At 60.5% G+C, this 54921-nt stretch carries 55 protein-coding genes and 2 pseudogenes (2 of these 57 cut by a window edge); 33 read left to right on the top strand and 24 right to left on the bottom strand.

Going from position 1 to position 54921, the window contains the following annotated elements; genetic code table 11:
- The 3 genes from ACW4DH_RS10365 to ACW4DH_RS10355 all read left to right on the top strand — a co-directional run.
- On the top strand, positions 1 to 503 hold the 3' portion of the coding sequence (locus ACW4DH_RS10365; protein WP_459636313.1) for a HipA domain-containing protein. Its footprint begins 28 nt before the window's first position; the window shows 503 of its 531 coding nt (coding positions 29–531); its start codon lies off the left edge, out of view; its stop codon occupies positions 501 to 503.
- Between the two features lie 78 nt (positions 504 to 581).
- On the top strand, positions 582 to 1715 hold the full coding sequence (locus tag ACW4DH_RS10360; protein ID WP_459636312.1) for an alkene reductase: 1134 nt from the start codon (positions 582 to 584) through the stop codon (positions 1713 to 1715).
- Between the two features lie 577 nt (positions 1716 to 2292).
- Entirely contained in the window at positions 2293 to 3132 is an 840-nt protein-coding gene (locus ACW4DH_RS10355) for an arylamine N-acetyltransferase family protein (RefSeq protein WP_459636311.1), read from the top strand.
- A gap of 166 nt (positions 3133 to 3298) precedes the next feature.
- On the opposite strand, the gene ACW4DH_RS10350 is transcribed toward ACW4DH_RS10355, so the two are convergent.
- Positions 3299 to 3469 carry a hypothetical protein gene (locus tag ACW4DH_RS10350; RefSeq protein WP_459636310.1) on the bottom strand — a complete coding sequence of 57 codons (171 nt, stop codon included), beginning with the start codon at positions 3467 to 3469 and terminating at the stop codon, positions 3299 to 3301.
- A 111-nt stretch (positions 3470 to 3580) separates the two neighbouring features.
- Between ACW4DH_RS10350 and ACW4DH_RS10345 the strand changes: the two genes are divergently transcribed.
- From ACW4DH_RS10345 to ACW4DH_RS10325, 5 genes and pseudogenes are all read left to right on the top strand, one after another.
- Entirely contained in the window at positions 3581 to 4186 is a 606-nt protein-coding gene (locus tag ACW4DH_RS10345) for a TetR/AcrR family transcriptional regulator (RefSeq protein ID WP_459636309.1), read from the top strand.
- Positions 4179 to 5405 (top strand): multidrug effflux MFS transporter, encoded by a 1227-nt coding sequence (locus ACW4DH_RS10340; protein WP_459636308.1) that lies wholly within the window; start codon positions 4179 to 4181, stop codon positions 5403 to 5405. The genes ACW4DH_RS10345 and ACW4DH_RS10340 overlap by 8 nt, the downstream gene beginning before the upstream one ends.
- A gap of 157 nt (positions 5406 to 5562) precedes the next feature.
- Entirely contained in the window at positions 5563 to 6999 is a 1437-nt protein-coding gene (locus tag ACW4DH_RS10335) for an NAD(P)/FAD-dependent oxidoreductase (RefSeq protein ID WP_459636307.1), read from the top strand.
- A gap of 8 nt (positions 7000 to 7007) precedes the next feature.
- Positions 7008 to 7192 (top strand): annotated as a pseudogene (locus tag ACW4DH_RS10330) (IS256 family transposase); the annotation flags it as partial.
- Between the two features lie 696 nt (positions 7193 to 7888).
- Positions 7889 to 8911 (top strand): zinc-binding alcohol dehydrogenase family protein, encoded by a 1023-nt coding sequence (locus tag ACW4DH_RS10325; RefSeq protein WP_459636306.1) that lies wholly within the window; start codon positions 7889 to 7891, stop codon positions 8909 to 8911.
- Between the two features lie 191 nt (positions 8912 to 9102).
- Here ACW4DH_RS10325 and ACW4DH_RS10320 read toward each other — a convergent pair whose 3' ends face one another.
- The gene (locus ACW4DH_RS10320) at positions 9103 to 9999 is read right to left on the bottom strand and encodes a LysR family transcriptional regulator (RefSeq protein ID WP_459636339.1); all 897 of its coding nucleotides are present in this window, start codon (positions 9997 to 9999) and stop codon (positions 9103 to 9105) included.
- A 378-nt stretch (positions 10000 to 10377) separates the two neighbouring features.
- Here ACW4DH_RS10320 and ACW4DH_RS10315 point away from each other — a divergent pair, with 378 nt between their 5' ends.
- Positions 10378 to 11364: an MBL fold metallo-hydrolase gene (locus ACW4DH_RS10315; RefSeq protein ID WP_459636305.1), complete on the top strand. Its 987-nt coding sequence runs from the start codon at positions 10378 to 10380 to the stop codon at positions 11362 to 11364.
- 837 nt (positions 11365 to 12201) lie between these two features.
- Here the strand turns inward: ACW4DH_RS10315 and ACW4DH_RS10310 are convergent.
- The 4 genes from ACW4DH_RS10310 to ACW4DH_RS10295 all read right to left on the bottom strand — a co-directional run bounded on the left by ACW4DH_RS10310 (position 12202) and on the right by ACW4DH_RS10295 (position 16927).
- Positions 12202 to 13710, bottom strand: coding sequence for a DUF2252 domain-containing protein (locus ACW4DH_RS10310; RefSeq protein ID WP_459636304.1), 1509 nt, complete (start codon positions 13708 to 13710; stop codon positions 12202 to 12204).
- 153 nt (positions 13711 to 13863) lie between these two features.
- Entirely contained in the window at positions 13864 to 15258 is a 1395-nt protein-coding gene (locus ACW4DH_RS10305; RefSeq protein ID WP_459636303.1) for a PQQ-dependent sugar dehydrogenase, read from the bottom strand.
- Positions 15255 to 15710 carry a DUF2231 domain-containing protein gene (locus ACW4DH_RS10300; protein ID WP_459636302.1) on the bottom strand — a complete coding sequence of 152 codons (456 nt, stop codon included), beginning with the start codon at positions 15708 to 15710 and terminating at the stop codon, positions 15255 to 15257. The genes ACW4DH_RS10305 and ACW4DH_RS10300 overlap by 4 nt, the downstream gene beginning before the upstream one ends.
- A gap of 308 nt (positions 15711 to 16018) precedes the next feature.
- Positions 16019 to 16927 (bottom strand): LysR family transcriptional regulator, encoded by a 909-nt coding sequence (locus ACW4DH_RS10295; RefSeq protein WP_459636301.1) that lies wholly within the window; start codon positions 16925 to 16927, stop codon positions 16019 to 16021.
- A 137-nt stretch (positions 16928 to 17064) separates the two neighbouring features.
- On the opposite strand from ACW4DH_RS10295, the gene aceE reads away from it, so the two are divergent.
- The 3 genes and pseudogenes from aceE to ACW4DH_RS10280 all read left to right on the top strand — a co-directional run bounded on the left by aceE (position 17065) and on the right by ACW4DH_RS10280 (position 23174).
- Positions 17065 to 19743, top strand: a complete 2679-nt coding sequence (gene aceE, locus ACW4DH_RS10290) for a pyruvate dehydrogenase (acetyl-transferring), homodimeric type (protein ID WP_459636300.1) — start codon at positions 17065 to 17067, stop codon at positions 19741 to 19743.
- A gap of 63 nt (positions 19744 to 19806) precedes the next feature.
- Positions 19807 to 21150, top strand: a pseudogene (locus ACW4DH_RS10285) (dihydrolipoyllysine-residue acetyltransferase); the annotation flags it as partial.
- Between the two features lie 266 nt (positions 21151 to 21416).
- A complete protein-coding gene (locus tag ACW4DH_RS10280) occupies positions 21417 to 23174 on the top strand; it encodes a mechanosensitive ion channel family protein (RefSeq protein WP_459636299.1) in 1758 nt (585 codons plus the stop codon).
- An 88-nt stretch (positions 23175 to 23262) separates the two neighbouring features.
- On the opposite strand, the gene ACW4DH_RS10275 is transcribed toward ACW4DH_RS10280, so the two are convergent.
- The 4 genes from ACW4DH_RS10275 to ACW4DH_RS10260 all read right to left on the bottom strand — a co-directional run bounded on the left by ACW4DH_RS10275 (position 23263) and on the right by ACW4DH_RS10260 (position 27106).
- Complete coding sequence (locus ACW4DH_RS10275; protein ID WP_459636298.1) at positions 23263 to 23853, bottom strand: NADPH-dependent FMN reductase; 591 nt, start codon at positions 23851 to 23853, stop codon at positions 23263 to 23265.
- A gap of 210 nt (positions 23854 to 24063) precedes the next feature.
- The gene (locus ACW4DH_RS10270) at positions 24064 to 24378 is read right to left on the bottom strand and encodes an AzlD domain-containing protein (protein WP_459636338.1); all 315 of its coding nucleotides are present in this window, start codon (positions 24376 to 24378) and stop codon (positions 24064 to 24066) included.
- Positions 24375 to 25076, bottom strand: coding sequence for an AzlC family ABC transporter permease (locus tag ACW4DH_RS10265; RefSeq protein ID WP_459636297.1), 702 nt, complete (start codon positions 25074 to 25076; stop codon positions 24375 to 24377). The genes ACW4DH_RS10270 and ACW4DH_RS10265 overlap by 4 nt, the downstream gene beginning before the upstream one ends.
- Entirely contained in the window at positions 25073 to 27106 is a 2034-nt protein-coding gene (locus ACW4DH_RS10260; protein WP_459636296.1) for a helix-turn-helix domain-containing protein, read from the bottom strand. The genes ACW4DH_RS10265 and ACW4DH_RS10260 overlap by 4 nt, the downstream gene beginning before the upstream one ends.
- 369 nt (positions 27107 to 27475) lie before the next feature.
- On the opposite strand from ACW4DH_RS10260, the gene ACW4DH_RS10255 reads away from it, so the two are divergent.
- The 6 genes from ACW4DH_RS10255 to ACW4DH_RS10230 all read left to right on the top strand — a co-directional run bounded on the left by ACW4DH_RS10255 (position 27476) and on the right by ACW4DH_RS10230 (position 31100).
- A complete protein-coding gene (locus ACW4DH_RS10255) occupies positions 27476 to 27862 on the top strand; it encodes a GNAT family N-acetyltransferase (RefSeq protein ID WP_459636295.1) in 387 nt (128 codons plus the stop codon).
- Positions 27841 to 27993, top strand: a complete 153-nt coding sequence (locus ACW4DH_RS10250) for a hypothetical protein (RefSeq protein ID WP_459636294.1) — start codon at positions 27841 to 27843, stop codon at positions 27991 to 27993. Before ACW4DH_RS10255 ends, ACW4DH_RS10250 begins: the two co-directional genes overlap by 22 nt.
- A gap of 111 nt (positions 27994 to 28104) precedes the next feature.
- The gene (locus ACW4DH_RS10245; RefSeq protein ID WP_459636293.1) at positions 28105 to 29037 is read left to right on the top strand and encodes a LysR family transcriptional regulator; all 933 of its coding nucleotides are present in this window, start codon (positions 28105 to 28107) and stop codon (positions 29035 to 29037) included.
- 103 nt (positions 29038 to 29140) lie between these two features.
- The gene (locus ACW4DH_RS10240; protein WP_459636292.1) at positions 29141 to 29878 is read left to right on the top strand and encodes an SDR family oxidoreductase; all 738 of its coding nucleotides are present in this window, start codon (positions 29141 to 29143) and stop codon (positions 29876 to 29878) included.
- Positions 29879 to 29900: 22 nt separating this feature from the next.
- Positions 29901 to 30146 carry an Atu4866 domain-containing protein gene (locus tag ACW4DH_RS10235; protein WP_459636291.1) on the top strand — a complete coding sequence of 82 codons (246 nt, stop codon included), beginning with the start codon at positions 29901 to 29903 and terminating at the stop codon, positions 30144 to 30146.
- Positions 30147 to 30338: 192 nt separating this feature from the next.
- On the top strand, positions 30339 to 31100 hold the full coding sequence (locus ACW4DH_RS10230; protein WP_459636290.1) for an alpha/beta hydrolase family protein: 762 nt from the start codon (positions 30339 to 30341) through the stop codon (positions 31098 to 31100).
- Positions 31101 to 31143: 43 nt separating this feature from the next.
- Here ACW4DH_RS10230 and ACW4DH_RS10225 read toward each other — a convergent pair whose 3' ends face one another.
- Positions 31144 to 32316, bottom strand: coding sequence for an MFS transporter (locus tag ACW4DH_RS10225; protein WP_459636289.1), 1173 nt, complete (start codon positions 32314 to 32316; stop codon positions 31144 to 31146).
- Positions 32317 to 32435: 119 nt separating this feature from the next.
- Here ACW4DH_RS10225 and ACW4DH_RS10220 point away from each other — a divergent pair, with 119 nt between their 5' ends.
- Positions 32436 to 33290, top strand: a complete 855-nt coding sequence (locus tag ACW4DH_RS10220) for a helix-turn-helix transcriptional regulator (protein WP_459636288.1) — start codon at positions 32436 to 32438, stop codon at positions 33288 to 33290.
- 40 nt (positions 33291 to 33330) lie between these two features.
- Here ACW4DH_RS10220 and ACW4DH_RS10215 read toward each other — a convergent pair whose 3' ends face one another.
- Both ACW4DH_RS10215 and ACW4DH_RS10210 read right to left on the bottom strand, forming a co-directional pair.
- Positions 33331 to 33936, bottom strand: coding sequence for a LysR substrate-binding domain-containing protein (locus tag ACW4DH_RS10215; protein ID WP_459636337.1), 606 nt, complete (start codon positions 33934 to 33936; stop codon positions 33331 to 33333).
- Between the two features lie 16 nt (positions 33937 to 33952).
- Entirely contained in the window at positions 33953 to 34882 is a 930-nt protein-coding gene (locus ACW4DH_RS10210) for a LysR substrate-binding domain-containing protein (protein ID WP_459636287.1), read from the bottom strand.
- 107 nt (positions 34883 to 34989) lie between these two features.
- Between ACW4DH_RS10210 and ACW4DH_RS10205 the strand changes: the two genes are divergently transcribed.
- On the top strand, positions 34990 to 35910 hold the full coding sequence (locus ACW4DH_RS10205) for a DMT family transporter (protein ID WP_459636286.1): 921 nt from the start codon (positions 34990 to 34992) through the stop codon (positions 35908 to 35910).
- Between the two features lie 111 nt (positions 35911 to 36021).
- On the opposite strand, the gene ACW4DH_RS10200 is transcribed toward ACW4DH_RS10205, so the two are convergent.
- Positions 36022 to 36462 carry a glutathione binding-like protein gene (locus ACW4DH_RS10200; protein WP_459636285.1) on the bottom strand — a complete coding sequence of 147 codons (441 nt, stop codon included), beginning with the start codon at positions 36460 to 36462 and terminating at the stop codon, positions 36022 to 36024.
- Between ACW4DH_RS10200 and ACW4DH_RS10195 the strand changes: the two genes are divergently transcribed.
- Complete coding sequence (locus tag ACW4DH_RS10195) at positions 36404 to 36529, top strand: helix-turn-helix domain-containing protein (protein WP_459636336.1); 126 nt, start codon at positions 36404 to 36406, stop codon at positions 36527 to 36529. The genes ACW4DH_RS10200 and ACW4DH_RS10195 overlap by 59 nt on opposite strands.
- A 119-nt stretch (positions 36530 to 36648) precedes the next feature.
- Here the strand turns inward: ACW4DH_RS10195 and ACW4DH_RS10190 are convergent, their stop codons facing one another.
- Positions 36649 to 37200, bottom strand: coding sequence for a DsbA family protein (locus tag ACW4DH_RS10190; protein WP_459636284.1), 552 nt, complete (start codon positions 37198 to 37200; stop codon positions 36649 to 36651).
- 189 nt (positions 37201 to 37389) lie between these two features.
- Here ACW4DH_RS10190 and yghU point away from each other — a divergent pair, with 189 nt between their 5' ends.
- The 3 genes from yghU (at position 37390) to ACW4DH_RS10175 (ending at position 40111) form a co-directional block, all read left to right on the top strand.
- Positions 37390 to 38265 (top strand): glutathione-dependent disulfide-bond oxidoreductase, encoded by an 876-nt coding sequence (gene yghU / locus ACW4DH_RS10185; protein ID WP_459636283.1) that lies wholly within the window; start codon positions 37390 to 37392, stop codon positions 38263 to 38265.
- A 170-nt stretch (positions 38266 to 38435) separates the two neighbouring features.
- A complete protein-coding gene (locus tag ACW4DH_RS10180; protein ID WP_459636282.1) occupies positions 38436 to 39284 on the top strand; it encodes a putative RNA methyltransferase in 849 nt (282 codons plus the stop codon).
- Between the two features lie 56 nt (positions 39285 to 39340).
- Positions 39341 to 40111, top strand: coding sequence for a DMT family transporter (locus ACW4DH_RS10175; protein WP_459636281.1), 771 nt, complete (start codon positions 39341 to 39343; stop codon positions 40109 to 40111).
- A gap of 167 nt (positions 40112 to 40278) precedes the next feature.
- On the opposite strand, the gene ACW4DH_RS10170 is transcribed toward ACW4DH_RS10175, so the two are convergent.
- Positions 40279 to 41181, bottom strand: coding sequence for a LysR family transcriptional regulator (locus ACW4DH_RS10170; RefSeq protein WP_459636280.1), 903 nt, complete (start codon positions 41179 to 41181; stop codon positions 40279 to 40281).
- Between the two features lie 143 nt (positions 41182 to 41324).
- On the opposite strand from ACW4DH_RS10170, the gene ACW4DH_RS10165 reads away from it, so the two are divergent.
- Entirely contained in the window at positions 41325 to 42065 is a 741-nt protein-coding gene (locus ACW4DH_RS10165; RefSeq protein WP_459636279.1) for an SDR family oxidoreductase, read from the top strand.
- Positions 42066 to 42088: 23 nt separating this feature from the next.
- Positions 42089 to 42331, top strand: a complete 243-nt coding sequence (locus ACW4DH_RS10160) for a tautomerase family protein (RefSeq protein WP_459636278.1) — start codon at positions 42089 to 42091, stop codon at positions 42329 to 42331.
- Positions 42332 to 42424: 93 nt separating this feature from the next.
- Here the strand turns inward: ACW4DH_RS10160 and ACW4DH_RS10155 are convergent, their stop codons facing one another.
- Positions 42425 to 43639, bottom strand: coding sequence for an MFS transporter (locus tag ACW4DH_RS10155; RefSeq protein WP_459636277.1), 1215 nt, complete (start codon positions 43637 to 43639; stop codon positions 42425 to 42427).
- Between the two features lie 105 nt (positions 43640 to 43744).
- Between ACW4DH_RS10155 and ACW4DH_RS10150 the strand changes: the two genes are divergently transcribed.
- A complete protein-coding gene (locus ACW4DH_RS10150; RefSeq protein ID WP_459636335.1) occupies positions 43745 to 44668 on the top strand; it encodes a LysR family transcriptional regulator in 924 nt (307 codons plus the stop codon).
- On the opposite strand, the gene ACW4DH_RS10145 is transcribed toward ACW4DH_RS10150, so the two are convergent.
- Entirely contained in the window at positions 44603 to 44872 is a 270-nt protein-coding gene (locus tag ACW4DH_RS10145) for a hypothetical protein (RefSeq protein ID WP_459636276.1), read from the bottom strand. The genes ACW4DH_RS10150 and ACW4DH_RS10145 overlap by 66 nt on opposite strands.
- A 199-nt stretch (positions 44873 to 45071) precedes the next feature.
- On the opposite strand from ACW4DH_RS10145, the gene ACW4DH_RS10140 reads away from it, so the two are divergent.
- Positions 45072 to 45458: an ester cyclase gene (locus ACW4DH_RS10140; protein ID WP_459636275.1), complete on the top strand. Its 387-nt coding sequence runs from the start codon at positions 45072 to 45074 to the stop codon at positions 45456 to 45458.
- 78 nt (positions 45459 to 45536) lie between these two features.
- On the opposite strand, the gene ACW4DH_RS10135 is transcribed toward ACW4DH_RS10140, so the two are convergent.
- Positions 45537 to 45941, bottom strand: coding sequence for a hypothetical protein (locus tag ACW4DH_RS10135; protein ID WP_459636274.1), 405 nt, complete (start codon positions 45939 to 45941; stop codon positions 45537 to 45539).
- A 21-nt stretch (positions 45942 to 45962) separates the two neighbouring features.
- On the opposite strand from ACW4DH_RS10135, the gene ACW4DH_RS10130 reads away from it, so the two are divergent.
- Together ACW4DH_RS10130 and ACW4DH_RS10125 are read left to right on the top strand one after the other, a co-directional pair.
- Positions 45963 to 46124: a hypothetical protein gene (locus tag ACW4DH_RS10130; RefSeq protein WP_459636273.1), complete on the top strand. Its 162-nt coding sequence runs from the start codon at positions 45963 to 45965 to the stop codon at positions 46122 to 46124.
- Between the two features lie 177 nt (positions 46125 to 46301).
- A complete protein-coding gene (locus ACW4DH_RS10125) occupies positions 46302 to 47576 on the top strand; it encodes a dicarboxylate/amino acid:cation symporter (RefSeq protein WP_459636272.1) in 1275 nt (424 codons plus the stop codon).
- A 136-nt stretch (positions 47577 to 47712) separates the two neighbouring features.
- On the opposite strand, the gene ACW4DH_RS10120 is transcribed toward ACW4DH_RS10125, so the two are convergent.
- Positions 47713 to 48483 carry an HAD-IIA family hydrolase gene (locus ACW4DH_RS10120; RefSeq protein WP_459636271.1) on the bottom strand — a complete coding sequence of 257 codons (771 nt, stop codon included), beginning with the start codon at positions 48481 to 48483 and terminating at the stop codon, positions 47713 to 47715.
- A gap of 98 nt (positions 48484 to 48581) precedes the next feature.
- On the opposite strand from ACW4DH_RS10120, the gene ACW4DH_RS10115 reads away from it, so the two are divergent.
- Positions 48582 to 49202 (top strand): NUDIX hydrolase, encoded by a 621-nt coding sequence (locus ACW4DH_RS10115; protein ID WP_459636270.1) that lies wholly within the window; start codon positions 48582 to 48584, stop codon positions 49200 to 49202.
- Between the two features lie 125 nt (positions 49203 to 49327).
- Here the strand turns inward: ACW4DH_RS10115 and ACW4DH_RS10110 are convergent, their stop codons facing one another.
- Positions 49328 to 49633 carry a hypothetical protein gene (locus ACW4DH_RS10110; protein ID WP_459636269.1) on the bottom strand — a complete coding sequence of 102 codons (306 nt, stop codon included), beginning with the start codon at positions 49631 to 49633 and terminating at the stop codon, positions 49328 to 49330.
- Between the two features lie 227 nt (positions 49634 to 49860).
- Between ACW4DH_RS10110 and ACW4DH_RS10105 the strand changes: the two genes are divergently transcribed.
- Both ACW4DH_RS10105 and ACW4DH_RS10100 read left to right on the top strand, forming a co-directional pair.
- A complete protein-coding gene (locus ACW4DH_RS10105; RefSeq protein ID WP_459636268.1) occupies positions 49861 to 50631 on the top strand; it encodes a DUF3298 and DUF4163 domain-containing protein in 771 nt (256 codons plus the stop codon).
- Between the two features lie 121 nt (positions 50632 to 50752).
- Positions 50753 to 51502, top strand: coding sequence for an SDR family oxidoreductase (locus ACW4DH_RS10100; RefSeq protein ID WP_459636267.1), 750 nt, complete (start codon positions 50753 to 50755; stop codon positions 51500 to 51502).
- A 32-nt stretch (positions 51503 to 51534) separates the two neighbouring features.
- Here ACW4DH_RS10100 and yejK read toward each other — a convergent pair whose 3' ends face one another.
- The 3 genes from yejK to ACW4DH_RS10085 form a co-directional block, all read right to left on the bottom strand.
- Positions 51535 to 52533 (bottom strand): nucleoid-associated protein YejK, encoded by a 999-nt coding sequence (yejK, locus tag ACW4DH_RS10095; RefSeq protein WP_459636266.1) that lies wholly within the window; start codon positions 52531 to 52533, stop codon positions 51535 to 51537.
- Between the two features lie 238 nt (positions 52534 to 52771).
- On the bottom strand, positions 52772 to 54463 hold the full coding sequence (locus ACW4DH_RS10090) for an NAD-dependent malic enzyme (protein WP_459636265.1): 1692 nt from the start codon (positions 54461 to 54463) through the stop codon (positions 52772 to 52774).
- Between the two features lie 141 nt (positions 54464 to 54604).
- Positions 54605 to 54921: the end of a CvfB family protein gene (locus ACW4DH_RS10085; RefSeq protein WP_459636264.1), read on the bottom strand. Its footprint extends 523 nt past the window's final position; the window shows 317 of its 840 coding nt (coding positions 524–840); its start codon lies beyond the right edge, outside the window; its stop codon occupies positions 54605 to 54607.

The following is a 54921-nucleotide window of genomic DNA, read 5'->3' as shown; positions in this document are numbered from 1 at the left end:
CCGGTGGTGGAGGGCGCATCCCGTATGTGTCGGCCGCCACCATGCTGCAGACGAGCGGACGCGACGAAGTCCATGCCTACACGGAACTCGTGGATGTGTTGTTGCAGTCGGGCTCCGATCCCATCGCCGACATCCACGAGCTGTGGCGGCGTTTGGTCTTCAACTTTCTCATTTGCAACACGGACGACCATCTTCGCAATATGGGGCTGCTTTACGACGCGCGGCGTCGCGGCTGGCGTCTCGCGCCGGCGTTCGACCTCAATCCCATGCCGGGCTGCGCTGGGCCTCCTCTGTGGTCGGCGCCGTCCGCGCCAAGGCCGGGGCGTTGCGCTCCAAACTACCACAGCACAGGACTTATCGATTTGCCAGGAGATTGCTTCGGCGCACGGTTCATTGGGCTTGACGCTTTGGCTGACCAAGGTAGAAGACCACGAGACAGCCATAGCTTTCCTGCATCGCGACAGTTGGCGAGATTCATTGTTGGCTGGCTAATCGTCTCCTAGACTTTAGTCCACATCAGCGAGCCACGATGGCTCGCTTGCGTTTTCGATCTGACATCATCGCTAAAAGGAGTTCGCGACTTGGCTTCGTTATTCGAACCGTTTGATCTCGCCGGTACCCGCCTCAACAACCGCATCGTCATGGCACCCATGACCCGCTCCCGTGCACCGGAGGATATTCCCACGGAACTGGGGGCACTCTACTACCGCCAGCGGGCCAGTGCGGGGCTCATCATCTCCGAAGGCACGCCAGTCTCGCGCCAGGGGCAGGGGTATCTCTACAACCCGGGTATCTTCGGCCCCGACCAGCTCGCCGGCTGGGCCAAGGCGACCCGCGCGGTGCATGAGCGCGGTGGTGTCTTCTTCGCCCAGATCTGGCACGTGGGGCGCGTCTCGCATACCTCCGTGCAGGTTGCCGGCGCCTCGCCGGTCGGCCCCAGCGACAAGCCTGGCGGTATGGCCTTTGGCTACAACGAGGACGGCAAGCCGGATATGCTGAATGCAAGCCAGCCTCGCCGACTCGAAACCCAGGAAGTACGAGATATCGTGCGCGACTTCGCGCAGGCGGCGGTCAACGCTCGCGATGTCGGCTTCGATGGCGTCGAGATCCACGGCGCCAATGGCTATCTGTTCGAGCAGTTTCTGAATCCCGGTGTCAATGACCGCGATGACGAATATGGCGGCTCGCGCGAAAATCGCTGCCGACTGCTGCTGGAAGTGGTCGACGAGGTCAGCAGGATGATCGGCGCTCGTCGCGTCGGTGTGCGTCTCTCGCCGCATGGCACCCTGTTCAACATGCCGGAGTACGACGACAACGGCGAGACCTACCTCCATCTGGCTCGTGAGTTCAACAAGCGCGGCCTTGCCTACGTGCACCTGCACGATCAGGGGGGCCAGGGCATGGCGCCGCTGTCGCGCGATTATCTGCGCCAGTTCCGCGACGTCTATGACGGCACGTTGCTACTCGCCGGTAACCTGGATCAGGCCGAGGCGCAAAAGCTGATCGATGACGGTACCATCGATCTGCCGGTATTCGGCCGTCCGTTCACTTCCAATCCGGATCTGGTCGAGCGTATGAAAAACGGCTGGCCGTTAGCGGATTTCGACCCGGATACCTTCTATGGCGGCGATGCCCGCGGCTACGTGGACTTCCCCACCTACGCGGAAGAACAGGCACGGCGCGAGCGTGAGAAGATGCTCGAGGAAAAATCCTGATCATGAACTCTACAGTGGGATAACAGCGGCCCGAAACGACGCTGCTGGCAATAACGCTGCATAGCGATGACGCCTGGAAACTGCAACGCCCCGGTCCAGAAATCGGGGCTTTTTCGCACCTGGCCCTCTCCCCGAATCCTGGACAGGCATAACGAGAGACTCCGGCACACACTGAGAGCCCTCACGGGAGGCGGTGCCGTGAAGAAATCCCGTTTCACCGAGGAGGAGCAGAACGCTTTCGCCCTCAAGCAGGGCGCGCTCGGTGTTCTACTACCTACCGTTCGGTAATTAGAATGAAGTGAAGGGCTAAATCTTCTCATTAAATGCCCGACCGGCAACTGCGGGTTGCGAACGGCTTCCACCACCATGTGTGACGCATGGCTTGAGCTTGTGGGGGTGCCCCGATACGCCACGGGTGTAGCCGTACTGCGAGCTGGCCGATGCCGAGCTCGAACGACGCGGCCGCGATGTTCCCTCAGGGGGAGAGGTTTGAACTGGAAGTGATCGATCCCGCCGTCGAGCCCGTTTCGGTTTTCGCCGTGCAGTGCCATTGGATTGATAGAGCAGAGGACAGGTTATGCATAAACGACATGCATCGGTCGATCTCGGTGCCTATTGCGCGCGTATCGGCTACACAGGGGATCTTAGCCCTACTCTGGAGACGCTACGTAGTCTGCAGGCTCATCACGTGGCGGCCATTCCCTTCGAAAACCTCGATGTCCTGCTGGGCAGGGAAATCGAACTTACGCCGCAGGCCATCGATACCAAACTGATCGTAGATCGGCGCGGCGGTTACTGCTTCGAGCAGAACAGCCTTTTCAAGCGGATGCTGGAAGCGATCGGCTTCGAGGTGGTGGGGCTGCTGGCTCGCGTGCAGTGGATGTCCGCGCCCGAGTCGCCTCCTTCGCCACGCACCCATATGGCGCTGCGGGTCATCGTCGGCGGGCGGCCTTGGCTGGCCGATGTCGGCTTCGGCGGAAATGTGCCCGCCGCACCGCTGGCGATGGATACCGACCTTTCCCAGCCGACACCGCATGGCATCTATCGGCTGGTGCCGATTGAGGAGGAATTGCAGCTACAGATTCGCCTGGAGCGAGCGTGGGCACCGCTTTACCAGCTCTCGCTGCAACCGCAACTGGCGGTGGATTATGAATTACCCAACTGGTACACCTCGACGCATCCCTCGTCCCACTTCCGCCATCAGTTGAGTGTCGCGCTAACCACGCCCGAAGCACGCTATGCGCTGAAGAATGCCCGCTTGATGGTACGACTGACCAGCGGCGAAGAGACTCAGCGTTGGCTCGGACTGGACGAGCTGGAAGCGACACTGGGCCAGACCTTCGGTCTGCCGGTTCCAGCCGACTGGTCTCCTGTGCTCGAGCGTGCCGTGGCTGTCAAGCAGAATGCCGACCCGTAAGCTTGCGCGTTGCAGGTAATCCCGCTTCCTCATCACGCGACTGCGCCATATGTGGATTGCCTATCCCCTGGATGGCCGCGATGCACCAATCCCTCGACGACTCCCTGCGCCACCCGGGTTCTGCTTGGCCCAGGCGGTGAACAGGGGCCGTTGCTGTCGCCAATGCTCACACCGTATCCACGTAAATCAGCCCGGCAAGACTCTGGTCAGGCCTGACGTGGAAGGCGCGCTGAGGCAAATCGAGCAGCGTTTCGTGGATTTCGAAGGCCAGACGCTGGCCAAGTAGATGGGCAGACTGACTGCCGAAAGGAAGTGGCTCGTACGGGCCATTTTTCATACCATGAAAAGCTACCTACCGGTCGGTAGCTTTTTGAATTAGAATGCGCAGCCTGATATTCGATACGCCCGAGGCGGGTGTCATCAAGGCCTAACCATTTTGGAGCACAGGATGTCATCCACCACGACACCCGCACTGCGACGGGTGCTGAACGCCGCGGTCGTCCAGTTTGCCCGGCACGGCTATGAGGGTGCTTCGCTGGCCGGCATCGCTGCCGACGCCGGGATTCGCAAGGCGTCGCTCTATTCGCATGTCAAAAACAAGGATGCGCTGTTTCTGGCGGTCTTCGACGACGCCTTGCAGGCCGAGGCGCGCTTTGCCCGGGCGTGCTTTGAGGCCCCCGAACAGGCACTGCCGGGACAGCACTACTGCGAGTCCTTGCTGGCCCGCTACGCCGACTCCGACCACTTCCGCTTCCTGCTGCGCACTGCCTATATCCCGCCCGAGTCGCTCTTTCATGAGACTCAGGAAGGCTACGAAGTCTACATACAGCAGCTGTTGGCGGATTTTACGGCGGCGCTGCGTCGCCACGTCGGGGGCGCGCTTTCCGATCAGGACGCCGAGGTCATGGGTCATGCCTATCTGGGGATGGTCGACAGCCTGCACGTGGCGCTGATCTATGTCGGCCAGGCGCGTTTTGAGGCGCGCCTCAATGCCCTGAAGCGCCTCATGAATGACAGTATCGAACGTCTTTTAGATGGAGCGCGCCATGACTGAACAGGCCGCTCGCGAGGGCACCCACCAAAGTACCGTGGGCATGGCGCTGGTGATCTTGCTAGCCCTGCTGACCGCCCTCGATGCCATGGCCATCGATATGTATCTGCCCGGCATGCCGATGATTGCGCAGACATATGACGTCTCGGCCGGCAGGGTGCAGCAGACGCTTTCCGTCTTTCTGGCCGGACTGGCGCTGGGGCAGTGCCTGTATGGTCCGCTGCTGGATCGTTTTGGCCGACGCATGCCGCTCATGGTGGGGCTTGTGATCTTTGTGGCAGGCTCGGTGGTCGCGGCGCTGGCGCCAACGCTCGAGTGGCTGCTGGCCGCACGCTTTTTACAGGCCATCGGGGCGGCGGCCGGGCTGGTGGCCCCGCGTGCCATCGTGGTCGATCTCTGCGATGTGAGCAGTTCTGCCCGAATCTTTTCGCTGCTGATGCAGGTCATGATGATTGCCCCGGTGGTAGCCCCCATGATGGGCGGCTTTCTGCTCGAGCACGGCGGCTGGCGCGGCATCTTCTGGGCGCTGGCGATGTTCGGAGGCATTGGCTTGGTATGGAGTCTGAAGGCCATTCCCGAGTCACTCGACCCCGAGCGTCGCGTGGCGCTGAGTGTGGGCAGCGTGGTGCAGGGCTATCTTGCCCAGTCACGCCGCCGGGTCTTCATGGCCTATGCGGCGGCCAGCGGGTTTGTACTGGGGTCGCTGTTTACCTACATCAGTGCCGCCGCCTTCGTGTTTACCGAGCATTTTGGCATGACGCCGACCCATTTCAGCTATCTGTTTGCCGCCAACTCGGTCGGGCTGATTGTCGGCGGGACGCTGGCCAATCGGCTGTCCGCGCGCGGCATGACGCCTGCACGGGTGACCTATGTCGGCCTGGGTGTGCACGCCCTGGCCGGTGCGCTTTTATATCTGGCCGTCACGACGGGTATGGCCAACCTGCAGGTCTATGCGGCGCTGCTGGCGGTAGCGATCGGTGCGCTCGGGCTAGTGTTTGGCAATCTGACGGCGCTGACCATGAACGCCGGCGGCGCGCAGTCCGGTGTGGCCTCGGCGCTGATGGGCACGCTGCAGTATCTGCTGGCGGCCGGCGTGGGTTACGTGGTCAGCCTGGCCACCCAGAGCCCCGGACTGATGCCTTTGACCATCGCCATCTGCGGGGTCACGGCCATTGTGATGTGCGCACTGGCGGCGCGACTGATGCACTGCGAAGAAGGCTAGTCGAGGCGTGAACGGGTAGCTGCCCTGCTCGAAACGCGGCAGGCCATTAGGGCCGAACGCCATTTGCTGTCTGCTCAATTTAGCGGCTTTCTTCTGCTCTGCGACGGAAGCCTTCCCTTCGCATCTCAGAACTTGATCCAACAACAGAGACATGCCCATGCTCACAAGACGTAAATTTATCCTCGGTACCGGCGCCGGCCTTCTGACCTTTGGTGCTGGCGCCGGAATCGGTGCCCTGAGTACCGCGAAAGGTGGCTGGATACACGGTTCAGACATCCCTCGTGCAGAACCGGTCGCAACGTCTTCCGGCCTTCCCGAGCGTGCTGATGTCGTGATCGTCGGCGGCGGGATTGCAGGCCTCCTCACCGCACATTTCCTGAACGCACGTGGGTTCGATGTTGTCGTCCTCGAAAAAGGTGTGGTGGCCGGCGAGCAATCCTCCCGCGCCTTCGGCTGGGTCGCTGCGGGCGGCGCGCATCCCGACAAGCTGGAGCTCTCGCTTCGCTCAAGAGAAATCTGGAAAGCGTTGTCCGACCAAAGCCCGGTCGATCTCGGCTACCGCCGCAACGGCAGCCTGTCCGTGCTTGGCGACGAGCAGGCTGTCGAGGCAAAGCAGGCATGGCTCGACGAAGCCCGTGAGCGCCTGCCTGAGATCGATTCCCGTCTGATTTCCGGTAGCGAACTGGCGGATCGGCTGCCCGGTGCCGCACAGACCTATGCCGGGGCGCTGTTCACCCCCAATGACGGTATGATCGAGCCGACCTTCACCGTTCCGCGCATAGCGCGCCAGCTCGAAAGCAAAGGCGTGCGAATCATTCAGCGTTGTGCCGTCCGGACTGTCGAAACAGAAGCTGGTGCGGTCTCCCATGTCGTGACTGAAAAAGGTGCCATCCGCACTTCGAATGTCGTGGTCGCAGGTGGTGCCTGGAGCAGGATGTTTCTTGGAAATCTCGGCGTATCCTTCCCGCAGTTGGGCATCGCATCGCCGCTCATGCGTATCAGCGCCGCAGAAGGCCCCGATGGCGTCGGCAGCCTGCCGACCTCCGTCTGGCGTCGCCGCGTGAATGGCGAATACATTGTCGGCTCGTTCATGAACGTGTCATCGATCACTCGTGCAAGTTTTGAAGAGTTCCTTAGTTTCAGGCACGCGCTGAGCCATTCGAAAGGTATCCTGAGCATCCGCTTCGGACGGGACTTCTTTGAATCGTTGCGGATGCCAAAGCACTGGTCCGGACATGATGTCACTCCCTTCGAGCGCAACCGCTTCCTCTATGCAACGCCTCTTGAGAGCGAGCTTCAGACTCGCTTCGACGCGCTGCGCATGGCGTTTCCGTCCTTCGAAAACTCGACAGTTCAGGAACAGTGGGCCGGTGTAATCGACGCCACCCCGGATTCGACACCGGTGATTTCCGCCATCGACGAAATGCCGGGCCTGTCGCTGATCAGCGGCTTCTCGGGTAACGGCCTTCTCGGCGCGCCGGCCTCGGGCGAACTGATGGCCCAGATCATCGCCGGTGAGACCCCGACCGTTGATCCGGAAATCTATCGTTACAACCGGTTCTTTGACGGTACGGAACTCACCTTCCGCCACTGAACACACCTCTCGGCGTTGCCACCGGGCCCTCCGAGGCGGAGACGTTCTGGGTGGAGATCGTCCGATCTCTCGCCGACCGCGGCCTGCAGGCCGCCGCGCGACACGTGTTCGATGCCACACACCAGCGTAGGCAGTGACCATGATGCTGAAGACGATCTTAGCTCAGGAAAACAAGGCCAATGCCGAAGCTCAATAGGAGGTCGTGGTGCATTTGTGAAGAATCCGAGCCATAGATCGTCTTCCGATAAGGGGTCGTAGCATAGACCATACTCTTCGGGACCAAACACCTAGTCAGGTGTCCGAATGTAGTAGACCACTATAGTTGCGAGCTTGGTACGCCAGTTCGGCTTCGACGTAGTCGACGCCGGCTCGCTGGCGGAAAGTTGGCGCTTCGAACGCGCCAAGCCGGCTTAATTGCATACCTCTCATCGAGAGGGGTTGCGACTGGCGGAGGCGCAACGCGACACCAATATGCCGGAAGGGTCATGGCGTCGATGAAAAGCGCTAGCAAAAGTGACATTACTCCGCTAATGCTGGCCAGTCGCCAATTGTCAGCATCAATTCGCCTGTAACTGTCGGTTCGGGAGGTTACCTGCTAGCACTCACCGATGCACCCAATCCAGATCTCGAACGCTCCTCGGGCATGGTCTTCGCGAAACATCTCGTGATCGCGGCGTATGCGGTCGGCGGCTTCGGTGGAGGTAATGACGGCGCCGTCCGGGGCGACGGTCACGCCGAACGGCCGACCGCGCGGTCTGTCGTCTGGGCGCCCTGCAGGCACACCCGCATCGCTATCTGTCTCGGGCATGGTTGATTCCTACCTAACTGACCCATACTTGGCTAATGGAACAGTTTGACGCCTATGCAATTTCTCCACACGGAGCATGACATGAGAGCTATCGCCACTACCGGCCATCCTGAAGCAGAGCCCGAACAGGCCTTTCAGATCATCGAGCGCGAGACGCCACAGCCTGGTGAGTGGGACCTGCTCGTGCGTATCGAGGCAGTTTCGGTCAACCCCGTTGATACCAAGATTCGCCGGGGCGCATTCCTGCCCAGCGATCAGCAGCATGTGCTTGGCTGGGATGCTGTCGGTCATGTAGAAAGCGTGGGCAGCAGCGTGACATGGCTTGCTCCAGGCGAACGTGTCTACTATTCAGGCGAAGTCGATCAGCCTGGCTGCGATGCCGAATACCAGCTTGTCGATGCGCGCCTAGCAGCCAAGTCACCACGCAACCTGGTGCCCGAAGAAGCGGCAGCAATCCCATTGACTGGCCTGACCGCTTGGGAAGCACTCTTCGATAAGCTGAAGCTAGCCCAAGGCACCGACACGCACAGCGACGAGACACTCCTGATCATTAACGGGGCTGGTGGGGTTGGCTCGATTGCTATTCAGTTGGCGCGCCAACTGACCGGTATCAAGGTGGTTGCGACGGCCTCTCGCGAGCAGTCCATCGAATGGTGCCGCTCCATGGGGGCCCATGATGTGGTCAGTCATCATGGCCTGGTCGAAAACATGCAGCGTGCGGGCTACTCCGAGGTCGACTATATCTTCAACTGCCATGATATTGGTGACCACTGGGACAACATGAATACTCTGATTCGTCCTTGGGGGCACATCGTGGCGATTGCAGAGACTGACAAGGCCGTTGACATTAACCTGCTGCAGGGCAAGGCAGTGACATTCAGTTGGGAGTTCATGTTTGCCCGGCCTTTGCATGGCCACGATATAGCGCACCAGGGTAAAGCCTTGGCAACACTGGCCGAACATCTCGATGCAGGCAGCCTTCGCTCGACCCGGAGTGAGGTTATCGGACCACTGACCCCTGAAAATCTCGGCCGTGCACACCGGCAACTCGAGGAGGGCCACACTGTTGGCAAGCTCGTGCTTACGGCCATGCCTCCCGCCTGAATGTTGCGCTAAATGCAGAATGCCCGGCCACCGGCCGGGCATTTTGTCGGGGACCATTGAGGTATTTCAATTCAGGTCCATGCGATGCGCTAGCCTTGGACAAGTACGAGCCGCTCTATAATGGCGGAATCAAAGCATTTGCGAGGACGTTCGAGGCCGATTTTCGGCTGCGGAGTCTGGGCCTTGAATTACTACTTCTCTAGCCAACGAGCGTAGAGCGCTGGGAATCGCTCGCGCACCCACTCGACGAAGGCATGCACCTGCGGTGCCAAGTGAGATCTACTCGGGTATAGCACCGACACTGGCCGGGGACGCGGGCGGTAGGGCCGGAGCACTTCGATCAGGGAGCCATCAGCAAGGTGGCGGTCGAGGGTAATGCCAGGTGCCTGCAGAATACCGAAGCCGGCAACACCGCATTCTACATAGGCGTTGGACTCATTGACGGAGATGCCGCGGCGACTGGCATATGTTTGGTCGCTAGCGCCGTTAATAAAATACCAGGGCAGCGGTTGGTTGTTCTGGCCGGAGAGAAACCTGACCCCGTGGTGTGCATTCAGATCGTCCAGCGTTTTAGGCTCACCATAGTCTCGAAGGTAGCTGGGAGCTGCGCAGGTGACCATGGTAGCCTGGCCAATGCGACGGGCCACTAGACTCGAGTTGGGCAACTCACCGATGCGTATTGCACAGTCTACCCCCTCTGCCACCAGATCCACGGTTCTATCCGTGACTCCGAGTGCTAGTTCGATCTCCGGATAGAGGGCGGTAAAATCTCGGAGGCTCTCGATGAATGCTGGTTGCGCAAATGCAGTAGGGATGTCGATACGTAACCTCCCACGCATGGTGGCGTCGGGGCGTCCGAACATTGACGTGGCCTCAGCGACATCTCCGAGGATCTCCTGAACTCGTTCATAGAATTGTTCCCCTTCAGACGTAAGCCGCACCTTTCGGGTGGTACGCTGAAAAAGCCGCACGCCTAACGAGGCCTCTAATTCTTGGATCGTTCTAGTGACCTGGGGTCGTCCTAACTGCATAGCCTCCGCCGTTCGGGTGAAGCTTCCCAGTTCCGCCAGTCGGGCGAATATCTGCATCGTCTTGAGTAGCTCCATGGCTTTTCTCACCCATCCGATTTTGTTGCCCACACAGCGAGTTAAAAATGCAGACTGTTGCGTAATACGGCAACAGTTCTTTCCTTAGCTAGGTATTTATTGAGCCCCACCGATGCCGAACAATAGCGCCAAGTGGCTCCCCACCCACCTGGGTATGCAATGAAAGCGTGGCTTTTGAAAGGTTTCGGTCTCGGTAATGTGGTGATTGACGATACATCTGTCCCTGTACCCAAGGCCTACGAGCATTTTTCCGCGGCGCGTTCGGCAAGGTGGTTATCAAGGTTTCCTGAGCACAGGACGCTAAGAACCTTAAGTTGAAAAAATACCGCTCTTAACAGAGCTGCTACTGGAGCTGGATTTATGAATGCAGTTAAAAACCTCTCGCGGCTCGCGAGTACCTTGGGAGTGGTCGGACTTCTGGCTGCGCCTCTAGTGACGTTTGCGGCCCCAACCGATCAGTATCAACAGGCGGCCGGTTTTTATCGGCAAATGGTGGGAGAAACGATTGTTACCGCTGTTTATGATGGCTACGCCGACCTCGATCCGAATCATCTCTCCGGCATGGCCCAAGATGAGATTCAAGAGCACATCTTCAACGAGTATCAAAAGGCGTCTCCGCTCGTGCAGACGGCCGTAAACGCTTTTCTGGTCGACGATGGCGAGCAATTGGTTTTGATCGACTCTGGCTCCTCGGACTGCTTCGGTCCGACCATGGGCGGAATGGTCGACAATATCCGTGCCGCAGGCTTCGAACCGGAGGAGGTCGACACCGTATTGTTGACCCACATGCACCCGGACCATGCCTGCGGTGTGACACTGCCGGATGGCGAGCCGGCCTTTCCAAACGCGACTGTTTGGGCAGCCCGTCGTGATGTGGAGTTTTGGCTCAACGAAAATATGGAAAGCACTCTTCCAGAAGATCAGCGTCCCTTCTTCCAAATGGCGCGTAATGCAATTGCACCCTACGTCAGCGCAGGTAAGTTCAAGACTTTCGACGATGGGGACTCCATTGTTTCGGGTATCCAACTGGTACCGACAAATGGCCATACACCTGGACACACTTCTTACCTGCTGAGTTCCGGTGCCGAGAAGCTCCTGCTGTGGGGTGACGTTGTGCATATGCACTCCGTGCAGTTGAAGCATCCGGAAGTCACGATTGCAGTGGATGTTGATCCGAAAGCTGCAATGGCATCGCGCACCAAGCTACTAGCTGAAGCAGCTAATGAACGCTGGCTGGTTGCAGCGGCGCATTTGCCTTTTCCTGGCCTAGGTCACCTGCGGAAAGAAGAGACGGGATACAGCTGGGTGCCTGTTGAGTACCGAAACCCTATTAACTCTGAATATTAAATAACATCTGCATCATCCTACTCGGCCATGGTAATCAATGTTGGCAAACCCCTCCTGACCGAAGCGAGGGGTGAAGTGCGAGCCGATTGAGGAATTCGACTTCGCTGTTCTCCGGCCTCAGACATATATCAAGCGACATGAACTCTAGAAGCGTCCCTGGCCGAACGTCCTGTTCGGCCTCGGTCAAGCCCAGAAATGAGGTCCTGATGAGTAGGAGAGTAATGCGATGAAGGTTGCCGTCACTGCGGTTGGTCCTGACAGCATTGAGCAACCCTTCTCGCCCGGTTTCTGCTTGGTTCGACAGGGTGGCAGCTCAGCTACGCCACCCCTTTATTCGCTCTCCTAAATACTCGGCTCACTGATTACCCTCGCGCGTCACTCGCCAGACGGTGTTGGACATGTCGTCGGCGATAATGACGGCGCCGTCCGGGGCGACGGTCACGCCGACCGGCCGGTCGCGCGTTCTGTCGTCTGGGCGCCCCGCAGGCACATCCACATCGCTATCTGTCTCGGTTGTTCTGACCGGAGAGAAACCTGACACCCGTGGTGTGCATTCAGATCGTCTAGCGTTTTAGGCTCACCATAGTCTCGAAGGTAGCGGGGAGCTGCGAAGGTGCTAGCTTGTGCACTTGATCGCTTCTACTTGCGCGAGCAATCGAAATATGAGGTATGTGCAAATACTACTAACCGAAGTAAAACCCGGGCCAAGGCGGCCGGCTTGCCTCGCTCCAGGTCGACGATGAAGCGTATGGGCGGGCCCTGACGAATGGAGATGCGCCGATAAGCTCGGTACCGGGCCGAAAGGCAGGTTGTTAATGTTGACCGCCACTCGTCTACTCACCGATGCACCCAATCCAGATGCTCGAATGCTCCTCGGGCATGGTCTTCGCGGAACAGCGCGTGATCGCGGCGCATGCGGTCGGCGGCTTCCGTGGCGAATTCCACCATGTCCTCGGTGAACAGATCCGGTGGCCCGATGGCGTTGATGATTGCCGGTTCGATGTCGTAATCGATCTTGCCGGATTCGTCGGAGAGGGCGTGCACGCCTGCGAGGACACGCCCGCAGATGCCGGCGTAAACCTTCCATTCGCTCTTGGAAAGCTCGTCCAGATCGATATCGTCGCGGAACGGTGCGCGTTCGCGAGACAGGTAGCTGTGGCCTTCGAACTCGACATGGCCGTAGAACACGTCGCCGTGTATCAGGTGCACGGCCTGGGCATGGCTGACGCGTTCGGCGAGCGTATCCATTTCATAGGCGGAGGGCGGCACCAGGCCGGAGAGGGCCGAGCGCCGGGCCTGCTTGTACTCGATGATCAGGTCGTCCGTGCCGTCGCGCTCGGGGCCTTCGATGAGCACATAATAGCGGTTTAGCCCCAGCGAGGCGGTACCCTGACCGAGGCGTATCGCCACGTCCTTGACCCGCATGCCATTCTCACCTCGCCCCCGGGCGCGGTCCGGCACCTCGATGCCGTTCTCCCTGATCAGCCGATCGGTGATCGTCTGGAACTCGTCGCGGCGCGACGAGACCGGCACCAGTTTCTGGGTCGGGCGAAAGCCGCTTCTCGTCTCGTCGAGGTAGTCGTCGGCGAGCCACTCGGCACGGTCTTCATCGGCATCCTCGAACAGCTTGCGGATGAGCTTCGGGGCGTTGTCGTGACGCATCTCCTCGTCCTGCTCGGTGCCTTCGTGGGCCAGCCGCTGCATTTCCTCGATGTAGCCCTGCACGAAGCGGCGCACGATCTTGATCCGATGCTTGCGCTTGAGCTCGCCTTCGGCCTGGGAGGCGATCATGAAGCCGACCGCGCCACGCTTGATATCCCAGGTGAAGGGCGCGTAGTAGGCTTCGTCGAAATCGTTGACCGAGAAGATCGGTACGTTGTCGGCGTTGGGCATGACGCCGAAATTGCCGGGATGGACGTCACCGAGGGCGAGTACGGTGGGCATCCAGGCATCGTCGCCGGCCATGTCGCGATAGAACAGCAGCGCCGTGCCGCGAAAGAACGAAAACAGCGAGTCGGCGAGCTGGTCGAACTTGTCGTCGGCCTCTTCGGAGCCGTCCGCGATGCGCGTCTGGTGGTCCTCGCGTAGCGTCTGGCGCACGTGTCGGCGACGCTCGAAGCCGGTCAAGGCGCGCGGGCGCAGTACGAACTCCCCGGCCGCCACCGCCTCGGCCAGGCGCCGAAACGTCTCGTAGCGTGTCGCCACCACCGGGGCGGCCTCCTCGAATGAATGCCGCTCGAGTGCCGCCGCCAGTTCGGCCTTGCTCATCGACGAACGTCCCGCGATTTCCTGCTTTTGGGCTTGCTCGTACAGCGTCTTGCGTGTCGGTTCCGCTTCGTTGGCCATAGGCATCCCTTCCTTATCTCGTCTGCGCTTGATATTGATGGGGCGTTGATACGGGTACGCCGACAACGCCGAGGCTGCAACCCCACTGAAAAATACCCCGAGGGTGAAACCCATCGGGGTATTGCACTACTCCCTCATGAACTCATGACGCGTTCAGGTGGATGGGGTGGGTTTATCTTCGGGCGTCGTGGGTTCGTCTTCGGGCGTCGTGGGTTCGGCTTCAGCTGTATCGGATTCGTCCTGCGGCGAGTTGGCGCCATCCCGCGTCACACGCCAGACGACGTTGGACATGTCGTCGGCGATAATGACGGCGCCGTCCGGAGCGACGGTCACGCCGACCGGCCGGCCGCGCGTACTGTCGTCTCCGGTGAGAAACCCGGTCACGAAATCGACGGGGTCGCCGGCGGGCTGACCGTTCTCGAAGGGGACAAAGACCACCTTATAGCCGACGGGGTCGGCGCGGTTCCAACTGCCGTGCTCGCCGATGAACACGCCTTGCGCGAATTGATCGCCTACTTCCGGTATGGAGAAGTCGAGGCCGAGCGGCGCCCTATGTGAACCGAGGCTGTAATCGGGCATGATCGCCGCTTCCACCTTTTCGGGTTTCTGCGGCCGGACACGCGGATCGACGTGCTGCCCCCAGTAGCTGTAGGGCCAGCCGTAGAAACCGCCTTCCTGAACGGTCGTGAGGTAGTCGGGCACTAGGTTCGGTCCGAGCTCGTCGCGCTCGTTCACCACCGCCCAGAGCTGATCCGTCTCCGGCTGAATGGTCAGCGCCGTGGGGTTGCGCAGACCGGTCGCATAAGTCTTGTGCGCGCCGCTCTCGGCAGCGATCTGCCAGATTTCGGCCCGGTCGACTTCCGCTTCCATGCCGCGCTCGGTGATGTTGCTGTTGGAGCCGATGCCGACGTAAAGAAAGCGCCCGTCCGCGCTCGCGGTCATCGCCTTGGTCCAGTGGTGATTGATCGCTGACGGTAGTGGCGTCACGACTTCCGGCGGGCCGCTGGCCTGGGTCTGGCCTTCCTCGTAGTCGAATCGCACCAGCGCATCCTGGTTGGCCACGAAAAGATCGTCGTCGATCAGGGCGAGCCCATAAGGCGCGTTGAGATTCTCGGCAAAGACCGTCTGTTCCTCATAGGTGCCGTCACCGTCGCTATCGCGCAGTAGCGTCAGTCGATCACCGCTCTCGACCGAGGTGGTCCCCTTCGACTTGATGATACCGGCGATGAAATCTTTCGGCTTCAATTGCGGGGCGTTGCCGCCGCTACCCTCGGCTACCAGAATATCGCCGTTGGGCAGCGCCAGCGTCTGGCGCGGTATCTTGAGGTCGGTGGCGATGGCCGTGATCGTGTAGCCGTCGGGCACCGTCGGTTGCTGATCGCCCCACGGCGCTAGCTCGGGGACCGTCATGTCGGGCAATAGTCCGCGTTGCGGCTCTGGCAGGGTCGGGTCGGCCCCGTACTGCTGTTCCATCTCTACGGCGCTGGCGCCACCGGCCATCAAGAGAATTGAGAGGGGAGTGACGAAACGGATGCTGAAGAACTTCATGACTTACCTCCGCCGCCGAGGCGGGAGAAACCGATCCAGGCCGCCGCGCCGGCCAGCACGGTAATCACGATCGAAAGGATAAAGCCCGTGGGCATCACGGCCCAGGCGTCTCGGGCGTGAACCAGCGCATTGACGAAGCCCAGTATCCAAGTGACCAACAGTACAAAGACATAAACGAGCGCAAGACCGCGACGACCGTCGGCGCGGAAGAGGACGATCAGGGCGCACAACAGCGCGAGGCCGTTAAAGACGAGACCGCCGGCAACCAGCCACGAAGCGAAAATGCTCCACTCTATCTCGTAGGTCGAGGCGTAGGCGTAGTCGCTCAGGGCGGCGCCGAGAAAGAGCGGAAAGGTTCCGGCGAGCAGTACGCTATGAAGCGGATTCAGCCCGCTTCGGTAGGTTCGTTCGGCAGTGGCTGTCACGGCAAGCTCCTTGTGCTGATCGAGCAAAGACACGTCGCCTGGGCGATAAGGTCTTCTCCCAACGCTAATACTATGTGCATTCGGCTGGAGTCTAGTCGACTCGTGGCGTCTTCACCAAAGTGGCCCCACTACCGGCTGATCTAAACAGCGCTTTTAGACGAACGTCGGGCATTGTTCCGCCGTTTGTTTTTACTTGGTGACGACTCACCAGGCGTTGACTCCGGCCAACCTCAATAGCAAGTGTCTGCACCGGATGGGAATCAGGCGGCGGGCTATGTGCTGTCCTTTTGTCCGGTAGAGTCTGAAAAATAAGCGGCGCTTATGGGCCCGCCGAATTAATAAAGCGGCGAGGTGTGCGCTTTTAACTGAGCTTCTACTACATCGACGAACGCCCGCGTTCTATGGGTGATGCTGTGTCGGTCTGGATGAATCGCCACAATCTCCAATGGGGCTGGTGTCAGGTCGAGTGTCAGTTCGACGAGCTCGCCCGACGCAATGCTGTTCTTACAGAATTCGTAGGGAATGATGGCGAATCCGATTCCGGCGCGGGCGCCAGCAATGAGCATCATGCTGCTATCGACTCGGTAACGCGTCGTGACGTCGAGCGATGTGCGTCGACCTTCTTGGTCGAGAAAATGCCAAGGGTTAGCTTCTAGCGCCGTCAGCGTGGATATACAAGGCAACCGAGATAGGGCTTGGGCCGTTGTAGGCCGGCCATAAGTCTTGATCACGGAAGGCGCGACGACGATCGAGCTTCTCATACTGACCAGTGAGCGGATGACCATGCCGCTGTCCGACAGTTTTCCGCGATGATAGCAAATCGAAACGTCAATATCGCGTCTCACTGGGTCGAGCGGTGCCATGCTAGTGATACAGTCGATAGAGATTTCGGTATTCTCAGCAACAAAATTGGCAATGCTTTCATTGAGCCATCTCACGCCAAATTCAGAGGGTATTGATACAGTAATTCTGCCACTTAATTTCCCTTCATTATCTTTCATCTCATGCTCGATCTCTTCCAAGTTGCCAATAATATCCTTGGCTCTTTGGTAAAGATAATGGCCCTCGGCTGTCAGACGTAAGTGTCGAGTATTTCTCAGTACGAGCTGCTGGGAGAGTTGCTTTTCGAGTTGTTCAAGATGTCTGGCAACGGTGGATTTAGGGATGTTGAGCGCTTTCGATGCTGACAGAATGGAGCCTTGTTGGGCTACTGCTATGAAAATTTTCAAGTAGTTAAGGTTCATGAGCTCACATCTGGGAAAGTGTTTCCAATTCTCTTCTATTGAAGAGAGGCGGGTACGCTCGTAGGGTCTTCAGCATTCTTTTGACCGGCCTGATGCCTTGTTACCAAACTCTTTTCCGATGAGAAAGGCGTGACGTTATGAATAGTATAACCGATGTGGACCCCGTCGAAACGAGCGAATGGTTGGATGCGTTGTCATCCCTGATTCGCTATGAGGGCGATGAACGCGCGCATTTTATTATTCATAAACTACTTGAGTATCCCGGGATCGGCGGTGAGCTTGTCGAAGGCGGACTAAAAACTTCGCACCGTAATACCATCTCACCACAAGATGAGCCGGATTACCCTGGCGACCTATCTTTGGAAAGGAAAATACGCTCGGCGGTACGCTGGAATAGTGTGGCAATGGTCGTACGTGCCAATGCCAAGGATAAAAGTCTTGGCGGTCATCTGGCCAGCTATATGTCGAGTTGCACGCTTTACGAAGTGGGGTTCAATCACTTCTTTCGCGCCCCTTCAGAGAACTTTGCCGGTGATCTGATTTATTTTCAGGGCCATATCACACCGGGAATTTATTCACGATCTTTTCTTGAGGGCCGATTGACTGAGCAACAATTGGACCATTTCCGTCAGGAAGTAGGCGGTCAGGGGCTGCCCTCTTACCCGCACCCTTATTTGATGCCGGATTACTGGCAGTTTTCAACCGTATCGATGGGACTCGGTCCGATTCAGTCGATCTATCAAGCGCGCTTGATGAAGTATCTGGACAACCGGGGGCAGCAGCCGCTCCAGGATCGCAAGGTGTGGGCGTTTCTCGGCGATGGAGAATGTGATGAGCCGGAAACGCTAGGCGCACTCAATGTCGCGACGCGAGAGCGGCTCGATAATCTTATCTTTGTGATCAACTGCAATCTGCAGCGCTTGGACGGCCCCGTGCGTGGCAATGGCAGCGTCATGAGCGAGCTGGAGAGCACGTTTCGTGGTGCGGGTTGGAATGTCATCAAGGTCGTATGGGGGAGCGGTTGGGACCGCTTGCTGGAAACCGACCGGAGTGGCCTGCTTCAGCGCCGCATGGATGAGGCGGTCGATGGCGAGTATCAAAACTTCAAAGCGCAAGGAGGTGCCTACACGCGGGAAAAGTTCTTCGGTAAGTACGAGGCACTCTCAGAACTGGTGGCGTCGATGACCGATGAGGACATCCAGAACCTGCTCCGAGGCGGACACGACCCCGTCAAGGTCCATGCCGCGTATCACGCTGCCATGCAGACGAATGATGGCCGTCCCACCGTGATTCTCGCGCATACCGTGAAAGGCTATGGGATGGGCAGCGAACACGGCGAAGCGGATATGGAGGCACACAATATCAAGACCATGAAGCCGGAGGGGCTCAAGCAGTTACGTGATCGCTTCCAGGTGCCGGTCACCGATGAACAGCTTCAAGGCGGCGTCATGCCTTATTATCGCCCTGAGGCGGAAACATCGGAAATGCGCTATCTGCATGCGTGTCGCGAGCGATTGTTCGGCTACGTGCCGTCGCGTCGGACGCATTACGAGGCGCTAACGATTCCCGCTCTCGACGACAAACTCTTTACCAGCCAGACCAAGGGTACGGGAGAGCGTCAGGTATCCACCACGATGGCGTTCGTCCGTGTGCTCAATGGCCTGACGAAACATAAAGCACTGGGGCCCAAGGTCGTGCCGATCATTCCTGACGAGGCGCGTACCTTTGGGATGGAAGGCATGTTTCGTCAGCTTGGCATCTACGCACCGGAAGGCCAGAAGTATGAGCCCGTCGATGCCGGACAGATTATGTTCTATCGCGAGGATCAGTCGGGCCAAATACTCGAGGAGGGGATTACAGAGTCCGGCGCTATGTCGTCATGGATGGCTGCTGCGACGGCGCATGCCAATCACGGGACGATGCTGATTCCGTTTTATGTCTACTATGCCATGTTCGGGTTTCAACGTGTTGGGGATCTCGCCTGGGCCGCCGGCGACATGCTATGTCGCGGCTTTATGGTCGGTGGTACGGCGGGGCGCACCACCATCAATGGTGAGGGATTACAGCATCAGGATGGCCATAGCCACCTATTTGCCTCGGCCATACCCAACTGCCGCACCTACGATCCCACTTATGCCTACGAAATTGCCGTGATCGTGCAGCACGGCTTGAAAGAAATGTATGAGCGCCAGAAGAATTGCTTCTTCTACCTCACCGTCATGAATGAGAACTACCCCCATCCCGCCATGCCAGAAGGATGCGAGGAAGGCATCATACGCGGCATGTACTTGCTACATGAAGCCGCTCAGGACCCTCAGACACCTCACGTCCAGCTGTTGGGCAGCGGCGCGATTCTACGCGAAGTCGAAGCTGCGGCCGACATGCTGCGCGATGATTACGGCGTAGACGCCGATGTCTGGAGTGTGACGAGCTTCAATGAGCTACGCCGCGATGGCTTGGAATATGATCGTCAGCGCTTTCTCTCGCCAGGGGGCCAGCCTCAAACGCCTTGGGTAACGCAGCAATTGGCTCATCGACGAGGGCCGGTCATTGCCGCTTCCGATTATCTCAAACTTTATGCCGATCAAGTCCGGGCGTGGATCCCAAGCGACTTTCATGTACTGGGGACCGATGGATTCGGGCGTTCCGATACGCGGGCCGCATTGCGCCGTTTCTTCGAAGTGGATCGCTATCACGTGGCCGTCATGGCGTTGTGGGCGTTGGCCGAGCGGGGAGAGATCGAAACCCATGTGGTGACACAAGCGATGGATCATTACGGCATTGACCCGGCCACGCCGAGCCCTCTCGTTAGCTAATGCGTGCGAACGGATGATGTGAACGTACCGCATCAGAATACGAAGGAGGCAACCTTGCATAATGAGTCCATCATCGTGCCGGATTTAGGCGGCAGCGAAAACATACCGATCATCGAGATTGCGGTCAGCGAAGGCGACGAACTCAATGAGGAAGACACCTTGGTCACGCTGGAGTCCGATAAAGCCTCCATGGACATACCCAGCCCCTACAAGGGCAAGCTGGTCGAGCTGATGGTCAAGGAAGGCGATAGCGTTTCCGAAGGCGATCTCATCGGTTATATCGAGGTGGCCGGCACTTCGGTGGCTGACGCTTCGCTGGATGACGCCTCGGTGTCCGGCGAGACCAAGCCGCAGAGCCGGGGCGAGGCGCCAAGCAACGAGGCGTCGACGCACAAGCCTGATCGCGCCAACCAGGTCGCTGAAGTCAATGTCGTGGCATCCCCCAGCCCTGAAGCACAAATGGCCTCGCAGAAGCCGCGCGACGACGAGTTGGTGCACGCCGGCCCGGCAACGCGGATGTTGGCGCGTGAACTAGGAATCAACCTGGCCCGAGTCAAGCCCACTGGCCCCAAGGACCGCGTACTGAAGGAAGACGTGCAGATCTACGTCAAACAAGCCCTGAAGCAGCAGGCCTGCGGCGCCGGTAGCAGTGCCGCCCTCAGCGGTAGTGCGGGCATTCCGGCAGTGCCGGATATCGATTTCAGCCAATTCGGCGAGATCGAAGAAAACCCCACGGGGCGCCTGATGAAAGCGGGCGCCGCCAACCTGCATCGCAGTTGGCTCAACGTGCCGCACGTCACCCAATTCGACGAAGCGGACATCACTGAGCTTGAGGCTTTTCGCAAGTCGATGAAGAGCGAGGCCGCCGAGCAGAATGCCAAGCTCACGCCGCTGTCGTTTCTGGTCAAGGCCAGTGCCTATGCTCTGCAACAGTTCCCGCAGTTTAATGTCAGCTTGAAGAGCGACGGCGAAACCCTGGTGCACAAGCAATACGTGCACATCGGCATCGCCGTGGATACCCCGAACGGCCTGATGGTTCCGGTGATCCGCAACGCCGATCAGAAATCGCTGATCGAACTGGCCAAGGAAAGCGTCGAGCTGGCTGGCAAGGCGCAGTCGAAGACGCTCAAGCGCGAGGAGATGATCGGTGGTTGCTTCACCATCTCTAGCCTGGGCTCCATCGGTGGCACCGCCTTCACTCCCATCGTCAACACTCCGGAAGTGGCCATCCTTGGCGTCTCCAAGGCGCAGATGAAAACGGTGTGGGACGGTGTCGGGTTCGTCCCACGACTGATGATGCCGTTGTCGCTGTCCTACGATCACCGCGTGGTCAATGGCGCGGACGCGGCACGCTTCACCGCCTTCCTAGCTCAGGTGCTGAGCGATATTCGGCGGTTGTTGCTTTGAACCTCTCGACAATGGGGCGCCCGATGATTTAATGCCTCGTTACCGGTTGCAGAGAGGGCTACTGCCTGCGCGAGCTGGTCGATACCGTAAGACGAAGCACAGCACGAAGTTGTCTTGGGCCACGGGCCACGATTCCAGAATAGGTAGGCCAGTATGGGGATGGTGACCAGTCACTAACCCGGATGCCTGATTCCGGACGCCAATCCGGTCAGATCTGAACTAGTCTGTCAGCTTAGACTTAGGCCCATCTCAATCGGTAAGCGCGTATGAAACTCAACGGCTCATGGCTCCTGTCGGCAGTGCTGGCAGTGGCATTCACCTTTTCCAGCCTATGTATGGCGCAAATGCAGGGGGGCGGGAGCGGGCAAGAGCAAAAGTCAGAACAGGAGCAAAAGCAATGGTTCTCTGTCGATTCATTAAACACTGGGCTTGGCGAGACGCCCGAGGAGGTCAAGCGGCTGACGCCCCGAGACTCGATCCGGAGTTTTATGGATCTTACCGAAAAGAAACAGTTTGCGGCGGCGGCGCATATTCTCAATCTTTCCGATCTGTCCCCTGAGGAGCAGCGAGAACGTGGGGCCCAACTGGCCCGGCAACTGGCTGCGGTCCTCAAGCGTGGCGAGTGGCTCAATGTTTCCAGCCTCTCCGGACGCCAGGATGCCGCCATTGAGGACCCGTCGGGTCAGCATCCCCTGACAGGAGAACCGCGGCGAAATCTCGAGCTGGCATCGCTTAAGGCCAATGGCGAAACCTATGATGTGCGCCTGGGCCGCTATCGCGTGGAAGACGAAGAGCCGGTCTGGCTGATCATGCCGGATAGCGTGTCGTCGATCCCCTTGCTTTACGAGGAGTACGGCCCGTCATTGCTCGAGGAGTACATTCCGGAGCGTCTCAAGTCATCGTTCGGGATGCTCAATATCTGGGAGTGGATCGCCATTCCGATCTTCCTGGTGATCATTGGCCTGGTGGGATGGGGGGTCTACGGTCTGAGCGGGTTGATAGCACAATGGCTGCCTTCCGGCTCTCCCAGTATTTTCGTCGGACAAATCAGGGGGCCCATGGCGCTCGTTGTCATGTCGCTGGTGACCCAGGTACTGCTTGACTATGTGGTCTCCTTCTCGGCCGTGGCCACCGCCTCCTTCCGCGTGCTGTTGATTGCCATTCTGGCGTGGGGGGTCGGCACGATCGCGCTGCGCCTGGTGGATACCATCATGCTGAGAATGATGCGGCGTCTGGTGGGGGAAATCGATGACACCAAACCCAAGGATGAGCGTCGATTGCTGACGTCACTCTACGCGTTGCGTCGGCTCATCATTCTGATCACGGTGACGGCTGTTTCGATCTATGTGCTGGGGCAGGTCCAGCTCTTCGAGACGCTGGGGCTATCCATTCTAGCGTCGGCCAGTGTCCTGGCGGTGCTGGTGGGTATTGCGGGCCAGACGGTGCTTGGCAATATCCTCTCCTCGTTTCAGCTGTCGTTGGCCAAGCCCGTGCGTATCGGTGACCTGGTGATGTTCGAAGGGCAATGGTGCTATGTGGAGGGCATCTTCTATACGTTCATTCGCCTGCGCGTGTGGAATGAGCGTCGCTTGATCGTGCCGGTCACCTATTTCGTCTCCAAGCCCTTCGAGAATCTGTCGGTCAAGACTGCGAAGGAGTACAAAAGCCTGGAGCTGACCCTTCATTTGAGCGCCGACATCGAGTGTATCAGGGAAAAATTCATAGAATTTGCCCAGGCAGAAGACGACGTCATCGAGCATCACAAGCTGTTGTGTTACGTGACCGGGCAAACCGGCATGGCCCAGACGATCACTTTTTATCTCATGACGAGCAACCCTATGTCCGGCTGGTCGGCGGAAATGAATGTTCGGGAGAAGCTACACACCTTCATCCGCAACCATCATCCCGAATGGTGGCCGAGAGAGGTGGTGGCCATCGGCCGTCACGATATCGCGTTCGGCGATAGCCCGGATACCCGTTCGGAACCAGCGGCGGACAGCGCCGAGGAGAAACCATCCGAGTGATGGCCGGGAGGCTAAGTTATCGCACGGAAATAGTGTAGCGGCGCACTTCATTGCGAGACGTGCTCGCTGTCGAGCACGTCCAGGCGCTTCAAAACGGCGGTGCCTTGCGCTCTTTCTGGGCCCTCGCTGCTTCCATCCACCACGCCAGGTCGTCGGCGAAGCGCGTGAAGGATTTTTCCAGCGACTGGCCGGCATCGCCGGTGGGCTGGCCGTCCTCATCCAGCGTCTTGGCGATCTGGCCGACGGTCACCGAGCTGGAGATGACCACCATGCCCATCTCGGACAGCGTGCCGTGCCACAGCATGCCGGCGCGCGCACCACCCAGGCGCCCGGCCGAGTAGCTGACGATGCCCGCCGGGCGCCAGAACCACTCCTCGAGAAAGTGGTCGGTGAGGTTCTTGAGCCCGGGCTGCATGCCCCAGTTGTATTCGCCGGTGACGAAGACGAAGCCATCCGCCTCGCGAATCTTGCCCGCCAGTGTTTCCATCGCCTGCGGTGCTTCGCCCGGGGGATACTCCTTGTACATGCGATCCAGCATCGGCAGGTCGATCTGTTGGGCGTCGATCAACTCCACGTCACAACCGCGCGCCTTCAAGGTCCGTACGGCGTACTCGGCCAAACGGATGCCGGCGCGGTCTGAACGATAGGAGCCATAGAATACGAGAATGCGGTCGGGCATGGGGAGATCCTTATCCAGAGGGTGGACGAAACGAGAGGAGTGTATAAAACGTCAATTCAGCTTAGCTCCAGAATGTGGAATAGGGTGCGTCACTGTCTTGGATCCATGACTGAATGTCAGCATGACGATGAACCTGAGCGCGTACCGCCGCATAGCTGACGTTACCATCATGTTCAGTCAGCTCATCGGGAGCCAGGCCTTCGGGCCGCTTCATGGCGTGGCAAGATACTGGCAGGCCCCATATGTGAGCGATCCCATGAGCGTCGGGCCGGCGATACCGCCCCGCCAACGTTTGTAAAGCCAAATGGCGGCCAGGGCGGCAAGGATGCTCCAGTGCCTGCCGTTAGGCACCGACAGCAGAGGCAACAGCGAGACCACGAGTAGCGAAGTGATGGCAGCAGGTCCTATCGCTTCCAGCATTCGTCGTAACGCTGGCGGTATGTCAAACGTCCTTTGGGGACGGCTTTGCCATATCGTTACCCAACGCAGCAGGAAGGTCGCCAACCCACAGAGAAGAATGATCATGTCGAGGCTTGAGAGCATGTTCTCCTCCGTTTGGTTGAAAGCGCTGCACCGGTCAGTAGCCCCAGCGCCAGCGCATGATGGCTGGGTAGCACCGCCATCAGCAGAGCCGTCGCCAGTGCGGTGATCAACATGGTTCCTGCCCAAGCCTTCACGCCGATCTCCAGCAGGAGTGCGAAAAATAGCGCCGGCAGCACAAAGCTTAGAATGTCTTCGATGACATCGGGCAGGGGGCCGATATGGTTGCCCAGAGTGACACCCAGCAACGTACCCAATACCCAAGTCAGGTAGGCCCCCGCTTGCAAACCGAGATACCAGGCGTGTCGTGAGGTGGGGGCGATCCGCTCGAGCCGGCTAGATGCGGCGGCAAACACCTCATCCGTGAGCCCGAAAGCCAACAGTGGTGAGGGGAGTTGCCTGCCTTTCGAAGCCAGCCGCGGCATTAACGCGGGCCCGTAAAAGAGATGGCGGGCGTTCATCAGCAAAACCGTACCGAGCGTACCGACCAGGCCTGCACCGGAGGTCAGTAACGTGATCAGCACGAACTGGCTGGCACCGGCAAAGACCGTGACAGAGATGAGTAGCGTGGATGCCGGGTTGAGTCCCGCCTGTAAAGCCGTCAGGCCAAAAGAAAAGGCAATGGGTAAATAGCCCGCGCCGATGGAAGCACTGTCAGCCAAACCGTGGAGAAATGCTCTCATGGGGCTTGCTCCTGTAGGTCGTGGCCAGGCTTGCGAAAGGTGAAGACATGCGTGCCTCCTTGCCAGTCCTCGGCCCCGACGGTAGCGAATATCCGACGGTGCCTGATGAGCTCGAAACCGCTAAGAACGGCTAGCTCATTGAAGCGGCGTGCGTAGGTCTTGCGCTCCACTGCATAGTCGAAGCCGGCCACCATGGCTTGAAGCTCGAGCCGGAAGACGCGCAGATAGGCACCGAGAGGGCTGCTTGGCGGAGAATCCAGGGCGGACTCCTGCAACCGGGAAAAAAGGCTGCGGCAAGCATTGACCGCTCTCGCGGTATGGTCGTGGTGGGCATCGAGCGTCGCCAGGCATAAGGCCTGCTTGATGTCGTCGTAGATAGCGTATTCCTTGGCGTCGCTGGTGGAAGGCTCGTTCTGCCCAAGCCATGCCAAGCTGGCAAGCAAGTAGGCACTGTGATGCAGTACAAGAGCTCTCTGGCGCGATTTCTGATCATGAAACTCAGGAAGGAACTCGTCGGCAATGCAGAGTATGCCTCCGGGGGACAGCAGCGACATGGCCTTCTGTAACATGAAAGCGGTATTGAAGTGATGGGAAGCGCCGACTGACGTCATCAGCTCGATAGACGATGGCGGCATATCGAACTCGAGGAAGTCGGCCTGGTGCAGCTTGACCTTTTCGTCGCGCGCAAAGTTCGCCTTTAAGTAATGAAAGGCCGGGTCGTCGGGCTCGACAGCGGTGACGTTAAGCTCGGGAAGGAGTTCTCGCAACATGCGCAGGGCCGAGCCGGGGCCTGTGCCAATATCAATCGCTTCATACGCCCGCTCGGGGGGAATGAAGTGGTTGATATCATCCGCCATGGCGACGATCTGGCGTGCATAGCCTGGATGTAGCCGCTCGAATGCAGCGTAATGGTCGACATCGATTCGGCTGGAAAGGGCTTTTTTATCTTCAGACAGGGCATGTTCAGAAAGAGCATGCCGGTCTTCAAATGAGCCCTTCAATGACAGGTCGTCAGGAAGCTTGAGCTCACCTCGTTGCAGTGCAACTTCTGCCGCCAGGCAGGAGAGGGTCAGCGAGGGAGATTGGACATGGCGGGCTACTGTCTGCCGCTGTCTCTCTTCTATCGGAGATAAAAATGCCTCCGCCATCCGGGACAGGTCGTGAGCCTGAGCCAGTGTCGTATTCCCCTCGGCTTGGGGGGAGGCGGCCGTAAAGGCAGAAGTCGCAAGAAGGGGAACAAAGGCCAAGTAGGCCCCGAGATGGTCCCGTCCGCCGCAATGAAAAAGTGGCCAGCGGTAATTGGAGGCAGCTAGGCCGGAATGTTTGGCCAGCGTTTGCTGAACAAGGGCGGCGCTTTCGGGGGCGTTTCGAAAACGCAGCAGCGTACCGCTGATGCCCTGTGTTGCCTCGATGGCGAGTCGCTGAATCAGGCTGCGTGCCCCCTCCCATGCCCGCTCCGTCATAGGCCAATCGATGACCTGGTCCTGGCCGCTGCAGTCCAGCTCAGGATACTCGATGAATACCATTGCTCGAGTGAGGTGCTCCGCGGCGCCATAGACGTGTGCCACATCGGCCGCGTAATCGTACGATTCACCTGCACGGGCCTGCCTGGGGCGAGCCGCGTCGCCGACCAGCATTTCCCCCTGCAACACCACAATCTTCTCTTTGACCCCCTGGGCATGGGCCGATGAGGTCTTGAGGTGGCCGGGCGGTAATTCGAGGAGGTAGGTTTCGATGAGGGGCGATGTGCCACTTCGTTCGATAAAACGAACATTGGCACCCTGGCCCTTCAAGGCATCCTCGAAAAAGGGGCCTGTATCGTCGGTCGACGTGAGCAGCGAGCCGAAGGGAACGTCAAGGGCATTGGCAAGTGCCCACAACGTGTCGATAGTCGGGTTTCCTTGACCTGCTTCCATTCTTGATAACGTAGACTTGGCAATGCCGGAGCGCTGCGCCAGGCCAGAAAGCGTCAACCCGCTCCGGCTACGGGCGAGTTCGAGATTGCGAGCCAGAGTGGGAAGTAGGCTCATGGGTCGTCCTATTAAAAGTTAGTAATGTTCTTTTTATAGAACGCTTGTGACGTTAACGCAATACCCGTCTTTGTAGCGCTTTACACAGGCCAGTGAGGGGCTCTGGGTCGCTCCCATCGGGTTGTGCTTCGAGGGCAAAGGGGACGGGCAGGCAAGGCCGGAATCAACACTCTGATGGCGAAGGTCGCAGGCGCGGACGGCGTGCTGGTCGAGGACAGTACCTTGATGGACGCTAGCACTGTGATCCCTCACTTGCGCGCATTGCGCCGACCCGCCAAGATCGTGCGGACCCCATCCCATTAGAAAAATGCAAAAATGAATGATCATCGCTGCAGGATTCGGCCCGGCACGTCTCGTGACGTACCGGCCATGGCCTCCCTCTGGCTGGAAGCCTCATGTGAGGCTCACGATTTCGTGCCCGAGTCGTTCTGGCATTCCCAGCGGTCAGCCATGCAGGAAGCCTATTTGCCGGCTGCCGAAAACTACGTCTACGAACAGGAAGAAGATATAAAGGGATTCATCTCGTTGCATGAGACGACGCTGGGCGCCCTGTTCGTGATGCCTATGAGCCAGAATTTGGGCATCGGCCGGGCGCTGCTGGATCATGCCAAGTCGCTGAGGCCCATGCTTGAAGTGCATGTCTATCGCAAGAACATCCGGGCCGTGCGTTTCTACGAGGCGAACGGATTCGTCATCTTGGCTGAAAGCGAGGATACGCATACCGGTGAGCCGGAATGGCTCATGCGCTTTGGCTGAGACTCGAGGGCCGTCGTACCCCTCGTGCCGACGGCCCGCTACCGAGCCTAGTGAGACTCGATCAGTTGCTGCAGTGCCGGGTCGCGCACGGCCAGCACCTCGAACAGGCCGAGGGCGCGCAGTACGGGTAACGCCTCCAGTATGTCGCGTTCCAGCGCTGCCCGCTCGCCGGGTGCTATGGTCGGGTCACTCCAGCGTTTGGCGATTCGTTATCCCCAATCATTGAAGCTGCCGAGGTAACGATGCGCGGGAGTGAATTTGCAGAGCTCCAAGCCTTTCTCGCCGTGGCCGAGCAGGGCAGTTTCGTGCGCGCGGCGGAGGCGTTGCAGGTATCCCCTTCGGCACTGAGCCAGACGATCAAGGGGCTCGAGTCACGCCTGGGGGTGCGGTTGTTCAACCGGACGACGCGCCGGGTGGCGCTGACTCAGGCCGGCGAGCGGTTGCTGCAACGGCTCGGCCCGGCGATGAGCGAGGTCGAGGCCGCGGTCACCGATGCCGTGGAACTGGGCGAGCGGCCTCGCGGTCGGTTGCGGATTCATGCCTTCCGCGTGGGGTATCAGCTCTATCTAGAGCCGCTGCTGGCGGCATTCGCCGAAGCCTATCCCGATATCGAACTCGATTTGACCCTGGACGATCAACCGGTGGACATGGTCGAAGCCAGTTTCGATGGCGCCATTCGTCTGGGCGAGTTGCTCGAGCAGGACATGGTGGCGATCCCGCTGGGTCCCGCGCTGCGCCACTGCGTAGTGGCCTCGCCGGCATACGTAAGGCGCCATGGCCAGCCGCAAACGCCCGCCGATCTGCATCGGCATCGCTGCATCAATTGGCGATGGCCGGGCCAGATGCATCCTTATCAGTGGGAGTTTTATCGTGAAGGCGGCTGGTTTCGTGTCGCGGTGCACGGGTCACTGATCGTCAACGACCTGAGAGCCATGCTCGACGCGGCCGTCAACGGGGTCGGTATCGCCTTTACCGTGGAAGACTGGGCGGCGCCGCTGATCCGGGAAGGGCGCTTGATAACCCTGCTCGAGCCATGGTGCGCCCCCTTCGAAGGCTTCTATTTCTGCTATCCCCGCCAACGTCATCATCTGGCTGCCATGCGGGCCTTCATCGACTTTCTGAAGCAGCACTCTGGTCGGTTGAAAGGCGCTTATTATGCATCGAATACTTCATGAAGAATGAATTATTGCGCCGATTATTCCTGATGTGAGAATGAATAGACTGCTTCCTCAACGGTCGGGCAATGGCCCGGTCATCACCAGGAAAGAGGAAGCAATCATGTCGGATCTCTCCAGCAAGAGCGTATTGATTACCGGCGCCAGCAGTGGCATCGGCGAGGCGACCGCACGGCACCTGGGGCACCTGGGAGCCAAGTTGATGCTGGGCGCGCGGCGCACCGACCGGCTCGAGCGCCTGGCCAACGAGATTCGCGAAGCGGGCGGCACGGCCAGCTATCGGGAACTGGATGTCACGTCGATCGAGTCCATGCGTACGTTCGTCACCGCCGCTCAGGAAATCTACGGCCGCATCGACGTCATCATCAACAATGCCGGCGTGATGCCGCTTTCCAAGCTCGAGGCGCTCAAGCTCGATGAATGGAACCGCATGATCGACGTCAACGTGCGAGGCGTCCTGCATGGCATTGCGGCAGCACTGCCGGTGATGCAGGGCCAGCGCTCGGGCCAGATCATTAACCTGTCGTCGATCGGTGGGCACAGCGTATCGCCAACGGCAGCGGTCTATTGCGCTACCAAGTACGCGGTCATGGCGATTTCCGAGGGCCTGCGGCAGGAGGTCGGTGGCGACATTCGTGTCACGGTCGTCAGCCCCGGTGTTACCGAGTCCGAACTGGCAGACTCCATTACCGATGACACGGCTCGCGAGGCAATGCAGGCCTTCCGTGCCGGGGCGATTCCCGCGGATGCCATCGCCCGCTCGATTGCCTTCGCCATTGCGCAGCCGGCCGAGGTCGACGTTAGTGAAATCATCGTGCGGCCGACGGCGAGCGCATATTGATGCCTGGGAAGGAGACTGTGCCATGGTAGATCATCCCTATGTCGGCATGTGGGTCACGGCAGATGGCCGCGTGCGCCATGAACTACTGCCGAATGGTCGCTACGACGAAGCGCGTGGCAATCGCGAGAGCGCTTATCAGGGGCGCTGTGAAGTCACCGGTAACCATATCGAGTATTGGGACGATACCGGCTTTACCGCCGATGGGGATTTCATCGATGGGGTGCTTCATCATGGCGGGATGGAGCTGTACCGCCAAGGTGCTGACTAAGTTCTGTCTGAAAAATCGGCGAGCGATGCTCAGGCAAGACCGAGCTGATTTTTAACGCTGCATGAGTGAGCGCAGACATTTTTCAGACAGAGCGTAAAACCGGGTTGCGCCATTTAAATAAGCCTAAGGCAGGCACCGTTCCTTGAAACGCGATTCAATGACTCCCTGAATTTCGACTTGGCGAGGCAGCCTATGGCTTTGAGTATCGTTCGACGCTTGATTCCCGGTTGGGGAACCACCTACGGCCCTGCCGGGGATGGCCCCTTTCCTGCCATTATGGTTTTGCATGGCTCCGAAGGCGCATGGTCGGGCTGGAGCCATCGCAATGCGGTCATTCTGGCGGCGCATGGCTTCCTGGCCTTTCCGTTCGGCTATTCCCAGGGCGGCAATGCCTGGAACGCCGGTAGCATCGTCGATGTACCGTTGGATCGCTCTGTCGAGGCGCTCCATGCCTTGCGAGCTTTCTCCTTCGTTGGCGGCAAGGTTGGGCTCTATGGGGTATCCCGCGGCGCAGAGCATGCGCTGCTGCTGACGTCGTTGATGATCCGCGATGGAATAAATGGCGTCCCCGATGCGGTGGCGGCACACAGCCCGCCGGATGCGATCTGCGGCGCTTTCGACGCACGAACCTTTCGCGACGCGGGCGATCCCGGCTGGCAAGCCTGGGACGGTGCTCATCGCGCCTGGACGTGGCGCGGCTCGTCCGAAGCGCTGCTGCCCACCATGCCGATCGAGATCGAACGCTATGCCGGTCAGCTGTTTCTCAGTCATGGAACGGCCGACAGGATGTGGTCGGTGGAGATGACCCGCCGGCTCGAAGCGCGACTGCGCGCCCACGGTCGTGATCCCGAAGTCCATTACTACGAGGGCGAGGACCACATCCCCCGCAGCGAGGCCGAAAACGAACACCACGCCCACCTGGTGAATTTCTTCGAGCGCAGCTTGAGGGAGTGAATGCCTGGCCCCTGAATCCGCCCGCGTTTGACGGTCCCCACACTCAGTTTGGCACGGCACGTCGTTTCGAAGTGCGTAGATACCCGACTTGCACCACGATGCCCAGCAGGGCGATGCTCCCCGCGCCGACCGACAGCATATCGACCGGCACATGCAGGGCGAGGGTCAGGCCGCCGATCGAGGCCCCCACGGCACTGCCCAGATAAAGGGCCGATTCGTTCAGCGCCACCGCCAGGTTGCCGTCGCCATGCTGGCGGCGAGCCTTCATCAACTCGTTGTTCTGTGGAACCTGAAGCGCCCATCCCACGGCGCCCCAGAGCGCAATGGGCGCAAGCGCGAACCAGACATCGAGAGCGATGAGAAACGGCAGGGAAATTAACGCAACGCCTAGCGCTAGCAGGATGGCGAAGATCAAGGCGTGTCCCTGAAAACGGTCCACCAGCGTTCCGATCAGGAAGCTGCCGAGCACGCCGCCGACACCCCAGACCCACAGGAATGCGGTCACCGGCTGGTTGCCATGAGCCGCCACTAGCGGGGCGATGAAGGTGTACATGCCCAGGCTGGCAATGGCGGCCAGCAGCGAGATCGAAAGCAGGCCGATGACGTGACGGTCGGCCAGGATGGCCAGCTTTTTACGCACCGGTACTGTGGACGCTTCCGGTAGCGGCGGGAGCCGGTACATCAGACCGACGAGCGCTATGAGCCCTATTGCCGCAATCAGCCACAGGGCTGCTTGCCACCCCCAACGCTCCGCGAGCAGCAGGCTAAACGGCACGCCGAGGACGGTGCCACTCGCCATGCCGCCCATGATGATCGAAATGGCCTTTCCGCGCTGCCCATCCGACGACACGCCGACGGCCGCCGCAATGCCTATCGCCAGATAGGTGCCTGCCGCCATTCCGGCGAAAATGCGCAAGGCCATCAGGGTCACGATGTCCGTCGCCATGGCGCTGGCCGCGTTGGCGACCACGAACAGGCCCAGCATGGCGAACAGACCGCCACGCTGACAGTGGGCGGGTAGCAGGGCGACACACACGGGCGATCCTAGCCCATAGGCCAGGGTGAATGCCGTGACGAGTTGCGCGGCCACGGAGACGGAAACCGTAAACTCGGCTTGGATCATCGGGATCAGACCGGCGGTCACGTAGGACGCCATGCCCAGCGCGAAGGCGCCGGTGGCGATGAGATAGGTCGTGCTGCGTGATGCGTGTGCCATTCGTACGTCTCCATTTTTATGTGAAGAAAAGGCGCGGTGGAACGGAAAGTACGGGCAGTCTGCTGTTACTCTTAAAGGGTTACAATTTAACCGTTTATACTATTACTAAAGGCAACGGCATGGCCCTTGAGCGGACGCTGGCACGAACACGGCACGAACTTGGCGAATTTCTACGCACTCGGCGTGAGCGAGTCTCGCCGGAAGAGGTAGGGCTCCCCATGGGCACGCGCCGGCGTACACCGGGGCTGCGACGCGAGGAAGTCGCGGCACTCGCGGGGGTCGGCTTGACCTGGTACACCTGGCTGGAGCAGGGGCGCGAGATTGGCGTATCGTCCACCTTTCTGGACAACCTGGCCAAGGCGTTGAAGCTGGATGCGGCGGAGCGGCGCCATCTGTTCCTGCTGACCCACCAGCGCCCGCCCGTCGAACCGGGCAAGACCTGGTGCCAGGTACCGCCGTTGGTGAAGCGCCTGATGGACGATCTGTCGATGCGGCCCAGTTACGTATTGAATCTGCGCTGGGACGTGCTGGCCTGGAACGATGCGGCGGACCGTATATTCGATTTTGCGGCGCAACCGACGGCGTATCGCAACCTGCTTTGGATGCTGTTCGCCGAACCCGCGCTGCGCCGGGTGATCGCCGATTGGTCGGTTCAGGCCCCGCGCATTCTCTCCAGTTTCCGGCGCGACTATGCCCGTGCCGAAGACGACCCGACGATCGGCTCCCTGGTCGAGGAACTCAAAAAAGTCGCGCCGGAATTCAGACAGTGGTGGCACCAGCACGACGTTCACGCGCCCTGCCAGGGTGTCAGGGCGCTCGATATCGCCGGGCTGGGTGCGGTCGGCTTCGACCATACCAGCCTGATCGTCGACGAGGGCCGTCATCTACGCCTGGTGGTGTATGCCGTTCAGGAGACGGACCCCCAGGCCACCGCCTTCGCCCGCTGGGTAAGTGGCGAAGCAGCCGGGGTGTGAGGGGGCGGCGATCGGACAAGCCCGACAGGCCACTGAGCGTTCAGGCAAACGCCGTCACGACGTCGTCTATGAAATGGCGCAGCTTGGGCGTCATGCGCTGATCGGCGGCGTAGAGCAGGTGCATTGGTCGGGATGGCCCGTCGTAGTCGGGTAGAAGATGCACCAGGCGCCCGGCGGACAACTCCTCGGCCAATGCGGCTTCGTAGCCCAGCGTAATGCCGTATCCCTCCAGCGCTGCGCGAAGCAGCCCCTTCCAGTCGTTGATATGTAAACGCCCGTTGACGGGAGCGTCGTAGGTACAACTATCGCGACTGAAGCGCCACTGTCTGCCCAACGTGCCGGACCAATACGCGAACCCCAGGCACTCATGATCGATGAGATCCGCAGGTGTCTCAGGCTCTCCTCGCTCCGCTAAATAGGCAGGCGAGGCACAGGCGATGAGCCGATAGGGGGCGAGTGGGCGTGCCACCAATGTGGTGCTGTCGCGGATGGGCCCGAGGCGAATGACGACTTCATAACCTTCCTCGACAGGGTCGACCAGACGATCCGATAAGGTGAGATCAACCTCCACCTCCGGATACTCACGGAGGTAGCGGGTCACGAGAGGAACCAGGGCTTGACTGCCAAATGTGACGGGCGCGTTGATCCGCCGCCAGAATTTACTACCATTCCCGCTCCAGACATTCCGGGGTAGTCAGAATCTCCTTCAGCCATTCCAGTACCGTATCCACGGCCGGGCGATCCGCGGCATGACGGGCACGATAGACGGACATGCCTTCGGGGAGTGTCACGCTCTCGGCGACCGGGCGCACGAGTTCACCGCGGCGGATCAGTTGCCCGATCCCGCCATAGCCCAGGCAGATGCCTTGGCCGTTCATCGCGGCCTGCAGCATTACCGGATAGCTGTCGTAAGTCGTATTGCTTGTGGGGGCAGGAAGCTTGCAGGCATGGCCCGCCCGCTCGAACCAGGTCTGCCAGCTCATCCAGGCATCGCCACCGGCTTGCCGGAAGTGCAGCAGCGGATGGGAAAGCAGCGTGTCGACCGACCAGGCATGAGGCGCGGCCAGGGCGGCACTGCACACGGGGAAGACCTCGTCACGGACTGACAGCAGCGGAGCCAGCAGGCCGCTGGGGCGGTCGGTGCACTGCATGGCCAGGTCGAAGGGTTCCAATGTCTGCACCAGCGGCAGGCTGGACGCGCTGATGCGCACGTAGATGCCCGGATGGCGCCGCTGGAAATCGCCCAGCCGGGGCATTAGCCAGTACATCGCCACATACAGTTCGGCAAACAGCACCACTTCATGTGTCGGCGTGCGATGGCGCAGGCGCTCGGCGCACTCGGCAATATCGGTCAGCCCCTGACCGACCGCCTCCGCGAGCTGTCGTCCTGCTTCGGTCAGGATCACTTGGCGATGTCGCCGTTCGAACAGAACCACGCCAAGCGCTTCCTCGAGCGCCCGGATGCGGCGGCTGATGGCCGCCTGGGTCAGACTCAGCTCCTGCGCGGCACGCAGAAAGCTCTGATGCCGGGCGGCCGCCTCGAAGGGCAGCAGGCTGGAAAGGGGCGGCAACGCCTTGCGCAGTCGGCTCATGGTCGGTTGATCTCCGGTCAAGTGACAGGGACAAAAGATCGGGTGAGACAGGCCATTCTCATGAGCACACTTTACCTCGAATGCCGAATTCGGGGAGAACTCATCACATGCCTCTGCATTGGGCCCATGCGACCGAGTACCGTGCCGTCGCCGCCATTACCGTCGCCTCGCTGGCGGTTGCCTTTCATGATGCCCTGATCAAGTTGATCCATGATGAGCTGGGGCTCTGGCAGTTTTTCATCATGCGGGCCTTGTTTGCAGTGCCCCTGTTGATCGGGCTGATGCGCTGGCGGAGAAGTTCGCTGAGGCCGCAGCGTTTCGGTTGGGTGGCATTGCGCAGCTTGCTGATGGTGACGATGTGGGCGCTTTTCTATATCGCGCTCGTGCGAATGCCCCTGTCCGTGGTGGCCTCCATCGCTTATACCTTTCCTCTGTTGCTGGCACTGATGGCGATCCGGCTGCCCGACGAGCATTTCGGCGGCCGCGGCCTGGTGGCGATGATCGTCGGCTTTATCGGGGTGCTGCTGATGCTGCGGCCCGGTCCGGAAGGGCCGTTGACCTTCTGGAGCCTGTTGCCGCTGGGCAGTGCGCTCTGCTATGCCCTGGCAGCGCTGGTGACACGTTACCGCTGCGGACAGGAATCGGCGCTGGTCATGTCCTTGGGACTCAATCTAGCCTTCGTGTTGGTCGGGGTGTCGGGAGCGGCCAGTGTCATGTTGCTTGATCCCAGTACCGGTGCCAGTCAGCCGTTCGTGCTGAGCGGCTGGCAGCCGGTCGACGAAGAGCTCTGGCCAATGCTGGCGCTACTGGGCTTACTGATCGTCACGGCCAGTCTGCTGACGGCGCTGGCGTTCCAGCAGGGGCCACCGACGCTGATCGCCACCTGCGACTACTGTTACCTGCCATTCGCCGCCTTGTGGAGCGGTCTGTTGCTGCAAGAATGGCCGGAGCCGATCACGCTGGCGGGCATGGGGCTGATCATCGGGGCCGGCGTACTGGCTGTGCGAACGAGGCGGAAAAGTGTCTGACTTTATTATTCTGCCCGATACAGCGCGCTATCCGTTCCGCAGCGACATTAGGATGTCAGCCGGCCAGTAGCGGCCTGAAGTTCGATCACGCGGCGCAGGCCACGGGGGTCTTCAACTGGGCGGCATGGCGAGAAACGCTGGCAACGCCTCAGCCTTTTGCGAATGAGTGACTAGGGCCGGATGCTCGTCAGCGGATACGAACTGGGGAATCATGTTCTGCGTGAATTGCCATGCGATGGCCGTCGTGATGTCCGCCTGTGACAACTGAGTGCCGAAGCGCCAATCCACTCTATTGGTGAACTCGGCTTCGAGTAATTCATAAGCCGCCGTCAACTGCGTATGTATGCGCTCGACCCATGGCTGATACCGCTTTTCCGCAGGACGAAGATTGAATTCGTAGACGATCTGTACGGTCTTTTCGCAAGCGGCCAGAGCAAGCCCGATGATTCGTTGCGATGCAAGCCAAGGCACGAGAGTTACCGAAGACACCAACCTGGCCATCGATGCGATTGCGCAACAAACCGGATTCGGTGAGGCGACGAATTTACGCAAGCACTTTCGCAAGATCGTCGGCCTTTCTCCCTCGCGCTATCGCGTTCAGTTCGAGACGCACAACTAAGCTACGGTGATCTGGTCTGTTCAACTTGTGGCAGCGGCAGCATAAGTGCCGCCGAGATAGGCTATCGGCTGGCACGATGATCAAATGGTCGAGCGCCCTATAAGCTCGGGTAAGTTATCTCACCGAAAGCGCTTCATCCATTCGCTTACCTCATCCCCGCTGCCCATGCCGGGGTCCACCAGGCCATCGACCATGAAGGTGGGGGTAGTGTGAATGCCGTTCTGACGAGCATATTTGGCGTGGCGCTTCACGGCGCTATCGAGGTCGGGGATTTCGAAGGCGGAAGTGAGCGCCACGCCGCTGTAGTCTTCCAGGCACTTCAGGATATCGTTGGGTGTGGCGTTGCGATTCGGCCCGATGCTGTGATTCTCGAAAACGAACTCCTCGCGATGAGCGGCCACGGCGGCCATGACTTTCTTGGCTGTCTCCTTGCCGCCGTCCAGCGTCGAGGCGGCGACGATGGCACGGGTGACGATGGGGGAGAATAGGTGCCAGGGCTGGGAGTTCAGCCAGATCTGCATCCGTACGTTCGATGGCCCGGCCTGGGTCAGGAAATCATCCAGCTTGTTGAATGTCTTCACCGAAAACGGGCAGGTCGGTTCCAGAAACACTTCGAACAGACGTGGGCCTTCGCCCCATACGAGCGGATCGGCATGCCAGTCGTTAGCCATGAGGGGCCTCCTCAACCATCAACCAGAGAATAAGTTCGATCTATACCGGTAACCGTAGCAGAGGTCGAGAGGTCGCTGGGCTCGAAGATTAATATTTAACCCGCTATCTTTCCCTGACACTGTATTGTCGGGGGAGGCACACATCACCGTCTCGGCCCGCCAAGTATCGACCCTTACACAGGAGGTTTCATGAGCCAGGATAGCGATTACACTCCCCCGAAGGTCTGGACCTGGGAGAAAGAAAGCGGTGGCCATTTCGCCAGCATCAACCGGCCCATCGCCGGGCCGACCCACGACAAGGAACTGCCGGTCGGCAAGCATCCGTTTCAGCTCTATTCGCTGGCCACGCCCAATGGGGTAAAGGCCGGAGTGATGTTCGAGGAGTTGCTGGCGCTGGGCCATGAAGGGGCCGAGTACGACGCTTGGCTGATCAACATCGGCGAGGGCGACCAGTTCTCCAGCGGCTTCGTCGAGGTCAACCCCAATTCCAAGATCCCGGCGCTGATGGATTACAGCGGCGCGGAGCCGGTGCGGATATTCGAGTCCGGCTCGATTCTGCTGTATCTGGCCGAGAAGTTCGGCGAGTTCCTGCCCAAGGATCACGCCAAGCGTACCGAAACCATGAACTGGTTGTTCTGGCAGATGGGCAGTGCACCGTTCCTGGGGGGCGGTTTCGGCCATTTCTACGCCTATGCACCAGAGAAACTCGCGTACCCCATCGACCGTTACACCATGGAGGTCAAGCGCCAGCTCGACGTGCTCGACCGGCGCCTGGCGGATAATCGCTACCTGGCCGGTGACGATTACACCATCGCCGATATCGCCAACTGGTCCTGGTACGGTCAGCTGGTGTTGGGGCGGCTTTACGACGCGGCCGAGTTTCTACAGGTACAGGACTACGAGAACGTGCAGCGCTGGGCCCGGGAGATCGATGCTCGCCCGGCGGTCAAGCGGGGGCGGATGGTCAATCGCAGCTTCGGGGCCCCCGAGGAACAGCTGCACGAGCGCCATGACGCCAGCGATTTCGAGTTGAGAACCCAGGACAAGCTTGGCGCGTCTGACTGAGCGATCAGCAAGTCCCTGCGGCAGTCGAGAGGGAATAAAATTCCTGTCTCAACGTAAGTTGCTGGATAATAAGAACCCGCCAATCGGCGGGTTCATTGTGTCCGGTATCATGAGACAAGGACAAACGAGCGGGCCGACTTTCGAAACAACCAGAGCGATAAGCCACGATCATGAGCATCACTCCCTTTCAGGCGCTGGCCTGCCCGCTGGACGGCGACGCGTTGCATCGCGACGGTTCCACTTGGCGCTGTGCCAATGGCCACAGTTTCGATATCGCCCGGCAGGGATACACCCACTTGTTGCCGGTACAGAACAAGCGCTCGCGCGACCCGGGCGACAGCAAGGCGATGGTGGCGGCGCGTCAACGCTTCCTCAATGCCGGGCACTATCGGCCGATCGCCGAAGCGCTCAGCCGGGCGGTGCTGGAACAACTCACGACCGATGCCACGGCCAGTTGCCTGGATGCCGGCTGCGGCGAAGGTTACTACCTGCGCGAGCTGGCAGGCGCTGCCGGTGAGAGGCCATTGGAACTGCTGGGGCTGGACATCTCCAAGTGGGCGGTGCTCGCCGCCGCGCGGCAGGACAAACGGGCCAGTTGGGTGGTGGGCAGCAACGCCAACCTTCCGGTGCAGTCGGACACGCTGGATCGGGTACTGTGCCTGTTCGGCTTCCCGGTGTACCGCGAGTTTCGCCGGGCGCTGAAGCCGGGAGGCTTGTTGATACAGGTCGATACCGGGCCGGATCATCTACGCGAACTGCGTGAGATCATCTACCCGACCCTGAAGCCGGAGCGCGCAGACGACGCTCAAATACCGGAAGGCTTTACGCCGCTTGCCACCGAGACGGTCAGCTATTCACTAGAACTCACCGGCGCGGAACGGATCGCCGACCTGCTGGCAATGACACCGCATCTCTACCGTGCCAGTCATGAGGGCCGGACGCGGGCGGCGGCGCTGGAGTCGTTGACGGTCAGCGTGGACGTACGCGTGAAGCGCTTTGCGCGTGAAAAAGTACAATAGGCTACGTATCGTTGAGTTGTGTCATTGTTGGTTTCCCTGGTTGAGGTAGGTCCTGAGTGCCCATTCGTGCTGTCGTTTACCTGTGTGTGGTGATCTTGCTGTTTGCCGGCAACCTGCTGGTCGGCAAGCTGGCAACCGCCAGCTTGCCGCCGCTGACGCTGGCGCTGGGCCGAATGCTGGTGGTCTTTGTCGTGGCGCTCGTCTGCTTCGGTCATGCCGCGTGGCGGCAACGTCACGCCTTGCGACAGCAGGCCAGGGCGTTGACGGTGATGGCGATCACGGGAATGGCGCTGTTCAATGCCACGCTCTACTCCGCCTTGAAAACGACGGAGGCCACCAATGTGGCCGTGCTGGAGAGCATGATTCCGGCGGTGACGGCGCTGGTGATGGCAATGTTCTTCCGCGAGCGCCTGGGGGGCATCAAGTGGGCGGGTATCCTGATGTCCGCGTTCGGAGCGGCCTGGGTGGTGGCGGACGGCAACCCGTTGGTCATCCTGCAGCGCCTCCAGGTTGGCGATGCGTTCGTGGCCGGGGCTATAGCTTCCTGGGTGCTCTACACGCTGGCCGTGCGCCAATGGCTGGGCCGGATTCCTTTCTATGCTTCACTGGTCCCGATGACGGGGATCGCGGTGGCGTTTCTCACGCCGTTCGCGGTGATGGAAAACCTGCTGCTGGATACTGCGTGGCATCTCGATGAACAAGCGCTGGCGGCGATGCTGTATCTGGGCCTCGGCCCATCGTTTATCGCGCTGCTCTGCTACAACCGCGCGCTGCTGCTGGTCGGCCCGAGCCGCACCGCAACCTCGCTCATCTATTGCCGGTGGTGACGATGGGGCTGGGCTATGGGTTGCTGGGTACGCCCATCACCCTTAGCCAGATCGTCGGCGCGTCCGTGGTAATCGTCGGCGTTTCACTGGTGACCTTGAATCTACGCCGACGCGATTGATCCTGGAGGCTGGACGAGCCGGGCCGGGCCGGGCCGGGCTGATATGATCTACGCGCCGAAACGTTCGGCGTAGAGAGCGATCAGCCAATCGATGAACACCCGCACCCTGGGCGATAGCTGACGCCGGTGCGGGTAGACCAGATGGATCGGCAGCGTTGGCTTTTCCCACTCCGCTAACACTTCCACCAGATCGCCGCTGGCCAGCGCCTTCTCGAGATGGAAGCGGGGCACCTGAATCAACCCGCAGCCGCGTAACGCGCTGACGACATAGTTCTCCGCGTCGTTGACGGTCATCCAGCCCCCGGCGGCGAAGGCGCGGGTCTGCCCATCGATCACCAGCTCCAGCTCGGCGTCCGGCGCGCCGCTCCCCGACACGAAGCGGACCGCGTAATGGTCGCGCAGCGCTTCCGGCGTTTCCGGCATGCCCATCCTGCCCAGGTAGGCGGGGCTGGCGCAGATGACCTGGGGGAGCTCGGCCAGTTTCCGGGTGACCAGAGAGGAGTCGCCGGGGATGCCGCCGCGGACCGCGCAGTCGATCCCTTCGCCCACCAGATCGACGAGCCGGTCGCCACTGGTGACGATCAGTTCGAGGCGAGGATAGCGAGCGTGGAACTCGTCGATGCGCGGCAGCACGATCTGACTGGCGTGGGTGCCTTGCAGCTCCACACGCAACACGCCGGACGGATTGCTCGCCACCGGCTGCAGAATCGCTTCGGCGTCCTCCAGTTCCGCCAACAGCTGCACGCAACGCTCGTAGTACGCCTGGCCTTCCGACGTCGGGCGGACCTGGCGCGTGGTGCGCTCCAGCAGACGTACGCCGAGCCGGCCCTCCAAGTGCTGAATCGCCAGCGTGGCGGTCGCGCGCGGAATGTCCAGCGCATTGGCCGCCTTGGTGAAGCTGCCGCGCTCGACAATACGCGCGAAGAGCGTCATCGCATCGAATCGGTCCATACGAATTGTTTATCTCTACTGAATAGTGTTGGCAGATTAGCGGATTTATCCACCTTGAAGGAATGCCAATACTGCCATCACGTACTTTGGTATCTGTTGTTCCGTTCTCGCTAACGACCTCCTTCCCATGGAGAAATCGACTCATGACTGACGCTACACAGAAGGTCGCTTTGGTAACCGGCGCCTCTCGCGGTATCGGCCGCGAGATCGCGCTCAAACTCGCCGCCGAAGGCTTCGCCGTGGTGGTCAACTACGCGGGTAATACGTCACTTGCCGAACAGACCGTGGCCGATATCGAGGCCCAGGGCGGCCGGGCGCTGGCGGTTCAGGCTGACATTGCCGGCGTGGATGCGGTGAATCGCTTGTTCGCGCGGACACTGAAGACGTACGGGCGACTCGACGTAGTGGTCAACAATGCCGGCATCCTGCAGATGGCAAGGATCACTACCGACAACGTCGGACTTCTCGACAAGACGCTTTCGGTCAACCTGCGCGGCAGTTGGCTGGTGATGGCGAAAGCCGCCGAGACCCTGGGCGAGGGCGGCCGCATCATTGCGCTCTCTTCCTCGGTGTTGGGGAAATCATTCCCGGGGTACGGCGCTTATATCGCCAGCAAGGCCGGCGTCGAAGGGCTGGTGAAGGTGCTGGCCAACGAGCTGCGCGGTCGCAATATCGCAGTCAATGGCGTAGCACCGGGGCCGGTGGCGACCGAGCTGTTCTTCGAGGGCAAGAGCGAGGAGCAGGTCCAGTCGATCGCCAACCTGGCGCCGTTCGAGCGCCTGGGACAACCCAAGGAGATCGCCGATGTCGTGGCGTTTCTGGCCAGCCCGCAGGGCGGCTGGGTCAATGGTCAGATCCTGCGCGTCAACGGCGGCATGGCCTGAAACCGACTTTCGAGGAGAGCAACATGCCATTTGCCAACTACAAGTTTCCCGAGGGCATTCTCGACCACGCCCGCAAGGAAGAGATCATCCATCGCACTACCGACATGTTCGTCGAGTATTTCGGCGAGGAGGTACGCCCCTACACCATGGTGCTGGTGGAGGAAGTCGCCGACGGTGGCTGGGGCCGCGCCGACGAAACGCTGACGCTGGAAAAGATGGGGCTTTCGCCGCAGGTGCAGGCGGACGGAACGCTCGAAAGCGGTTGATGCCTGAGCCATTGCTGAAATGACGATTATCAAGCCGGTGCCGAGATTCGGCGCCGGCCTGGTATTGTCGGAAGACCGCCTCGCGGCCCCGGTTCAGATGCCCTGCGGGACGCTCGCTCGGCGTCCGCCGAAGAGCCGAATCAGCAGGGCAATGAAGGAAACGCCGGTTGCGAGCGCGACCACGCCGAGCCAGCCCCATTGACCCAGGATGGCGCCACCGAGCGCCGAGCCCAGCGCCATGCCGGCGAACACCACGGTGAACATGACGGCGTTGATCCTCCCGCGAGCTTCGGGATCGAGGCCAAAGATCAGCGACTGGTGCGCGACCAGCGCCGACTGCAGGCCGAAGTTGAATGCCAGCGCACCGATCGCCAGCACCGCCAAGGCGCCAGCGAGGGGTAGCCAGTCGGCGGCCGCCATGACCAGAAAGGAGAGCGTGGTGATCGCGGCACCGATGCGGGCGACCTGATGCGGGCCGATGCGATCGGCCAGCCTGCCGGCGAAGGGCGCGGCCAGCACGCCACCGGCGCCGGCGAGACCGAAGGCACCGGCGATGGCGCTACCCAGGCCGAAGGCGTCGAGTAGGTGGATCGAGAGCGTGGCCCAGAAAGCACTGAAGGCGATGCTCAGAAACCCCTGGGCGATGGCCGCACGCCGCAGCTCGGCGTGAGTCCGCCACAGGTGATATAGCGTGGCCAGCAGCTGTCCGTAGCGCAGCTCGGTGGTCGGCGAGAAGTGGGGCAGACCACGCCATAGCGCCGCGCCGAGCAGCGCCACGAGCAGCGCGGCCAGCAGGAAGATCGCGCGCCAGCCGAATGCCTGGGCCACCAGGCCGCTGACCACCAGCGAGAGCAGGATGCCGAGCAACAATCCCGACATGACCGATCCCACGACTTTGCCGCGCTCGCGGTCGTCGGCAAGCAGGGTGGCGGCGGGCACGATGTCCTGCGCGGCGCTTGCGGTGATACCGACCGCGAAGCTCGCGATCAGCAGCATGGCGAGCGACGACGCCATCGCCATCGCCAGCAGAGAGAGCACCAGCGCCGCGACCTTGGCGAGGATCAGCCGCCGGCGATCGATGCGATCACCGAGCGGGATCAGCAGCAGAATGCCCAGCGCGTAGCCGAGCTGCGTCAGTGTCGGAATCAGACCCGTCGTATGCGCAGGGATCTGCATGTCGGCGGCCAGCACACCGAGCAGTGGCTGGGCATAGTAGAGCGAGGCGACCGTAAGACCGGTGCCGGTAGCGAGCAGGAGTATCAGGCGAGGCGACAGTGTCGATGCTTCGCCGGGAGAAGGTGTCGTCATGATCGATCTCGAGTTGGGGTTTCGGGCATTCTGATGGCGTATGTCAGCACTGTGTAGTAGCGTCATATGCACAACGGTCATGCATGGAGCGTATAAAGCTTGGAGGTGCCACGTGCAATCAATGCCGATCGTCTCGAACTGCTGCAGACCTTCATTCGCATCGTCGAGACAGGCAGCCTCTCGGCCGCGGCGATGCGGCTGGGCGTCAGCCAGCCGACGGTCAGCCGCCGGCTCAAGTCGCTTGAGTCGCTGCTTGGCTTGCGGCTGGTTCAGCGTTCCACGCATCACCTCAAGCTCACCGAGGATGGCGAGCGCTGCTTTCAGCATGCGCAACATGTCTGCGAGCGCTGGACATCGATGAACCATGAGCTGCACGGGCTTGCCGAGACGCCCCGTGGCACTTTACGCGTGCTGGTACCGCACGCCTTCGGTCAGGAGCAGTTGCTGGGCCTGCTCGAGCGCTACCTCGACGACTACCCGGGCGTGAACGTCGACTGGCTTCTGCATGATCGCTATCCGGATTTCATCGCCGAAGGAATCGATTGTGCCATTCGCGTCGGTCACGTCGACGATCCGGCGGTGATCGCAGTGCCGGTGGCCGAGGTGCCTCGCATTCTGGTCGCGGCGCCGGCGGTGATCGAAGAGGTCGATACCGACAGCGTGGAAGCGATCTCTCGACTGCCTTGGCTGGCGCTGCGCACCTTCTATCACGATAGCGTCGAGCTGACCCACGTCGAGGGCGGCCGCTCGCGACGTTTCTCGATCACTCCGCGGGTGTCGACCGATAACCTGACGGCGTTGCGCCGGTTGGTGATCTCCGGCTTCGGCGTGGCGATCGTCTCCGCCTGGCGGGTAGAGGAAGATCTTGCCGCCGGGCGCCTGGTACAGCTGGTGCCTTTGTGGCAGGCGGCGCCGCTGCCGGTCTATCTGGTCTACCCCTATAGCCGCTTTGTCCCGCCCCGGCTACGGCGTTTCATCGATCTGATTCGCGACCAGGGTTCCGAGCTGACCGGTATGCAGCGGTGCTGAAGAGGGTACGTGAGGCATCAGAAACGACGTTCTCGGTCTCGCCCACCCCCACCCCGTGGCATTGTGGTCGGTGAGAATGGTCAACACCAGCCAGTCCTGGGCGACGCTCTGCATCCAGGTGCCGACGTTGGAGACCAGCGCGCCGGCGGCCCACACCCGATAATTGTAGATGCGCAGCGAGCGGAAAAGTCGGGTATCGCTCATGCGTGGCGAAATGGCCGGTTGGCTGGTGCGCCATCCTCATGAGGCCTAAGGCGGCTCGCTGGCCGGATGCTGAGGGTGTCGCGGTTAATGACAATCATGGGGAGGCAGCAGGGCTCCTTGTCGTGACAGATTGGCTGGCGGAGAAGTGTGCCATAACGTGGAATGTGAAATCTGCGCTTATACAAAAAGGGGCATCGGCATGGCTGAAGAAACGCTTTCCGCTATCTACCGGGACTACATCGCCTGTCTCAACGAACGCGACTGGTCGAATCTAGGCGCGTTCGTCGATGACGACGTGCATCACAATGGCCGGCGAATCGGCCTGTCGGGTTATCGCGAGATGCTGGAGCAGGACGTAGACGCCATACCGGATCTGTATTTCGAGATCCAACTGCTGATTGCCGATGCGCAGGGCGTCGCGAGCCGGTTGAGCTTTCACTGCACGCCAAAAGGACACTTTCTCGGCCTACCGGTAAACGGTCGGAAAGTGCGCTTCACCGAAAATGTCTTCTATACATTCAAGAACGGAAAGATCGAGCAGGTATGGTCGATTATCGACAAGCTGGCGATCGAGGCTCAGCTTTGAGAAAAGGACTGCGCGTGAGACCCTCAGCGAAAGCTTGGCCATGTGAGGCAGGTTTTTTATCACTCCTGACGGGGAGAGTTACAAACCCAACCAGCTACGCAGCTTCTGACCGGCAGAGGAGGGCTGGTGGGTCGTGGCCCGGTTGGCTTCGCCGGACAACCGGGCCGTGGCGAGCTTGAGCGGCGACATGATCGCCTCGAGATGATGCTGGCAGAGCCGGCGATTGACCGAGGCGGGGCATTGCGCCATCAACAGGCCGCAGTGATAGATGGCGGCATCCAGCGCCTGGCTGACCTCCGTGAAGGGGGCGGCCTCTTGGCGGCAGCGCCTCAGTTCACGGGAGAGCATCTGAAGCATCTGCGCATCCAGCCAGCATGGCGTGTCGTCTTCCCGTGACGAGGCCGCTACCGAGGCCTGGATGGTCTGGAAGGAGACATGCAGAAAGACACAGGTGTAGTACAGCTGGGAGCGCTCTGCGTTCATGGGGCACCATAGTCAACATAAATGATACTGATTCGCATTTTTATTGATATGCAACCCCTTGTCAAATACCGCAATACTGATCTAGCCATTGCCGTCAACGCTGTCGCCAACATCGACAAGGTGTCGGAAATCGCCACCGTCATCGAAATCAACGGTGCTGCGCGCCAACGCGGTTTTGCCTGACCTCTCGTCTGCGGCATGCTCCTTTGCGGCTGACGAAAAGGTGCAAAATCTTTGTAAATCTAATAGTTAACGAACTATATTGCTCTGATGAGAACTCGGGGCGACAGCCTCGGACGACCACACGATTGGCCGGCGATCATTGGTCAGTGGTGTCTTTGCCTGGCGGAGGCCTGATATATGACATCGTTTGTAACGCCCCTGTGGCGGGGCTACCGCGACAGCTCACTGATCATGCGGGTAACCATCGCTCTGGTGCTCGGCGTGGTGGTCGGTCTGATCGGCGGGCCGAGTGTCGCCGAAGTGCTGTCACCGCTCGGCGATCTGCTGATGCGACTGTTGAAGTTCATCATCCTGCCTATCGTGCTGTTCACCCTGATCGTGGGCGTCAACCAGGGGAAGGCCGGTAGCCTGGGGCGGCTCGGACGCAAGGTGTTTCTTTATTATCTGGCGACGTCGGCGCTGGCCATCGGCGTGGGGCTGCTGGTTGCCACGCTGTTCTCGCCGGGGGAGGGCATGACGCTGGGTAGCGCAGCCTCGATGTCGGTACCCGACAACCCCGGTATTCTGCAGGTGATGCTCGGCATCGTGCCGGACAACATCGTCGCCGCTTTCGCTGGGCAGGATCTACTGGGTATCCTCTTCACCGCGCTGGTCTTCGGCCTGGCTCTGGCGCGGCTGCGCCGATCCGAGTCGCAGGGCGAATTGGGCGAGCGGCTCTATGGCGTGTTCGAGGCGCTCAACGCGGTGACCCTCAAGGTGATGGGCGGCATCCTGCATTACGTGCCGATCGGGGTGTTCGCCATCGTCACCGGTACTGTGGCGAGTCAGGGCGTCGACACCTTGCTGGCGCTCGGCGACATGGTCGTGGTGCTGTACGTGGCCCTGGGGGTCCATCTGCTGGTGTATATCGGCCTGATGCGGCTTTTCGGCGTGCCGCTGCTGGCCTTCTTCCGCGAGGCGCGCACACCCATGGCGACCGCCTTCGCCACTCAGAGCAGCTCGGGCACGCTGCCACTGACGCTCGATGCCGCGCAACGCCTGGGATTGCCGCGTAACCTATACGGCTTCAGCCTGCCGCTGGGCGCGACCCTCAACATGGATGGTGCGGCGATTCGCATCGCCATCTCGGCGGTGTTCGCCGCCAACGTGGTAGGCGCTCCCCTGGACTGGACGAGCATGCTGCAGATCGTGGCGGTGGGCACGTTGATCTCGGTGGGCACCGCCGGAGTGCCCGGCGCGGGGATCGTGATGATCGCCACGGTATTTTCCCAGGTGGGGTTGCCGATCGAGGCGGTGGCGCTGCTTACCGCCATCGACGCGCTGGTCGGCATGGGCTGTACGGCGCTCAACGTCACCGGCGATCTGGTCGGCACGGCGATCATCGGCCGTAGCGAGGGCGAGCGCATCGACACGGCGACCGCAGAAACATCGCCGTCGCGTGCCGGTGACTGAAAGGGTGCCAGCCGGTGCAGCGCGCAGGAGATCCAAGTGTGCCAAATGGTGTCAGGGCCTGGGGCGCATCGCCTGGTCGCAAACGATCGGCCGGTTTCGTCGTTATCTCGTCTGAAGGTCGTGGCGTCTTTTTGATCTAGGCCAGCAGATCCGTCACCGAATCGAGAATCTCCCGCGGACGGAACGGGTAGCGCTCGACGTCTTCGCGCGTGGAGATGCCGCTCAGCACGAGTACCGTATGTAAACCGGCCTCGATGCCGGCGATCACGTCGGTATCCATGCGATCGCCAATCATGCCGGTGCGCTCCGAATGCGTGCCCAGTTTGTTCATCGCCGAGCGGAACATCATCGGGTTGGGTTTGCCAATATAATAGGGTTCGCGCTTGGTCGCGGCGGTGATCAGCGCGGCCACCGAGCCGGTGGCGGGTAGCGGCCCTTCGGGGCTGGGGCCGGTGACGTCGGGGTTGGTGGCGATGAAGCGCGCGCCGTCGTTGATCAGCCGGATCGCCCGGGTGATCGCTTCGAAGGAGTAGGTGCGGGTCTCGCCGAGCACCACGAAATCGGGGGCGACATCGGTCATCACGAAGCCGGCTCCGTGAATCGCCGTGGTCAGCCCGGCCTCGCCGATCACGAACGCCGAACCGCCGGGGGCTTGATCGTGCAGGAAGGCGGCGGTGGCCAGGGCGGAAGTCCATAGGCGGTCTTCGGGAACGTCGAGGCCGACGCGCGCCAGGCGCGCACTCAGATCGCGTGGCGTATAAATGGAATTGTTGGTGAGCACGAGAAAGGGCGTGCCCGTCGTGCGCCACTGCCCGATCAGCTCGGCCGCGCCGGGCAGGGCCCGGTCTTCGCGGATCAGTACGCCATCCATGTCGGTGAGCCAGCAATCGATCGTACGTTCGGTCATCGCCTGTGTCCTGTATTCGAGTCAATAGTGTCAGGATACGGCTAAGAGGATCGATCTGCAGCCGACGTACGGCGCATTTATCAGACAGGATGAAATCTATGCCACACGATTGGGTTACCTTCGCCAAACAACTTCGCTCGATTGCCCAGACGGGACAGACCTACACCGATAACAAGTACGAGCTCGAACGCTACCGACAGCTCGAGGCACTGACCAACCAGATGTTTGCGGTGCTGGGCGAGGTGCCGATCGAGCGCGTCGAGAATTTCATCATTCCCGATGCCGGCTATGCCACGCCCAAGGTGGATGTGCGCGGCGCGGTGTTCGAGCGCGACCGGGTATTGCTGGTTCGCGAGATCAAGGATGGCCGCTGGGCATTGCCGGGCGGCTGGGCGGATGTCAACGAGGGGCCGTCGAGCTGCGTGCTGCGCGAGATCATCGAGGAATCGGGTCATCGCGCCGGCAATCCGCGCCTGGCGATGCTCAAGGATCGCAGCCTGCATCCCTATACACCGGTATCGCCGGATCACATCTACAAGCTGTTCTACCTGTGCGATCACCAAGGCGGCGAATTCGTCGCCAACAACGAGACCGATGCCGCCGATTTCTTCGCCCTCGACGATCTGCCACCCTTATCGCAGGGACGTACCCTGGCCGAGGACATCCACCAATGCTGGGAATTTCATCAATCCGGCGCACCGGGTATCTACAGCGATTGAGAGGCAAAAGATCAGGCAGGCGATGTCCGAGACGGCATCGCCGTGTCTGAACGAACAACACCCCATCAAGCCCTTGGCTGGATGGGGTGTCGAGACAGCTATACAGGTACGTCAGACACTCACGCCTATCGCTCTTCCTCGAAAAGCTCCGCCTTGGCATCGCGCATGACGTCTTCGCAGGCGGCTTGATGAGCGAGTTGGGTGAGCAGGCTCTGGGTCACTTCGAAGCCCTTGCCGAGGCAGATATCCAGATCCTCGCGGCTCACTGCCGGGGTCACGTTGCAATCGATCTTTACCGTTCTTCCGCTGCCGTCCAGCTTGTCTGCGAATTCCCGCAGTTGCCAAGCGATACGCTGCTTCCAGCTGGCCGATTCTTCCGCACTATCGTTTACGTTAAACGTGCACCGCCATTCAGGCTTATAGACCTTCATGAGAATCTCCCGTGCTGGCTTGGAATCAATGATCGATCGTGTCTGTTGCTCCGTATTTTGAAGATGTTGCAAGGCCAGCATACAGGTTTTCTGCACGCGGAACAGTGCAGGCGACAGGCGAGGTGTCCGAGGCTATCCTGACGCAGCGGCAAGGAGGGACGGCAGGCAGCCCACCAGTCACGCATCGATCAGCAGACAGCGGTTTAGCGCTACAGGGGAGGAACGCGGTGTCGTTTCGATATTTACTCGCATCGGCGGGGCTGGCGGCACTCGCGGGGTGCCAGTCGCAGATAACGGAGCCCGAGCCGGAGGGCATCGCCTACCGGCCACTCGAGGCGCATCATGTGGAGCACGATTGTCCGCAGGCGAGCTGCGCCGAGGTGCGGGTCAATGCGTTGCGCTTTCCCGACTCGCCAGGATTGTCCGAGCGGCTGAGGACGGAACTTCTGAGCATGGCCTCGGGCATCACCGATGGCGAACGTCCCTACCCGAGCGATACCTGGGAACACTATGCGCAGGCCTTCTTTGCGCAGGCCAAGTCCACCCGCGAGGCCATATCCGAGCTGCCCGCCTATCAAGCGAATCTCGATGCCAAGGTCTACGCCCAGCATGACGATCTGCTGGTTATCGAACTGAACAGTTATGTCTATACCGGCGGCGCGCATGGCATGCCACTGACCGAGTTCATGGTCATCGACGAGCGCCTGGGGCGCGTGGTGGGTCTCGAGGATATGCTTATTGCCGGGCGGGAGGCGGCGTTCCGGCAGGCATTGGTGCGTGCCCACGAGCGCTGGCTGCAGGAAACCGGAGCGGACGCTGAATTCGCCGAGAATTGGCCGTTGAGCGAGACCCGTAATGTGGCGCCGCTCAAGCAGGCATGGGTGGTCAAATACAACGTCTACGACATTGCGCCCTACGCCGCCGGTCAGCCACAGCTGGTCATTCCCAATCGCGAGCTGGCGGGCATTGCCAAGCCGCGCTATTGGGGAGTGCACTGAGCTCTGGCTGAAAAGCCACGAGCGGCAAGACAACTTCGAACTGACGTTTTAACGCATATGGGTGAGTGCACTGCGCTGTTCTCATCCGCTATTTCGACTATTCCGACTATCGGGTGAAGCGATGAATCTTTCAGGCAATACCGTATTGGTCACCGGCGGCGGCAGCGGCATCGGGCTGGCCATCGCCCAGCGCTTTCTCGCCGCGGGCAGCGAGGTGATCATCTGTGGGCGTCGCGAGGACAAACTGCGCGAGGCGCAGACGCAGCATCCCGAGCTGCACATTCGCGTCGCTGACGTGGCCAGTCAGGCCGGGCGTGAGGCGCTGATCGCATGGGCGACGCGGGAGTTTCCAACGCTCAACGTTCTCGTCAACAATGCGGGGCTGCAGCGGCGCGAGCGCTTCTCGTCCGATGATGCGCCCTGGCCCGAGCGTCAGCAGGAGATCACGGTCAACTTCGAAGCACCGGTGCACCTCTGCTCGCTGGTACTCGAGCACTTACGCCGGCAGCCGCGTGCAGCGATCATCAACGTCTCCTCAGGGCTAGCGTTCGTGCCGGGGCTGTTTGCGCCGGTCTATTCCGCCACCAAGGCCGCCATGCACTCCTTCTCGCTGTCGTTGCGTGGCGAACTGGCCAATACGTCCATCGAGGTGATCGAGATTGCTCCACCGGCGGTCAATACCGATCTGGGCGGTGTAGGCATTCATGCCGAGGGCGCGCCGGTCGACGACTTTGCCGACTCGGTGATGCAGCGCGTCGCCGATGGCGAGGTGGAAGTCGGCTATGGCGGTTCGGAAGCGCGTCGACGCGCCTCGCGCGATGAACTCGATGAGTGGTTTCGGCGAATCAATGCCGCCTTCCTGAAAGAATGACGCACTCAGGCGGTACGCCGCGGACCGCATGATTACTCCCGCCGCCCCTTGATCTGCTCCTTCAACTGTCCCGGCACCTTCTTGATGATCAGCCGGTCGTGTTCGGCGTCGTATTCGATACTGTTACCCAGCAGGTGCGAGTCGAAGCTGATCGAGACGCCGCTGGCGCGGCCGGTAAAACGCTTGAATTGCTGCAGCGTGCGCTTGTCCGGCGGAATCTCCGGCGACAGGCCATAGTCCTTGTTGCGGATATAGTCGTAGAACGCCTTGGGCTGCTGCTCGTCGACCAGCCCCGAGAGTTCGTCCAGAGTGATGGACTCGCCGCTGCGCGCCTGGGTGTTGGCGTAGTCGATCAGGGCATCGGTCTTCTCGCGGCTCTGCTCTTCGGGCAGGTCCTCGCTTTCCACGTAGTCGCTGAAAGCCTTGAGCAGGGTGCGCGTTTCGCTGCTTGAATCCACGCCTTCCTCGCATCCCAGCCATTCGCGAAAGCCTTCGGCGAGTTTCTTGCCGCCGCGATCCTTATTGTAAGACACGTACTGTCGGGAACTGCCGGCCTGCATCTGGGTCAGGTCGACTCGCGCGGCCAGGGTCAGCTGGTTCAGGTTGAGCTGCTGCGCAGGAGCGACGTTGAGCGAGGCGTCGATGCCGAAGCCGTCGCGGTGGTGCAGTAGCGCCAGGTTCAGATATTCGGTGTCGCCTTGGCGGGTGTGGACGAACAGCAGATGCCCGCCGACGGAGAGGTTGGCGTCGATGAGTGCCTTGAGACCTTCCGCCGCCTGGCGGGTGAAGGCGACGAAATCCGTTGTCCCGGCCAGATACGCGGCAAGCTCGGCGGCGAACGTGGCGTGTCCGGCGTCGCTTGAAAAATAGCCCCAGGCCTTGGTCTTGGCGTGATAGCTGGTGTTGAGACTCGCCAGTAGATCGTCCAGGGCCGGCGACGCCGTCATGGCCGCTTCGGCATACTGCAGCGTGGCGGGCTGATCGTCGGAAGTCTTGTCGAGTCGGTGAACGATACTGTGGAGAATCGGCATGGCGGTGTCCTGGTGGACTCTTGGCAAACGTGAAGGAAGGTGCCTTCCGGAAGATCCGGAAGGCTTACGCTCTGTCTGAAAAATATCTGCATTCACTCATGTGGCGTTAAAAATCGACTCAAAGGTACTCATTTACGCCTTGTAAACTCGCGTGCGAGCCCAGTCCGTCCTTTCGCTGATTTTTGCCTTACCTGAGCATCGCTCGTCGGTTTTTTAGACAAAGCTTGGGTCGGCCGGCTTAGTAGGAGGCGCGGCGATAGCTGCGATAGCGCGGCAGCCAGAAGTTCCGCTCGATCGCTGCATGGATCTCGTCATCGCTGGTCTTGAGCGCTACGCCATCTTCCTGGGCGCGCTTGGCGACGGCAAAGGCGATCAGCTTACTGACGTGCTGGATGTCGCTGAGCGGCGGCAGCACGGCGCCGTGGCCTTCAAGGGCGAGTGGCGAACAGTCGGCCAGCGCACGGGCGGCGTCCATCAGCATGCCGTCGGTGATACGCGTGGCCTTGACCGCGATCGCGCCGAGGCCGACGCCGGGAAAGATGTAGGAGTTGTTGCACTGGGCGATGGGGATTTTCCTCTCGCCGAGCACGACCGGCTGGAACGGGCTGCCGGTGGCGACCAGCGCATCGCCGTGGGTCCAGGTGAGAATCTCCTGCGGTGTCGCCTCGACCCGCGAGGTGGGGTTGGAAAGCGGCATGACCAGCGGCGCCGGGCAGTGCTCGTGCATGGTCTTGATCACCTCTTCGGTGAACAGGCCGCGCTGACCGGAAACGCCGATCATGATCGTCGGCTTGGCGTTGCGTACCACGTCGAGCAGGGCCAGATCGCCGCTGTTGTTGTCCCAATCGTCGAGATCGGCACGCTTCTGGGCCAGCTTGCGCTGGAAGTTCAGCAGGTTGCTCATGTCGTCGGTGAGCAGTCCGTAGCGGTCGACCATGAATACGCGTGCCCGCGCCTGATCTTCGTTCAGGCCCTCTGACGTCATCGCCGCGACGATCTGTTCGGCGATGCCGCAGCCGGCCGACCCGGCGCCGACGAAGGTCACGCGCTGCTCGGAGAGCTTCTCGTTCTTGGCCTTGCAGGCAGCGAGCAGCGTGCCGAGCGCGACCGAGGCAGTGCCCTGGATATCGTCGTTGAAGCAGCACAGCTGGTCGCGGTAGCGGTCGAGCAGCGGCATGGCGTTGCCCTGGGCGAAGTCTTCGAACTGCAGCAGCACGTTGGGCCAGCGCCGCTTCATCGCCTGCAGGCACTGGTCGACGAACTCATAGTACTCGTCGCCGCTGATACGCTCGTGACGCCAGCCCATGTACATCGGATCGGCGAGCAGGTCGGGGTTGTTGGTGCCCACGTCGAGCACGATGGGCAGGGTATAGGCCGGGCTGATACCGCCACAGGCGGTATAGAGCGAGAGCTTGCCGATGGGGATGCCCATGCCGCCGATGCCCTGGTCGCCGAGGCCGAGAATGCGCTCGCTGTCGGTGACCACGATGACCTTGACGTTGTCCTTGGTGGCGCTGTGGAGAATGTCGTCGAGATGCTCGCGGTCGGCATAGGAGATGAACAGGCCGCGATGCGAGCGATAGATCTGCGAGAACGACTGACAGGCTTCGCCCACCGTCGGGGTATAGATGATCGGCAGCATTTCCTCGAGATGGCTCTCCAGCAAACGGAAGAACAGCGTCTCGTTGCTGTCCTGAATCGAACGCAGGTAGATGTGACGATCAAGATCGCTGGTTTGCAGCGTGTACTGCTGATAGGCGCGCTCGGTCTGCTCCTCGATGGTTTCGACGGTCTGCGGCAGCAAGCCGACGAGATTGAAGGCGACACGCTCTTCGAGGGTAAAGGCGCTGTCCTTGTTGAGCAGCGGGGTTTCGAGCAGGGTGGGGCCCGAATGCACGATGTAGAGAGGGCGTTGCGTTGACTGGGACATTGACGGTCACATCCAAACGAAGTGTGTGGTAAGCAAAAAGTATTATAAAGCACGGGGCGGTGTCGGCGCATGATCGCAAGGCATAGGGCCGAATATCCGCGACGAAAGGCAGGGCCGTTAGGCTTGATGCGACGCCGCTGGCTAGCGCGACAGCTCTATGCGGTCGGCATGGATCATGATCGTTCCCTGCTTGTATAACCCGCCAAGCGTTTTCTTGAAGGTCGCCTTGCTGACGCCGAACGCCTTGGTGATCTGCTGAGGAGTACTCTTGTCGCTGATGTACAGGACGCCGTCATGCGCGCGCAACTGGGCGAGAATCTGCTCGCTCAGGTTACTGGTCGCCTGTTCGCCCTGGGGTTGCAGGCTGAGGTCGATCTTGCCGTCCGGGCGCACCTGTCGGATGAAGCCCGATACACGCATGCCGCTGCGCAGGGGCCTGAAGGCCTCGTTCTTGTGGA

The organism is Halomonas sp. WWR20 (assembly GCF_054602495.1).
This window is presented reverse-complemented; position numbering and strand designations above follow the sequence as displayed.

What these genes read in the sequence shown, in the direction of transcription:
- ACW4DH_RS10355 (WP_459636311.1), top strand. Translation starts at nt 2,293, where the DNA reads ATGCATAAACGACATGCATCGGTCGATCTCGGTGCCTATTGCGCGCGT.
- ACW4DH_RS10350 (WP_459636310.1), bottom strand. Translation starts at nt 3,469, where the DNA reads ATGAAAAATGGCCCGTACGAGCCACTTCCTTTCGGCAGTCAGTCTGCC.
- ACW4DH_RS10345 (WP_459636309.1), top strand. Translation starts at nt 3,581, where the DNA reads ATGTCATCCACCACGACACCCGCACTGCGACGGGTGCTGAACGCCGCG.
- ACW4DH_RS10340 (WP_459636308.1), top strand. Translation starts at nt 4,179, where the DNA reads ATGACTGAACAGGCCGCTCGCGAGGGCACCCACCAAAGTACCGTGGGC.
- ACW4DH_RS10335 (WP_459636307.1), top strand. Translation starts at nt 5,563, where the DNA reads ATGCTCACAAGACGTAAATTTATCCTCGGTACCGGCGCCGGCCTTCTG.
- ACW4DH_RS10325 (WP_459636306.1), top strand. Translation starts at nt 7,889, where the DNA reads ATGAGAGCTATCGCCACTACCGGCCATCCTGAAGCAGAGCCCGAACAG.
- ACW4DH_RS10320 (WP_459636339.1), bottom strand. Translation starts at nt 9,999, where the DNA reads ATGCAGATATTCGCCCGACTGGCGGAACTGGGAAGCTTCACCCGAACG.
- ACW4DH_RS10315 (WP_459636305.1), top strand. Translation starts at nt 10,378, where the DNA reads ATGAATGCAGTTAAAAACCTCTCGCGGCTCGCGAGTACCTTGGGAGTG.
- ACW4DH_RS10310 (WP_459636304.1), bottom strand. Translation starts at nt 13,710, where the DNA reads ATGGCCAACGAAGCGGAACCGACACGCAAGACGCTGTACGAGCAAGCC.
- ACW4DH_RS10305 (WP_459636303.1), bottom strand. Translation starts at nt 15,258, where the DNA reads ATGAAGTTCTTCAGCATCCGTTTCGTCACTCCCCTCTCAATTCTCTTG.
- ACW4DH_RS10295 (WP_459636301.1), bottom strand. Translation starts at nt 16,927, where the DNA reads ATGAACCTTAACTACTTGAAAATTTTCATAGCAGTAGCCCAACAAGGC.
- aceE (WP_459636300.1), top strand. Translation starts at nt 17,065, where the DNA reads ATGAATAGTATAACCGATGTGGACCCCGTCGAAACGAGCGAATGGTTG.
- ACW4DH_RS10280 (WP_459636299.1), top strand. Translation starts at nt 21,417, where the DNA reads ATGAAACTCAACGGCTCATGGCTCCTGTCGGCAGTGCTGGCAGTGGCA.
- ACW4DH_RS10275 (WP_459636298.1), bottom strand. Translation starts at nt 23,853, where the DNA reads ATGCCCGACCGCATTCTCGTATTCTATGGCTCCTATCGTTCAGACCGC.
- ACW4DH_RS10270 (WP_459636338.1), bottom strand. Translation starts at nt 24,378, where the DNA reads ATGATCATTCTTCTCTGTGGGTTGGCGACCTTCCTGCTGCGTTGGGTA.
- ACW4DH_RS10265 (WP_459636297.1), bottom strand. Translation starts at nt 25,076, where the DNA reads ATGAGAGCATTTCTCCACGGTTTGGCTGACAGTGCTTCCATCGGCGCG.
- ACW4DH_RS10260 (WP_459636296.1), bottom strand. Translation starts at nt 27,106, where the DNA reads ATGAGCCTACTTCCCACTCTGGCTCGCAATCTCGAACTCGCCCGTAGC.
- ACW4DH_RS10255 (WP_459636295.1), top strand. Translation starts at nt 27,476, where the DNA reads ATGGCCTCCCTCTGGCTGGAAGCCTCATGTGAGGCTCACGATTTCGTG.
- ACW4DH_RS10250 (WP_459636294.1), top strand. Translation starts at nt 27,841, where the DNA reads ATGGCTCATGCGCTTTGGCTGAGACTCGAGGGCCGTCGTACCCCTCGT.
- ACW4DH_RS10245 (WP_459636293.1), top strand. Translation starts at nt 28,105, where the DNA reads ATGCGCGGGAGTGAATTTGCAGAGCTCCAAGCCTTTCTCGCCGTGGCC.
- ACW4DH_RS10240 (WP_459636292.1), top strand. Translation starts at nt 29,141, where the DNA reads ATGTCGGATCTCTCCAGCAAGAGCGTATTGATTACCGGCGCCAGCAGT.
- ACW4DH_RS10235 (WP_459636291.1), top strand. Translation starts at nt 29,901, where the DNA reads ATGGTAGATCATCCCTATGTCGGCATGTGGGTCACGGCAGATGGCCGC.
- ACW4DH_RS10230 (WP_459636290.1), top strand. Translation starts at nt 30,339, where the DNA reads ATGGCTTTGAGTATCGTTCGACGCTTGATTCCCGGTTGGGGAACCACC.
- ACW4DH_RS10225 (WP_459636289.1), bottom strand. Translation starts at nt 32,316, where the DNA reads ATGGCACACGCATCACGCAGCACGACCTATCTCATCGCCACCGGCGCC.
- ACW4DH_RS10220 (WP_459636288.1), top strand. Translation starts at nt 32,436, where the DNA reads ATGGCCCTTGAGCGGACGCTGGCACGAACACGGCACGAACTTGGCGAA.
- ACW4DH_RS10210 (WP_459636287.1), bottom strand. Translation starts at nt 34,882, where the DNA reads ATGAGCCGACTGCGCAAGGCGTTGCCGCCCCTTTCCAGCCTGCTGCCC.
- ACW4DH_RS10205 (WP_459636286.1), top strand. Translation starts at nt 34,990, where the DNA reads ATGCCTCTGCATTGGGCCCATGCGACCGAGTACCGTGCCGTCGCCGCC.
- ACW4DH_RS10190 (WP_459636284.1), bottom strand. Translation starts at nt 37,200, where the DNA reads ATGGCTAACGACTGGCATGCCGATCCGCTCGTATGGGGCGAAGGCCCA.
- yghU (WP_459636283.1), top strand. Translation starts at nt 37,390, where the DNA reads ATGAGCCAGGATAGCGATTACACTCCCCCGAAGGTCTGGACCTGGGAG.
- ACW4DH_RS10180 (WP_459636282.1), top strand. Translation starts at nt 38,436, where the DNA reads ATGAGCATCACTCCCTTTCAGGCGCTGGCCTGCCCGCTGGACGGCGAC.
- ACW4DH_RS10170 (WP_459636280.1), bottom strand. Translation starts at nt 41,181, where the DNA reads ATGGACCGATTCGATGCGATGACGCTCTTCGCGCGTATTGTCGAGCGC.
- ACW4DH_RS10165 (WP_459636279.1), top strand. Translation starts at nt 41,325, where the DNA reads ATGACTGACGCTACACAGAAGGTCGCTTTGGTAACCGGCGCCTCTCGC.
- ACW4DH_RS10160 (WP_459636278.1), top strand. Translation starts at nt 42,089, where the DNA reads ATGCCATTTGCCAACTACAAGTTTCCCGAGGGCATTCTCGACCACGCC.
- ACW4DH_RS10155 (WP_459636277.1), bottom strand. Translation starts at nt 43,639, where the DNA reads ATGACGACACCTTCTCCCGGCGAAGCATCGACACTGTCGCCTCGCCTG.
- ACW4DH_RS10145 (WP_459636276.1), bottom strand. Translation starts at nt 44,872, where the DNA reads ATGAGCGATACCCGACTTTTCCGCTCGCTGCGCATCTACAATTATCGG.
- ACW4DH_RS10140 (WP_459636275.1), top strand. Translation starts at nt 45,072, where the DNA reads ATGGCTGAAGAAACGCTTTCCGCTATCTACCGGGACTACATCGCCTGT.
- ACW4DH_RS10135 (WP_459636274.1), bottom strand. Translation starts at nt 45,941, where the DNA reads ATGAACGCAGAGCGCTCCCAGCTGTACTACACCTGTGTCTTTCTGCAT.
- ACW4DH_RS10130 (WP_459636273.1), top strand. Translation starts at nt 45,963, where the DNA reads ATGATACTGATTCGCATTTTTATTGATATGCAACCCCTTGTCAAATAC.
- ACW4DH_RS10125 (WP_459636272.1), top strand. Translation starts at nt 46,302, where the DNA reads ATGACATCGTTTGTAACGCCCCTGTGGCGGGGCTACCGCGACAGCTCA.
- ACW4DH_RS10120 (WP_459636271.1), bottom strand. Translation starts at nt 48,483, where the DNA reads ATGACCGAACGTACGATCGATTGCTGGCTCACCGACATGGATGGCGTA.
- ACW4DH_RS10115 (WP_459636270.1), top strand. Translation starts at nt 48,582, where the DNA reads ATGCCACACGATTGGGTTACCTTCGCCAAACAACTTCGCTCGATTGCC.
- ACW4DH_RS10110 (WP_459636269.1), bottom strand. Translation starts at nt 49,633, where the DNA reads ATGAAGGTCTATAAGCCTGAATGGCGGTGCACGTTTAACGTAAACGAT.
- ACW4DH_RS10100 (WP_459636267.1), top strand. Translation starts at nt 50,753, where the DNA reads ATGAATCTTTCAGGCAATACCGTATTGGTCACCGGCGGCGGCAGCGGC.
- yejK (WP_459636266.1), bottom strand. Translation starts at nt 52,533, where the DNA reads ATGCCGATTCTCCACAGTATCGTTCACCGACTCGACAAGACTTCCGAC.
- ACW4DH_RS10090 (WP_459636265.1), bottom strand. Translation starts at nt 54,463, where the DNA reads ATGTCCCAGTCAACGCAACGCCCTCTCTACATCGTGCATTCGGGCCCC.